This is a genomic window from Ramlibacter sp. G4-7, assembly GCF_057784995.1.
In genome coordinates, this window is record NZ_JBYNTT010000003.1 from 165527 (window position 1) to 222318 (window position 56792).

Genomic DNA, 56792 nt, shown 5'->3' on the forward strand with positions numbered 1-56792 from the left:
CACCCCGGCGCAGGCCGGGATCGACGGGCCCTCGCGATGAAGCGCGTCCTCATGGCATTGGTGAAGGCCTACCGCCTGACCCTCTCCCCCTGGATAGGCTCGGCCTGCCGCTTCACCCCCACCTGCTCCGCCTATTCCCTCAAGGCACTGGAGCAGCACGGCGCCGCCGCCGGCGCCTACCTCACCGTGGCGCGCCTTGCGCGTTGCCATCCCTGGTGCGCGGGCGGGCATGATCCCGTTCCGGCCCAGCCCCCGCGGCTGTTCACGCGCTGGGGCGCGCATCCACAACAGAAGAACTCTCCATGACCGACATCCGCCGCACCATCCTCTGGGTGATCTTCGGCTTCTCCCTGGTGATGCTGTGGGACCAATGGCAGGTCCACAACGGCAAGCCCGCCACCTTCTTCCCCTCCGGCAAACCCGCCGTGACGGCCAAGGCGCCCTCGCCCGCGGCCAGCGCCAATGCAGCAGCCGCCAGCGGCATCAGCATGGTGCCGCAGTCCACCGCGGCGGCCGCCCCCGGCGCGGTGCCGCCCGTGGCCCTGCCCGGCGCGCCCGCAGCCGCGTCGCGTGAACTCATCACGGTCAGCAACGACCTGGTGCGCGTCACCTTCGACAGCGAAGGCGGCTCGATCGTGCGCACCGAGCTGCTGAAGTACGCCGGCGACAAGACCGGCGAGCCCTTCGTGCTGATGAACCACAACGCCGAACGCGTGTACCTGGCGCAGACCGGGCTGATCGGCGGCGACTTCCCGAACCACAAGACGGTGATGACCTTCAGCGGCGACCGCGCCCTGAAGGAAGGTGCCAACGAGCTGGTGGTGAAGTTCGAGTCGCCGGTGCAAGGCGGCGTGAAGCTCGTGAAGATCTACACGCTCAAGCGCGGCGACTACGCGATGACCGTGGCGCACCAGGTGGTGAACACCGGCGCCGCGCCGGTGACGCCGCAGCTGTATCTGCAGCTGGTTCGCGACGGCAACAAGCTGCCGGGCGAGTCGTCCTTCTATTCGACCTTCACCGGCCCGGCGGTCTACACGCCGGAGAAGAAGTTTCACAAGGTGGAGTTCAGCGACATCGAGAAGGGCAAGGCCGAAATCGACAAGACCGCCGAGAGCGGCTACGTGGCGATGGTGCAGCACTACTTCGCCAGCGCCTGGATCCTGCCGGACGGCATCAAGCGCGAGAACTTCGTGCGCAAGGTGTCGGACAACCTGTACGCCGTCGGCATGCTCTCGCCCCTGACCGTCGCGCCCGGCGCCGCAGTCGACGTGCCGGCCAAGTTCTACTCCGGCCCCGAAGAGGAAAAGCGCCTGGAGCAGATCGCCCCCGGCCTGGAGCTGGTGAAGGACTACGGCTGGCTGGCCATCATCGCCAAGCCGCTGTACTGGCTGCTGTCGCTGCTGCACTCCTACATCGGCAACTGGGGCTGGTCGATCATGGCCCTGGTGCTGCTGATCAAGGTCGCCTTCTACTGGCTGCAGGCCAAGGGCTACGAGTCGATGGCGAAGATGAAGGCCATCAACCCCAAGGTGATGGCCCTGCGCGAGCGCCACAAGGACAACCCGCAGCAGATGCAGCAGGAGATGATGCGCGTCTACAAGGAGGAGAAGGTCAACCCGCTGGGCGGCTGCCTGCCCATCATGGTGCAGATCCCGGTGTTCATCGCGCTCTACTGGGTGCTGCTGTCCTCGGTGGAAATGCGCGGCGCGCCCTGGGTGGGCTGGATCCGCGACCTCTCGGTGCAGGACCCGTACTTCATCCTGCCCGCGGTGATGACGCTGACCACGCTGCTGCAGACCGCGCTGAACCCGGTGCCGCCGGACCCGATGCAGGCCAAGATGATGTGGCTCATGCCGCTGGTCTTCTCCGTCATGTTCTTCTTCTTCCCGGCCGGCCTGGTGCTGTACTGGATCACGAACAACGTGCTGTCGATCGCGCAGCAATGGCTGATCAACACCCGCATGGGCGTGCCGCCGGAGTTCAACATGCCCAAGTTCGGGCAGGCCGCGGCCGCGGACAAGAAATAGAAGCTTCGTCATCCCCGCGCAGGCGGGGACCCGGAAAGAGGGCCGCAACTGCGGCCCTTTTTTTCATGGCGTTGCGGCTGCACGCGCAATCCCTGGGGCGCTGGATCCGCCTCCCGCGGTTGGCGGCGCAAGGCCGGGATGGCATGGTCCAATATCCCCATGCTCGCGCGCCTCGACCAGCCCATCGCCGCCATCGCCACCGCTCCCGGGCGCGGCGCGGTGGGGATCGTGCGGGTGTCCGCCAAGGACGTTTCTTCGCTCATCGCGGCGGTCTGCGGCCGGACGCTCAAGCCGCGCGAAGCGACCTACCTGCCCTTTCGCGCCGCCGACGGCAGCGCCATCGACCAGGGGCTGGCGATCCACTTCCCCGCGCCGCATTCCTATACCGGCGAGGACGTGCTGGAGCTGCAGGCGCACGGCGGGCCGGTGGTGCTGCAGCTGCTGCTGGCGCGCTGCCTGGAGGCGGGTGCTTCCATCCACCTGCGGGTCGCCGAACCGGGCGAATTCACGCAACGCGCGTTCTTGAACGGCAAGCTGGATCTCGCGCAGGCCGAGGCGATCGCCGACCTGATCGACGCATCGACGGAAGCGGCGGCGCGCAGTGCGACGCGCTCGCTCGCTGGGGAGTTCTCGCGCGAAGTGCACACGCTGCGCGATGCGCTGATCAACCTGCGCATGCTGGTCGAAGCGACGCTGGACTTTCCCGAGGAGGAGATCGACTTCCTGCAGAAGGCCGACGCGCAGGGGCAGCTCGATCGCCTGCAGGCCAACCTCGCGCGCGTGATGCAGCGCGCGCACCAGGGCGCGCTGCTGCGCGAAGGCCTGCACGTGGTGATCGCGGGGCAGCCGAATGCGGGCAAGAGCTCGCTGCTCAATGCGCTGGCGGGGGCGGAGCTTGCGATCGTGACGCCGATCCCCGGCACGACGCGCGACGTGGTGCGGCAGACGATCCAGATCGAAGGGGTGCCGCTGCACGTGGTGGATACCGCCGGCCTGCGCGAAGGCGCGGACCAGGTCGAGCAGATCGGCATCGAGCGCGCCTGGGGGCAGATCGAGAAGGCGGATGCGGTGGTGTTCCTGCACGACCTCACGCGGGCGGATGCGGCGGACTACCAGGCGGCCGACGCCGCGATCGCGGCGAAGTTGCCGTCAGACGTGCCGGTGGTGGAGGTGTGGAACAAGGCGGATGCGGTGGACGGCAGGGCTGTTGATTCGGGTGCTCTTCGTAGGGTGGCGGTGAGCGCCGCGAACCCCACCGAACCCCACAGCGCGCTCACCCTGTCCGCCAAGACCGGCGAGGGGCTGGACCACCTGCGCAGGAAGCTCCTCGACATCGCCGGCTGGCAAGCGGCGCCGGAGGGCGTCTTCATTGCGCGCGAGCGTCACCTGCACGCGCTGCGGCGTGTCGACGCGCACCTGATGGAAGCCGCGGCGCATCTCGCGCGCAAGGCACAGGCCCTCGACCTGTTGGCGGAAGAGTTGCGCCTGGCGCAGAACGCGCTGTCGGAGATCACGGGCGAGTTCAGTGCCGATGATCTGCTGGGGGTGATCTTCAGCAGGTTCTGCATCGGCAAGTAGCGCCGGTGGGCTTCACACTCCGCACCGCCCCCTCACCGCTTTCCCTTCCCCTCGCCCACGCTCGCATCGATCAACGCATCCGCCATCCACAGCACCGTCTTCTCGATCTCCTTCGCCTCCATCCCCCACATGTCCTTGAGGATGGTGTACGCCTCGATGCCATAGAGCACCGACAGCGACCGGTGCAGCCGTTCGCGCGAAGCGGGCGGCAGTTCTCCCTTGAGCGGCAGCAGCGCATTCGAAAGAATCCCCACGCGATGCCCACGCCGGTACGGCTCTTCCTCCAGCAGCCCGGCGCGCTGCAGCGCCCACTGCTCCAGCGCCAGCTGCAGCGCCGCGCGCAGCTGCGGCTCATACGCCTGGAAGCGCGGGAAGGTTTCCTTGAAGATCGCGTGCACCCGTTCGCGCGCACCCTCGGCGTCGCTGCCCAGCGGCCCGTTGCGCACGGGCCCGAGCGACACGTCGACCACGCTCGTGATCAGCGCACTGCGGCTCGGGAAGTAGCGGTACGCGGTGGCGCGCGACACGTTGGACCGCACGGCGACTTCGGCGATCGACGGAATGTGTCCGTCCTGCTGGATCAGGTCCATCGCCGTGTCCAACAGTAACTTGAACGTGGACGCGCGCACGCCTCCGCTCGGTGGCGGCGGCGGTTCCGTGGGTTTGTAGGCGGCGCGGGGCAAGGGAAACCTCGGGGTGCATGGTGCCGCATGGCCGTTGCAGGTCAATGTGGCTTCTGCTTATCATGGCCTCCACTTTTGAGACGCCAGTCTCAAAACGGTCTTGGTGTCTCACCCACACCAGGTGCGGATCGTCAGTGGTTAACGCGATGGGGAGGATCACCATGCGTATGGCAACCCGGCATTCCCGCGGCTCGGAGCGAGCCGCCCGCGCCCGCGGCTCGTCCCCGGCCTGAGACGAGCGTGCTCCACACGATCGACCGAATCGCCGTCGAAGACGAAGGCGAGGGAGATGCCGTCCTGTGCCTGCACGGGTTGGGCGGCGACTCCAACACCTGGACGCCGCTGATGCCGGCGCTCGCGGGATTGCGCGTGCTCCGCCCGGATCTGCCGGGCAGCGGCCGGTCCGCCAGCGCAGGCGCCGGCGGCACCCTCTCCATCGAGAAGCTCGTCGAAGCCGCCATCAACATCTGCGCGCGCTTGAACGTCAGCCGCGCCCACGTGCTTGGCCACTCCATGGGCACCATCGTCGCGCAGCACCTCGCCGCCGCGCAGCCGCACCTGGTGCGCAGCCTCTCCCTCTTCGGCCCGCTGATCGCCCCGAACGACACGGCCCGCGCGAACATCCGCGCCCGCGGCGAGAAGGCGAAGGCCGAAGGCCTGCGCGGCATGCATGACATCGCGCTGGCCTTGGTCAACGCCGCCACCTCCACCGACACCCGCCAGCGCCAGCCGGTCGCCGTCGCCTTCGTGCGCGAGAGCCTCATGCGCCAGGACCCGGAGGGTTACGCGCGCAATTGCGAGGCACTCGCCGGCTGCACGCCCGCCGCCGTCGAACGCATCACGGCACCCACCCTGCTGGTCACGGGCGACGAGGACGGAGTCGCTCCGCCCCAGGCCGTGCGCAACATGGCCGAGCGCTTCACGCAGGCGAAGAGCCTGCGCACCGTGATCCTGAACCGCTGCGGCCACTGGACCCCCATCGAGCGGCCCGAGGACTGCGCGCGCGAGTTGCGCGCCTTCCTCTCCGCCCAGCGCTGAACACGAGGAACCCCATGGCCGACGTGCTGTTCACCAACGCCCGCATCTTCGACGGCTCCGGCGCGCAGCCCTTCCGGGGCGAGGTGCTGGTGCAGGGCAACCGCATCAACCGCGTCACGCGCAGCGGCAGCGGGGTGCGCAGCGCGCCCGTGGGCGGCGTGACCGTCGTCGATGCGGCCGGCGCCTTCCTCATGCCGGGCATGGTGGAGGCGCACACGCATTTCGCCTGGAACGACCAGCCCAGCCTCGACGCCATCCAGCGCATGCCGCCCGAGGAGCACATCCTCTGGTGCGCGCAGGTCGCCAGGCTCTACCTGGACATGGGCTGGACCTCCTGCGTCGGCGCCGCGACCGCCAAGCCGCGCCTGGACGTGGTGATCCGCAACGCGATCAACGACGGCACCATCGTCGGTCCGCGCTACCTCGCGGCCAGCCAGGAGATCACGGTCCCCGGCGGCCTGGGCGACACGACGCAGCCGCACCTGCCGCAAGCCGAGTTCGCCTTCGGCGCGGTGGTCAGCGGCGCCGAGGAGATGCGCCGCTGCGTGCGCATGTTCGCCAAGTACGGCGTGGACTCGGTGAAGATCAACCTCTCGGGCGAGTCGATCACGGGCTTTCCCAGCGAGGCGTCCCAGTTCACGGAGGCCGAGATCTCCACCTGCGTGGAAGAGGCCAAGGCCTGGGGCAAGCGCGTCGCGGCGCACGCCCGCTCCACCAAGTCGATCAAGCAGTGCGTGCGGCACGGCATCGAAGTGGTCTACCACGCGAGCTTCGCCGACGAGGAGGCGCTGGACCTGCTGGAGGAGCACAAGAAGGAGCACTTCATCGCGCCCGGCCTCGCATGGCTGATCAACACCTGCCACCACGCCAGCGAGTACGGCATCACGCCGGCCGTGGCGCGCGGCATGGGCTACTTCCGCGAGCTGGAGGCGGCGATCGAGACCATGAAGGCGCTGCGCCGCCGCGACGTGCGCATCCTGCCCGGCGGCGACTACGGCTTCGCCTGGACGCCGCACGGCACCAACGCGAAAGACCTGGAGTACTTCGTGAAGTACGTCGGCATGTCGACGATGGAGGCGCTGCTCTCCGCCACGGCCTGGGGCGCACCGATCATGAAGCTCAAACGCCAGGTCGGCGAAGTCCAGGAAGGCTACCTCGCGGACCTGCTGCTGGTGGACGGCGACCCGCTGGAGGACATCGCCGTGCTGCAGGACAAGCGCCGGCTGCTGGCCGTGATGAAGGACGGCGAGTTCCACCGCGCCCCGCCCCTGCGCCGCGACGCGCGCACCGAACACACCCGCTGGGCGGCCTGAGGAGCACGGCATGGACAGCACCCTCTTCACCAACGTCCGCATCCTCGAAGGCCAGGTGAATGCGCCGCCCTATCTGGGCAGCGTGCTGGTCGAAGGCAACCGCATCAAGCGCGTGAGCCGCTCGGCCGCGGCCGTGTCCGGCGGCTCCGCGATGGTGATCGACGCCGCCGGCGCCACGCTCATGCCCGGCATGTGCGAGGCCCACACGCACTTCTCCTGGAACGACGCCGCGACGCTCGCTGCGATCCAGCGCATGCCGCTGGAGGAGCACGTGCTGTGGTGCGCCAAGGTGGCCAAGCGCTACCTGGAAGCGGGCTTCACCTCCTGCGTCGGCGCCGCCTGCGCCAAGCCGCGGCTGGACGTGGTGATCCGCAACGCGATCAACAGCGGGCAGATCCCGGGGCCGCGCTACCTGGCGGCCAGCCAGGAGATCACCGTGCCCGGCGGCCTGGGGGACGAGACCCTGCCGCATCTGCCTTTCCCCGAGTTCAGCTTCGGCGTCAACGTGAACAGCGCCGACGAGATGCGCAAGGCCGTGCGCATGTTCCTCAAGTACGGGGTGGACTCGATCAAGATCAACCTCTCCGGCGACAACTTCACGCCCGACTCTCCGGCCGAGACCACCTGGATGAGCGATGCGGAAGTCGCGGCGGCGATGGACGAAGTGCGGGTGCGCGGCAAGCGCGGCACGGCGCACGCGCGCTCCGCAGCTTCCGTGAAGCAGGCGCTGCGGCACGGCATCGACGTGATCTACCACGCCAGCTTCACCGACGAGGAAACGCTGGACATGCTGGAGGCCGCCAAGGGCCGCGTCTTCGTGGCGCCCGGCATCGCGATCATCTACGCGATGCTGCACGAGGCCGAGCCCTACGGCATCTCGCACGAGAAGGCCGTGGCCATGGGCTACCAGCGCGAATGGGACGCCGCGCTGGAGTCGCTGCGCGCCATGCACAAGCGCGGGATCCGCGTGCTGCCCGGCGGCGACTACGGCTTTGCGTTCACGCCGCACTGCCAGAACGCGCGCGACCTGGAGTTCTTCGTGAAGTACCTGGGCATGACGCCGGCCGAGGCGATCCGCAGCACCACCGTGTACGGCGGCGAGATCATGATGCGCGGCAAGGAGCTGGGGCAGGTGAAGGAGGGCTACCTCGCCGACCTGCTGCTGGTGGACGGCGACCCCCTGGCCAACATCGCCATCCTGCGCGACCCCAAGCGCATCCTGGCCGTGATGAAGGACGGCGTGTTCGCCAAGAGCCCGGAAGCGGAGTCGGAACGCGAGTTCCGGGTGGCGGCATGAGTGCCCTGCATGCCCTGGATGTCGTCCCGGACCTGATGCAATGAGCAGCGCGCGCAAGCTTGCCCCATGGGTCCTGGTCGGGGTGCCCATCCTCGCCCTGTCGCTCTGGGCGATCGCCGACAACGCCAAGCTCTACTTCACCACCCTGCTCAACTCGCTCACGCTCGCGTCCCTGTACTTCCTGGTGGCCAGCGGCTTCACGCTGGTGTTCGGGCTGATGCGCAACGTCAATCTCGCGCACGGCTCGCTCTACCTGTTCGGCGCCTACGTGGGCTGGATGGTGGGGGAACAGACGAATTCGTGGGTGCTTGCCGTCGCTGCCGGCTTCCTGTCGGCCGCGGTGGTCGGGCTCTTTCTGCAGCTGGTGATCTTCCGGCACATGCAGGGGCAGGACCTGCGCCAGACGCTGGTGACCATCGGCATCTCCATCGTGCTGGCGGACCTGATGCTCTGGATCTGGGGCGCGGAGATCTACACTTTCGATCCGCCCGCGTGGATCTACGGCTCCACCTCGCTGCCGCTGGTGGAGAAGTTCCCGACCTACCGCATCGCGGTGCTGCTGGGCGCCATCGCCATCGGCTTCGGCCTGTGGTGGTTCCTCGCCCGCACCAAGGTCGGCATGATGATCCGCGCCGGCGTCGACGACCGCGGCATGCTTGCCGCCTCGGGCGTCAACGTGCAATTGGTATTCGCCATCACCTTCGCCATCGGCGCGGGCATGGCGGGGCTGGCGGGCGTGGTCGGCGGCAGCGCGCTGTCGGTGTCGCCCGGCGAGGACACGCGCTACCTGCTCGCGTCGCTGGTGGTGGTGATCGTCGGCGGCATGGGCAGCGTCGGCGGCGCGGCCATCGGCGCCTTGTTGATCGGGCTGGCGGAAACCTTCGGGCTGGCCTATGCGCCCACCTACAGCGTCGTGTTCACGTTCGTGATCATGGTGCTGGCGCTGGCCTTCCGCCCGCGCGGCATCATGGGGAGGCCGGCATGAGCCGCCGGGCCGCTCCCAAGGCGAATACCGCAGCGCGCCGCGCGGAGGTTTCAAAATGAGCGCCGCCCAATGGCGCAAGGCCATGACCTCCGGTGCAGCCGGTGCTGCCGGCGCGGCGCGGCCGATGCCGCAGGTCGTCCCCCAGCCGGCGCCCGCCGAGCCGCACGCCCACGGCGAGCTGCCCCTGTGGATGCAGCGGCTGGCGCGGCACGTCGGGGCGCGCCACGTGCTGGTGATGGTCGCCGTGCTGCTCTACCCCGCGGTCGCCAACCCGTTCTTCACCTTCCAGATCGGCGCGCAATCGCTGGCCCTGGGGTTGGTGGCGCTGTCGCTCACCTTCCTGGGCGGTTACGGTGGCATGGTGTCCCTGGCGCAGATGACCGTCGCGGGGCTTGCGGGCTACCTCGTCGCCATCTTCGGCAGCAGCAGCCTCGCCGCGATCAGCCTGGGCTGGCCGTGGTGGCTGACGGTGGTCTTCGCGGTCGGGCTGGCCACGCTGTTCGCCACCGTCGTGGGCTGGCTGTCCGTGCGCACCGAAGGCATCTACACCATCATGATCACGCTGGCGATCGGCGTCGCCTTCTTCTACCTGGCGCAGCAGAACTACACGCTGTTCAACGGCTTCCAGGGCTTCAACAAGCTCTTCCCGCCCACGGTCCTGGGCATCGACTTCCGCGAAGCCACGCCCTTCTACTTCCTCGCGCTCGCCTGCTCGCTGGCCGGCTACTTCTTCGTCAAGCTGCTGGTGCGCGCGCCCTTCGGCGTGGCCCTGCAAGGCATCCGCGACAACCCGCGGCGCATGGCCTCGCTGGGCTACAACGTCACGGCGCACCGCGTGGCCGCCCACGCGGTGGCGGGCCTGCTGGCCGCGGTCGGCGGCGTCCTGCTGGTCTGGTACAACAACCGCATCTCGCCCGGGTCGATGAACACCGGCGCGATGATCAACATCCTCGTCATCGCCGTCCTCGGCGGCATGAACCGGCCGATCGGCGCCTTCGTCGGCGCCCTCGTCTTCGTCCTCCTGCAGAACTTCGCCATCGACCTGGTGAGCCGCGAGCGCTTCAACCTCGTCATCGGCGGCGTGTTCCTCGCCATCGTCCTCTTTTCCCCCAACGGCCTGGTCGGCATCTGGACGCAGCTTCGCGCGCGCCTGGGGTCCAGGAAGGCCATCAACCTCCAAAGGAGACTGCAGTGAAGACGTCAAGGAAAATCCTCGTTCGCTCGATGTTGGCGGCTGCGACTGCAGCGGCCTTCACGGGGTCGGTGTGGGCACAGGACACACTGAAGATCGGCCTGCTGGCCACGCTCGAAGGGCCGTTCGCGGCGCCGGGGCAGGACGGCATGCGCGGTGCGGACCTCGCCCTGAAGCAGAAGAACGGCATGGCCGGCGGCAAGAAGATCGAGTTCATCAAGGCCTCGTCCGATGCCACGCCCGACAAGGCGGTGGCCGCCACGCGCAAGCTGGTGGAGCAGGACAAGGCGCCCATCGTCATCGGCCCGCTGTCCGGCGACGAAGGCATCGCCGTCAAGAACTACGCCAAGACCCAGCCGAACACGACGTTCGTGAACGGCTCCTCCGGCGCGCAGGCCGCGACCTGGGGCGACCCGGCGCCCAACTTCTACCGCTTCAACACCGAGGGCGCGCAGTGGATGGTGGGCCTGGGCGAGCACGCGCTGTCCAAGGGCTACAAGAAGACCTTCCTCATCGCCGAGGACTACGGCTTCCCCTACTCGCAGGTGCAGGGCTTCATGGCCAGCTACTGCGCCAAGGGCGGCAAGGTGGTCGACAAGGCCTGGGTGCCGCTGGGCACCAAGGACTATTCCTCGGTGATCGCCAAGATCCCCAAGGACGTCGACGCGCTGGTGGTGGTGCTGGGCGGCTCGGACGCTGTCAACTTCCTCACCCAGTACGAACAGTCCGGCGGCAACAAGCCCATGATCGGCGGCTCGATCACCGTGGACCAGACGGTGTTGAACTACAAGGGCAAGCGCCGCGAATCGCTGCTGGGGACGGCCTCCGCCGGACCGATGGCCGACTCGATCGACACGGCCGAATGGAAGAAGTTCGTGGCCGACTACAAGGCCGCGTTCAAGGACGGCTTCCCGAGCCCCTCGCTGTTCGCCTACCTGTACTACATCAACACCAAGGCGACGCTCGATGCGCTGGATGCCGTCAAGGGCGACCTGTCGAACGGCCAGAAGGCCTACCGCGACGCGCTGCAGAAGACCAACTTCAAGGGCCCGGCCGGGATCGTGAAGATCGACGACAACCGCAATGGCGTGGGTCCGACCTACATCACCGAAGTGGCGAAGGCGCCGGACGGCTCCTTCTACAACAAGGTGGTCAAGGTGGTGCCCGACATCACGCAGACGCTGGGCCTGCCCAAGGAGCAGTTCATGAAGATGGGCCTGGGCTCGCGCGACGTTCCGGACTGCCGCAAGTAAGCGGCCCCGGCAGGACGGCACGATGGCTTCGATCACCACCCTCAGGCCGCGCGCGGGCGCGGCGTTGCCCGCCGCCACGGCAGGCACCGGCGCGCTGCTGTCGGACGACGCGCTGATCCTGAGGGGCGTGACCCGGACCTTCGGCGCCGTCCGCGCCGTGGACGACGTCTCCCTCACGGTGGCCGCGGGCGAGAAGTACGCGATCCTCGGCTCCAACGGTGCCGGCAAGACGACGCTGTTCAACGCGGTCACCGGCGACTTTCCGCCCAGCGCGGGCAGCATCCATTTCTTCGGCGAGGACATCACGGCGCTGCCGCCGCACGAACGCATCCGCAAGGGGCTGCGGCGCACCTACCAGTCCTCGCTGCTGTTCCGCGAGCTCTCGGTGCGGGACAACCTGTTCCTGGCCGTTCGCGGTGTCGCGAGTGGCCGGTTTTCCTTCCTTCCGGCGCGCGCGCGTCACGCGTCGACGCTGGCCACGCAGGACCTGCTGGAGCGGGTGCGCCTGGCCCACATCGCCGACGAACCGGTGTCCAGCCTGGCGCACGGCCAGCAGCGGCAGCTGGAGATCGGCATGGCGCTGGCCGGCGCGCCGCGGCTGATCCTGTTCGACGAGCCCGCGGCGGGCCTCTCGCCGGCGGAGCGGCGCGAACTGGTGATCCTGCTGCGCTCGCTGCCCTCGCACATGAGCTTCGTGCTGATCGAGCACGACCTGGACATCGCGCTGCGCGTGGTGGAGCGGGTCACCGTCATGCACAACGGCCGCGTGCTGCGCGAAGGCACGCCGGCGGAGATCGAATCCGACGCGCAGGTGCAGGCGATCTACATGGGAGGCAAGCACTGATGGCCGACCGTCCCTTGCTGGAAGTCCAGGGCCTGGACGTCTTCTATGGCCGCGCCCATGCGCTGCAAGGCGTGTCGTTCACGCTCGATCGTGGCGTGCTGGGCCTGGTCGGCCGCAACGGCATGGGCAAGACCACGCTGTGCAACGCGATCACGGGCCTGGTGCCCGCGACCGGCAGCGTGAAGCTGGCCGGCGAGGAGATCCTGGGCCGCGCGCCGCACGAGATCACCCGGCGCGGCGTCGCCTACGTGCCGCAAGGCCGGCGGATGTGGCCGTCGCTGACGGTGGACGAGACGCTGCGGCTGGTGGCCAAGCACAGGCGCGAAGTCGACAAGGTCTATGCGATGTTCCCGCGCCTGGCCGAACGCAAGTCCAACGGCGGTGCGCAGCTCTCCGGCGGCGAGCAGCAGATGCTGGCCATCGGCCGGGCGCTGCTGCTGGAGCCGAAGCTGCTGGTGATGGACGAGCCGACCGAGGGGCTGGCGCCGGTCATCGTGGAACAGGTGGAAGAGGCGCTGCGCCACCTGGCGGCGGACACCGGCATCGGCGTGCTGCTGATCGAGCAGAACCTGGGCGTGGCGATCGCGGTGGCCGACCGCATCGGCGTGATGGTCAACGGCCGCATCGCGCAGGAGATGCCCTCGCGCGAGCTCGCGGCCGATCCGGCGCTGCAGGAGAGGTTGCTGGGCGTGCGTTCCAGCGGCGAGGAAGAGGAGCCGGCGCAAGTGGCTCCCTCTGCCGCGCCGGCGCGCGTGTTCACGGTGCGGCGGGCGCATGCGGACAGCGACGCCTCGCCCCTGCCGCCGCCGGCGCGCACGGTGCGGGGGATCAACCGGTGGAATGCGGGCGCGGTGGGGGAAGAGATCGGCGACAGGGCCTTGGTCGAGCCGCGCGTGCCCCTCACCCCGGCCCTCTCCCCAGGGGGGAGAGGGAGCAAGGCGGACTCCCCGTCGTCCACGGCGAGAGAAGAGGACTCCCTCGCCCGCTCGCGGGAGAGGGCCGGGGTGAGGGAAGACGGCGCCGAAGTCTTCACCTTCCCCGTCGCCGCCACCACCCAGCGCGCCGCCTACGTCGCCGGTACCTTCGACACCAAGGGCCGGGAGCTCACCTTCCTCAAGCAGTGCCTGGAGCGCCGGGGCCTGCGCGTCGTCACCGTGGACCTGGCCACCTCCGGCAAGCCCTCCTCGGCCAGCGTGCACCCACGCGAAGTCGCGCGCCACCACCCGCAGGGCGAAGCGGCCGTCTTCAGCAACGACCGCGGCAGCGCCGTGACCGCGATGGCGGCAGCATTCGAGCGCTTCGTGCTCACGCGCCGGGACCTCGGCGGGCTGATCGGCGCGGGCGGTTCCGGCGGCACCGCGCTGGCCACGCAAGGCATGCGCGCGCTGCCGGTGGGCCTGCCCAAGGTGATGGTCTCCACCATGGCCTCGGGCGACACCCGCGGCTACGTCGGTCCGAGCGACATCTGCATGATGTACTCGATCACCGACGTGTCCGGCATCAACCGCATCAGCGAGCGCGTGCTGGCCAACGCCGCCCATGCGCTCGCCGGGATGATGGCCCACGCGGCTTCGCTGCCGGCGGATGCCAGCAAGCCGGCGCTGGGCCTGACCATGTTCGGCGTCACGACACCTTGCGTGCAGGCCGTCACGCGCATGCTGGCCGACGAGTACGACTGCCTGGTGTTCCACGCCACCGGCGTCGGCGGCCAGTCCATGGAGAAGCTGGCCGACTCCGGCCTGCTGCAAGGCGTGATCGACGTGTCCACCACCGAGGTCGCCGACGAGATCGTGGGCGGCGTGCTGTCGGCCGGGCCGCAGCGCATGGACGTGTTCGCGCGCCACGCCTTGCCCTACGTCGGCTCCTGCGGCGCGCTGGACATGGTGAACTTCGGCGCCTGGGACACGGTGCCGGAGCGCTTCAAGGGACGGCGCCTGTACAAGCACAACGCGGGCGTCACGTTGATGCGCACGACGGCGGAGGAGTGCCGCGCCATCGGCGAGTTCATCGCCCGCAAGCTCAATGCGATGCAAGGGCCGGTGTGCTTCCTCATTCCCGAAGGCGGCGTGTCGCAGATCGACAGGCCCGGCCAGCCCTTCCACGACCCGGAAGCGGACCGCGTGCTGTTCGCCGCCATCGAGTCGAACTTCCGCACCGCAGGCGACCGGCAGCTGCGACGGCTGCCGCTTCACGTCAACGACGAGGCCTTCGCGCAGGCCCTGGTCGCTGCCTGGCGCGAAGCCGCCACGCCGCGCCAGGCCATTCGCAGCGCCTTCGCCTGAACCGCAGGAGCTTCCCATGGCACGCATTCCCCGAGCCGAGATCCTGGACCGCCTGCGCGGCAAGGTCGAAGCAGGCCTGCCCATCGTGGGCGGCGGCGCCGGTACCGGCCTGTCCGCCAAGTGCGAGGAGGCCGGCGGCCTGGACCTGATCGTGATCTACAACTCGGGCCGCTACCGCATGGCGGGACGCGGCTCGCTCGCGGGCCTGCTCGCCTACGGCAATGCGAACGAGATCGTGTGCGAGATGGCGCACGAGGTGCTGCCCGTGGTGCGGCGCACGCCGGTGCTCGCCGGCGTCAACGGCACCGATCCCTTCATGATCGCCGACGAGTTCCTGCAGCGGCTGATCGCGCTGGGTTTTTCCGGCGTGCAGAACTTCCCCACGGTGGGCCTTATCGACGGCAACTTCCGCGCCAACCTGGAAGAGACCGGCATGGGCTACGCGCTGGAGGTGGAGCTGATCGCCAAGGCGCACGCGCTGGACCTGCTGACCACGCCCTATGTCTTCAGCAAGGACGAGGCGCGGGCGATGGCCACGGCCGGCGCCGACATCGTCGTCTGCCACATGGGCCTGACCACCGGCGGCAGCATAGGCGCCGACACGGCCCTCACGCTGGAAGACTGCGTCGACCCGATCAACGCCTGGGCCGACGCCGCGCGTGCCGTCAACCCGGACATCCTCGTCCTGTGCCACGGCGGTCCCATCGCCGAGCCGCAGGACGCGCAATGGATCCTCTCGCAATGCCCCGCCTGCGACGGCTTCTACGGGGCGAGTTCCATGGAACGGCTGCCCACCGAGATCGCCCTGACCGAGACGGCGCGGCGCTTCGTCCAGATCACCCGATAAGACAAGGAGACAACCATGACCGGCGCGCAATTCGGCACCTTCATCCTCGGCCTCATCGTGGCCGCGATCGTCGTGGCCATCGGGGTGTGGCTCCTGCACTGGCTGTACCTGCGCAGCAGCAAGGAGCGCGCCTTCGTGCGCACGGGCCTGGGCGGCCAGCGCGTGGTGCTCGATGGCGGCGCCTTCGTGCTGCCCATCGTGCACGAGGTGATCCCCGTGAACATGAACACCCTGCGGCTGGAGGTCGCACGCGGGCGCGACAAGGCCCTCATCACCAAGGACCGCATGCGCGTGGACGTGGTGGCGGAGTTCTATGTGCGGGTCGCCGCCGAAGCCTCCGCCGTCGCCGCGGCGGCCCAGACCCTGGGCCTGCGCACGCTGGCGCCCGAGCAGCTGAAGGAACTGGTCGAAGGCAAGTTCGTCGATGCGCTGCGCACCGCGGCGGCCGAGATGACCATGGAGGAACTGCACGAAAAGCGCGGCGGCTTCGTACGGCGCGTCCGCGAATCGGTGGCGGAAGACCTGACCAAGAACGGCCTGGAGCTGGAGTCGGCCTCGCTGACCCAGCTGGACCAGACCGGCATGGAGTACTTCAACCCGAGCAACGCCTTCGACGCGGAGGGCCTCACGCGCCTGACCGAGCAGATCGAGCGGCGCAAGAAGCAGCGCAACGACGTCGAGCAGGACACGCTGGTGGCGATCCGCAACAAGAACCTGGAGGCGGAGAAGCTGTCGCTGGAGATCGACCGCGACAGCGAGTACGCACGCCTGTCGCAGCAGCGCGAGGTGGAAGTCGCCCGCGCCCGCCAGCGCGCCGATCTCGCCACCGAGCGCGCCGAGCGCGAGCAGGACGCGGAGACGGTGCAGATCGCGGCCAAGCAGGCGATCGAGGCGGCGCGCATCCGCAGCGAGCAGTCGCTGGAGGAAGAGCGCATCGCCAAGGAGAAGGCCTTGCAGGCCGCGGAGATCCTGCGCCGGCAAGCCATGGACCTGGCCGAGCAGCAGCGGGCGATCGCGGTCGCGCGCGAAAGCAAGAACCAGAGCGAGGCCCAGGCGGCAGCCGACGTGGCCCGCGCGAACGCCGTCGCGGCCGAGGAAAAGGTCTTCACGGCGCGCGAAGTGGAAGTGGCCGAACGCCGCAAGGCGATCGACCTGATCGCCGCCGCCCAGTCCGCCGAGCGCGAGGCGCTGCATCTCACGCGCGCGGCCGAAGCCGAGAAGCTGGCGAGCATCGACAAGGGCGAGGCGATCCGCCTGCAGGCCGAGGCCGATGCGCAGGCCGAGAAGATCCGCGCCCTCGCCACGCGCGTGCGCTCCGAGGCGGAGGCCGAAGGCGTGCGGCTGATGAACGAGGCGCAGAACGTGCTGTCACCCGAAGCGCGCGCCTCCGCGCTGCGCCTGCGCGTGGTGGACAAGGCCGAAGGGATCATCCGCGAATCGGTCAAGCCCATGGAGCGCATCGAGGGCATCAAGATCCTGCAGGTCGACGGCCTGCTCGGCGGCGGCGGCGGCGTGGCGCCGATCGCGACCCAGGCGAACTTCTCCGACGGCGTGGTGAACTCGGCGCTGCGCTTCCGCGCCCAGGCGCCGATCGTCGACCAGCTGCTCAAGGAGATCGGCCTGCAGGGCGGCGCCGACATCAATGGGATGGTCAATGGCGCGCTCGGCATGGCGCATGGCGCGGCGGCCGCCATCCCGCCCGCTGCGGCCATCCCGACCATCCCGGTGCAGGACGCGGGCAAGAAGGCCTGAGGCATGGTCAACGTCTACGTGTCCAGCGTCATCGACGCCGAGGCCGAAGCCGTGTGGCAGCGCGTGCGCGACTTCAATGCCATGCCGCAGTGGCATCCCGGCATCGCCGACAGCCGGATCGAGAACAGCGAGCCGCCCGACAAGGTGGGCTGCGTGCGCAGCTTCCACACGCGCGACGGCGGGCTGATCCGCGAACGCCTGCTGGCGCTGTCCGACTACGACTACAGCTTCAGCTACGCCATCCTCGAGAGCCCCATGGGCGTGGAGAACTACACCTCCACGTTCAAGCTCACGCCGGTGACCGACGGCGGGCGCACCTTCGTGGAGTGGAGCGCGGAGTTCGACTGCGAGCCGCGGCGCGAGCAGGAGCTCTCGGCGCTGGTCGGCGGCCAGGTGTTCCAGGGCGGGCTGGACGCGTTGAAGCGCCACTTCGGCAACCGCCGCTGACCGCATGCTGCAGAAGGTCGTTCGCTCGGCCATCATCGACGCGCCGATCGCGCGCGTGTGGGAAGTGCTGCGCGACTTCAACAGCCACGACCAGTGGCACGCGGTGGTGGACAAGAGCCGCATCGAGCACGGGGAGCCTTCCTCGCGCGTGGGCTGCGTGCGCAGCTTCACGCTCAGCGACGGCAACCGCATCCGCGAGCAGCTCCTGGCCCTCTCCGACAGCGAGCACAAGTCGACGTACTGCATCCTCGATGCCACGGTGCCGCTCAAGCGCTATGTCGCCACCGTCACCCTCAAGCCCGTGACGGACGGGGACCGCACCTTCTGGCACTGGGAATCCAGCTTCGAGACGCCGCCCGGACGCGAGCAGGAGCTGCGCACGATGGTGGCGCAGGAGGTGTACGAGGCAGGCTTCGCGAACCTGCGGCGGTATCTCTCGCAGGGCGCGTCCAGCTCCGCTCGCCCTTCCGTCATCCCCGCGCCGGCGGGCAGCCAGGGAATCCTCGCGCCGGCGGGCAGCCAAGGCATCCCCGCGCGCGAAGTGCGCCTCGCCCGCTACGGCGGCCCGGAGGAACTGGAGACGGTCCACGCCGTCGCGCTGGCCCCGGGCCCCGCCGAAGTACGCATCCAGCAGTCCGCGGTCGGCGTGAACTTCCTCGACATCTACCTGCGCCGCGGCTGGATGCCCGGGCTGCTGCCCTTGCCCGGCGTGCTCGGCATGGAAGCGGCGGGAACGGTCATCGACGTCGGCCCCGGCGTGACCCATGTCCTGCCAGGCGACCGCGTCGCCTATCTCTGTCCGCAGCCGGGCTCCTACTGCAACGTGCGCACCCTGCCCGCGCGGCACGTCGTGCGGCTGCCCGCCGGCGTCGACGAGGAAACCGCGGCCGCCTTGCTGCTGAAAGGCGTCACCTGCGACTACCTGCTGCGCGACCTGGGCCACGTCGGCCCGGGCACGCGCTTGCTGGTCCATGCGGCCGCGGGCGGCGTGGGGTCCTTGCTGTGCGCCTGGGCGAAGCGGCTGGGCGCCACCGTCGTCGGCACCGTCTCGACCGAAGACAAGGCGCGCATCGCGCGCGCGCAAGGCTGCGAGCACGTGGTCGTGGCGCACGAGCAGCGCTTCGCCGACGCGGTGCGTGCCTTCTGCGGCGGTGCCGACGTGATCGTGGACGGCCTCGGTGCCGCCGCCGTCGACGAGAACCTGGCGGCCGCCGACCGCCGCTGCCACTGGATCAGCCTCGGCCAGGCCAGCGGCCCGCTGCCGCCGCTGGACCCCGGCCGGCTGGTGGCCAAGTCCATGACGTTCTCGCGTCCCGTGGTGTTCGACTTCGTCGCCACCCAGCGCGAACTGCAGGAACGCGCGGACCGCTTGTGGGCAGCGCTCGCCGACGCTACCCTGCCCGCGCCGCGCATCGAACGCTTCGCGCTCGCCGCCGCCGGCGCGGCGCACCAGAAACTCGAATCGCGCGCCAGCACGGGGTCGCTGGTGCTGCTGCCCTGAACAACGAAGGAGCTCCCATGATCGAAGGCCTGAACCACTTCACCGTGATCGCCGAGGACCCGGCGCGCACCATGGCCTTCTACACGCAGCTCCTCGGCCTCGAGGACGGCCCGCGACCCGACCTGGGCTTTCCCGGCGCGTGGCTGTATGCCGGCGGCCGCGCGGTGGTGCACGTCTACTTCGACCGGCCCGTGCCCGCCCAGCGCGCGGGCGTGATCGACCACATGGCCTTCACGGCGCGCGGCCTGAAGGAAACCAAGGCACGCTTCGACGCGCAGGGCGCCAAGTACGAGCTGCGGCGCCAGCGGGGCGCCGGCACCTGGCAGCTGTTTTGCCAGGACCCGAACGGCGCCCGCGTCGAACTGGATTTCGACGCCTCCGAGTCCGACTGATTCCATTCCGTTGGGCGGCGTTTACTCGCCGCCCGTCCGGCACACAAGCGTGCGTGCGTTAACGCGCTGCCTGCCGCCGTATCAGCTGTAATGGAACGCAAGGGCGGCTTGTAAAGCCCATCCGTAGCGGCTTACCGTTGAGCCATGAACGCCCCTCTTCCTTCCGCCCTGCACTTCGATGTCCAGGGCCTGGTGCATGCGGTCGCGCAGAACCAGTCGCTGGATGCCTTCCATGCCAACCTCACGGCCAAGCAGTGGGAGTTGCTGGGCAGCTACCTGCAGCCTTTCGCGGTGCGCCAGGGGCAGGTGGTGATCGAGCAGAACGCCAGCGACCGCACGGTCTACCTGGTGGAGTCGGGGCAGCTGACGGTGCACTACGAGGACGACAAGGGCCGCCTGCGGCTGGCGATGGTGGAATCGGGTTCGGCCGTGGGGGAAGGCGCCTTCTTCACGCGCCATCCGCGCAATGCGACCGTGCAGGCGGCCAGCGCGGCCAAGCTGTGGTCGCTCAGCCCGATCCGCTTCACCGAGCTCACCAACCGCCAGCCGCAGCTCGCGCTGGAGGTGGCGATGGCGCTCGGCTCGCTGGTGTCGCGCCGGCTCGCCAACCGTCCCAAGCGGGTCGCAGTGACTTAAGCGACAGCACCCGCCGCTCGTCCTGCACCCGTCCACGCCCGTCCGCCGACGCGGCGCTCTTACAAGGCCGTAACAGTTGGCCCCGCACACTGGCTGCAGCCCTCAGGGAAACGAAAGACAACGCGATGTTCAACTGGTTCTCCGGCAAGAAGAAGCCTGCACTGGACAGCGAGCCGCCCACCTCGGGGCTCTCGCGCATGGAATCGACCAAGCCCCACCACCACGCGCGCCGTGGCAACGGGGGCGCGGCCCAGCCCGGCAACCGCAAGCACGAGCGCCTGGAGCGCCGCGAGCTGCTGTACGCGGTGGTGCGCGAAGCGATGGTGCGCGCCGGCGTGCTGTCTTCGAGCTACAAGTTCAAGGTGCTGTCGCTGGACCAGCGCGGCCGCCAGTTCCTGGTGATGGTGGACCTGGCCGAAGGCGCGGCCAGCGACACGCAGCGCCTGTCCGAGATCGAAGCGATGGTCGCGCAGTCGGCCAAGGCGCGCCACGACATCCTGGTGTCCGCCGTGTACTGGCGCGCCAACGAACACGTGGCCATCGGCGACCCGGCGCACTTCACCTCCGCCAAGCCGCTGATCTCGCAGCCCGCGCCGCTGGAAATGCCTTCGCGGCCGGCACCGCTGGAGCCGCAGTCACGCCAGCGCGTGGAGCCGATCCGCTCCGACGAGGTCGCCGCGTTCCGCAAGGCCCTGGACGCGGGTGTGCGCGGCGAGAAGGCGCTCGCTTCCGTCAACAACGGCAAGGAGCCGCGCACCGTGACGCTGCTCACCGGGTTCGAGGACACCGAGATGGTGGAGAGCGACGTCAGGGAGCATCTGAGCGGGACGCAGTACGGGGCGCTGCGATAAGGGGCGGGAGGGCGGTGGGGTTCGCGTTGTTCACAAGCGCACCCCGCCGCCCCCACCGCGCCCGCCTTCAATGCCCCCCGAAATGCACGAAGGTGAACACGTCCAGCCCACCTTCCCGCAGGCGTTGCGATCCCCCCAGCTCCGGCAGGTCGACGATCGCGCAGCCTTCGATCACGGTGCCGCCCAGCTTCTCCAGCAGCTTCTTGCCGGCCATCATCGTGCCGCCGGTGGCGATCAGGTCGTCGATCAGCAGCACCCGCTGCCCGGGCTTGACCGCATCGGTGTGCAGCTCCACGGTCGCACTGCCGTATTCCAGCTCGTAGGTTTCCTCCACCGTGGTGAAGGGCAGCTTGCCTTTCTTGCGGATCGGCACGAAGCCCACGCCCAGCTCGTAGGCGACGACGGAGCCCAGGATGAAGCCGCGCGCATCCAGCCCCGCGACCACGTCCGGGCGGCGGTCCATGTAGCGGTGCACGAAGGCGTCGATCAGCACCCGGAACACCTTGGGGTCCTGCAGCAGCGGGGTGATGTCCCGGAACTGCACGCCGGGCGCGGGCCAGTCCGGCACGGTGCGGATGTGGCGGCGCAGGTAGTCGCTGACGTCCAGCGCGTCCTTGTCTTGCATGGTCAACCCTTGAGCAACGCTTCCTCGGCCAGGGCCAGCGGTTCGGGCCGGCCGGAAAGCACGAGCGTATCGCCATCCTGCAGCGTCGGGTCGGTCGCGGGGTCGATGGTGCGCCCATTGCCGCGACGCAGGCTCACCACGCGCACGCCTTCGCGATCGAGGTGCAGCTCGCTGAGCACCTGGCCCAGGGCGTCGCAGCCCATGGGCAGCGTCACGGTGGAGAGGCGCTCCTGTTCCACTTCCAGCGCCGTGCTGTCGTCGGCGCCGTGGAAGTAGCCGCGCAGCAGGTTGTAGCGGGCATCGCGCTGGTCCTGCACGAGGCGGATCACCCGCCGCATGGGCACGCCCACCAGCGCCAGCGCGTGGCTTGCGAGCATGAGCGAGCTTTCCAGGGTCTCGGGCACCACCTCGGTGGCGCCGGCCTTCTGCAGCCGTTCCAGGTCGAAGTCGTCCTTGGTGCGCACGATCACCGGCACGTGCGGGGCGTGCGAGCGCGCGCTGGCCAGCACCTTCAGCGCGCCGGGCACGTCCAGGTAGGTGATGACCAGGGCGGAGGCGCGCGCCAGGCCGGCGGCGATCAGCGCTTGCAGCCGTGCCGCGTCGCCGAACACCACCGAGTCGCCGGCGGCCGCGGCTTGCCGCACGCGGTCGGGGTCCAGGTCCAGCGCCATGTAGGGGATGCTTTCCTGCTCCAGCATCCGCGCCAGGTTCTGGCCGCAGCGCCCGTAGCCGCAGATGATCACGTGCTTGTTGGCGTTGATCGACTTGCGCGCGATGGTGGTCATCTGCAGGGACTGCAGCAGCCATTCGTTGGCCACCAGCTTCATCACGATGCGGTTGCTCCACTGGATGATGAAGGGCGTGGCGATCATCGACAGCACCATGCTCGCCAGCACGGGGTGCATCAGCCGCGCGGGCACCAGCCCGTTGCCGAAGGCCAGCGCCAGCAGCACGAAGCCGAATTCGCCGGCCTGCGCCAGGTACAGGCCGGTGCGCAAGGACACGCCCATGGACGCGCCGAAGGCCTTGGCCAGCGTCGTCACCAGCAGCAGCTTGAACGCCACGGGCGCCGTGACCAGCAGCAGGACCATCGCCCAGCGTTCGGCCACCGGCCGCCAGTCCAGCAGCATGCCGATGGTGATGAAGAACAGGCCCAGCAGCACGTCGTGGAAGGGCCGGATGTCGGCTTCCACCTGGTGCTTGTACTCGGTCTCCGAGATCAGCATGCCCGCGATGAAGGCGCCCAGCGCCAGCGACAGCCCCGCCAGCTGCGTGAGCCAGGCCAAGCCCAGCGTGACCAGCAGCAGGTTCAGCACGAACAGCTCGTCGCTCTTGCGCCGCGCCACCAGGGTGAGCCACCAGCGCATCGCGCGCTGGCCGCCGGACAGCAGCAGCGCGATCAGCAAGGTCGCCTTCAGCGCGGCGATCCCGACCTCGCGCAGCAGTACCTCCGGCGGGCTGCCCAGTGCGGGGATCAGCACCAGCAGCGGCACCACGGCCAGGTCCTGGAACAGCAGCACGCCCATCACGCGCTTGCCGTGCTCGGACTCCAGCTCCAGCCGGTCGGACATCATCTTCACGACGATGGCCGTGGAGCTCATGGCCAGGGCGCCGGAGAGGGCCAGCGCGCTCTGCCAGGGCATGCGCCAGTACTGCGGCACGAGCAGGGACAGCACCAGCGCCCCGAGGGTCGAAGCCGCGACCGTCAGCACCACCTGGAACAGCCCCAGCCCGAACACGTGCGTGCGCATGGCGCGCAGCTTGGCCAGGTTGAACTCCAGGCCGATCACGAACATCAGGAAGACGACGCCGAACTCGCCCAGGTGCCGCACGCTCTCGGAGTCCTCGGCGACGGCCAGTGCGTTGGGGCCGATCACCACGCCGACGATGAGGTAGCCCAGCATCGGCGGCAGCCGCAGGGAGCGGCACAGGACCACGCCCAGCACGGCCGCCAGCAGGTACAGCAAGGTCAACTCGAGCGAGCTCATTGCCCACTATGCTATCCGGCACGGCCCCGCTTCCGGAGCCGACCGCGCCCCGCGCCTTAAAATCGGACGATGACTCCTGCTTCCCTGCCGGTGGCGGACACCGCGGCGCCCCCGCCCTTCGACGGAGCGCGCGCGATCCGGCTGGCCCGCGAGACCCTGGACATCGAGGCGGCTGCCGTGCGGGGGCTGGGCGCGCGCGTGGACGAGGCCTTCGGCCGGGCCGTGGAGACCATGCTGGCCGTGCGCGGGCGCGTGGTCGTGATGGGCATGGGCAAGAGCGGCCACGTGGGCCGCAAGATCGCCGCCACCCTCGCTTCCACCGGCACGCCGGCCATGTTCGTGCATCCGGCCGAGGCCAGCCACGGCGACCTGGGCATGATCAAACCGATCGACCTCGTGCTGGCGATTTCCAACGGCGGCGAGAGCGACGAAATCACGGTGATCCTGCCGGTGCTCAAGCGCCTGGGCGTGCCGCTGGTGGCCATGACCGGCAACGGCAAGTCCTCGCTCGCGCGCCACGCCGACATCGTGCTGGACAGCGGCGTGGAAAAAGAGGCCTGTCCCTTGAACCTGGCACCCACCGCCAGCACCACGGCGCAGCTCGCACTCGGCGATGCGCTGGCCGTGGCGCTGCTCGATGCGCGCGGCTTCCAGGCCGAGGACTTCGCGCGTTCGCACCCGGGCGGCGCGCTGGGCCGCAAGCTGCTCACGCACCTGTCGGACGTCATGCGCACCGGCGAGGCCGTGCCGCGCGTGGGCCCGGACGCGAACTTCACCACGCTGATGCGCGAGATGAGCGCCAAGGGCCTCGGTGCCTCGGCCATCGTGGGCGAGGACGATCGGCCGCTGGGCATCTTCACGGACGGCGACCTGCGCCGCCTGGTGGAAAAAGGCCTGGACCTGCGGTCGGTGCGCGCGCGCGAGGTGATGCACCCCGCCCCGCGGACGATCCGCTCCGACGCGCTGGCCGCCGAAGCCGCGGCGCTGATGGAGCAGTACCGCATCACCAGCGTGCTGGTCGTGGATGCGGAGGGGCGGCTGGTCGGCGCCGTCAACAGCAACGACTTGATGCGCGCGAAGGTCATCTAGAGCATGGCGATGTACCCCGCGCGCACGTTTGCGCCCGAGCTGCTGCTGGCCGCGCAGGGCATCAAGCTCGCTTTCTTCGACGTCGACGGCGTCATGACGGACGGCGGCATCCTGTACTCCGACGAAGGCGAGACGCTCAAGCGCTTCCACACGCTCGACGGCCTGGGCCTGAAGCTGCTGCAGCGCGCCGGCATCACGCCCGTGGTGATCACCGGGCGCGACTCCAAGCCGCTGCGCAAGCGCCTGGAGGCGCTGGGCGTGCGCGAGGTGCACTACGGCACCGAGGACAAGCGTCCGGCGGCGGAAAAGACGCTGGCCACGCTGGGCCTGGACTGGTCCCAGGCGGCCGCCATGGGCGACGACTGGCCCGACCTGCCCGTCATGCGCCGCTGCGCCCTCGCGGTCGCGCCGCCCGACGCGCACGTGGAAGTGCGCCAGTGCGCCCGCTACGTGACCGAGGCCGCGGCCGGCCACGGTGCGGCGCGCGAGTTCTGCGACCTGCTGCTGGTGGCCTCGGGCCGCTACGCGCAGTTGCTGGAGGCGTACGGGTGAGGACGGCGCGCGGTTTCGGCCGTGCCTGGGACCGGATCTCCATCTACCTGCCCATCATCCTGATGGCGCTGCTGGCCCTGGCGACCTACTGGCTCGCACGCACGACGCCCACCCTGGGCGGCAGCGCGGCGGCGGGCATCCGCGCGAGCAAGCACGAGCCGGACTACTTCCTCAAGAACTTCTCGGTGAAGTCCTTCGGCGGCAACGGCCGCCTGAAAACGGAAATCCTGGGCGTCGAGGGCTACCACTACCCGGACACGGACACGACGGAGATCGTGAACCCGCGCATCCGCTCCTACAGCGAAGCGGGTGCGCTCACCGTGGCGACGGCGAAAAAAGGCATCAGCAACGGCGACGGCTCGCAGGTACAGTTGCTCGGCGACGCCGTGGTCACGCGCGAAGTGCCCGGCAAGGACCAGCCCAAGCTGCAGGTCAGCGGCGAATTCCTGCACATCTTCGCCAACGAGGAGAAGGTGAAGTCGGACCGGCCCGTCACGCTCAGGCGCGGGCAGGACGTCTTCCAGGCGGACAACATGGAGTACGACAACCTGGACCGCGTGATGGAACTGCGTGGCCGCGTGCGCGGTGTCCTGCAGCCGCGCGGAGCCACGCCCTGATGGCGCCGCTCGTTTTCATCACGGGCGCGTCCAGCGGCATCGGGCAGGCGCTCGCCTTGCGCTACTACCGCGCCGGCTGGCGGCTGGCGCTGGTGGCGCGGCGCGCGGCGGAGATGGCCGAGTGGGCCGAGGAGCAGGGCCTCACTTTCGGCCGCTGGCACGTGTATGCCGCCGACGTGGCCGACATCGACAGCATCACCGCCGCCGCGCAGCTGTGCATGGCGCAGCAGGGCGTGCCCGACGTGGTGGTCGCCAACGCCGGCATCAGCGTCGGCATGGACACCGCGCAGCGCGAGGACCTGGACGTGATGGCCCGCACCTTCGCGACCAACAACGTCGGCATGGCGGCGACCTTCCATCCCTTCCTGGACCCGATGCGGGCGCGGCGCAGCGGCGCGCTGGTGGGCATCGCCAGCGTCGCGGGCATCCGCGGGCTGCCGGGGCACGGCGCGTATTGCGCCAGCAAGGCCGCGGTGATCAGCTACTGCGAGAGCCTGCGCGGGGAAGTGCGCGGCAGCGGCGTGCAGGTCGTCACGATCGCGCCGGGCTACGTGAAGACGCCCCTGACGCAGCAGAACCGCTATGGGATGCCGTTCCTGATGGAGGCGGCGGATTTCGCCGATGCGGCGTTCCGCGCGATTTCCAGGGGCGTGAGCTACCGGGTGATTCCCTGGCAGATGGGCGTGGTCGCGAAGCTGTTGCGGGTGTTGCCCAATGCGCTGTTCGACCGCGTGCTGGCGGGGCGTCCGCGCAAACATCGGCAGGGCGGGCGCTGAGGGGTTGCGCGGTGGGTTCGCGCGACCCCGCCGCGCAAGCCCGCCACCAACGAAAAAGGCTCCCGCAGGAGCCTTTCGTTCAGGGGAAGCCGGACTCAGTAGCCGCCGCCACCGCCGCCGTACCCACCACCGCCGCCGCCACCGGAGCGGCCGCCGCCGCCACCGCCGCGCGGGCCGGCGCCGTAGGGACTGCGGAAGCCGCCGTCCTGGCCGCCACCGCCGCCGGAGCGGCCACCGCCGCCGCCGCCGTAGCCGCCGCCACCGCCGGAGCGACCACCGCCGCCACCGCCGCCGCCGTAACCACCACCGCCGCCGCCGCCGTAGCCACCACCGCCGCCGCCGCCGCTGCCACCGAAGCCGCGCGGACGCTGCTCCATGGGACGGGCTTCGTTGACCACGATGCTGCGCCCGCCCAGGGGCTGGCCGTTCATGCCCTGGATGGCCGCCTGCGCTTCGCTGTCGCTGCCCATTTCCACGAAACCGAAGCCCTTGGAGCGGCCGGTTTCACGTTCCATCATGACCTTGGCGCTGGTCACCTGGCCAAATTGGCTGAACGCCTGCTCCAGGTCGCTGTCACGCACCTGGTACGGCAGGTTGCCTACGTACAATTTGTTGCCCATCTACAGGGACTCCTGAAAAAACATGAAAGACCGGAAGCGATGGAGTCCCGAAAACGCATTCAACGAGAGACGCGAAAGGCACCTTGTCACCGCACCTACGTGTCAGGACAGACCACGTTTTTCCATTATGGAGCAGATACCCACGGCGGTGGCAAGGCCCAAAAGGCCCATAGGGCCGCAAAAAGCAGCCGCGCGCCGGACGGCGGCCGGGCATGAAAAAAGGGCCGTGTAGGCCCTTTTCATTCAGTTCGCGTCCCGCGAGGCGGGACCGGCGATCAGTAGCGGTCGCGACCGCCGCCGCTGCCACCACCGTAGCCGCCGCCACCACCACCGCTGCCGCCGCCGCCGAAGCCACGGCCGCCGCGATCGCCGCCGCCGCCACCACCGCCGTAGCCGCCGCCACCACCACCGCCGCCGCCGCTACCGAAGCCGCGCGGACGCTGCTCCATCGGACGCGCTTCGTTGACGACGAGCGCGCGGCCGCCTTGCTGGTGGCCGTTCATGGCTTCGATGGCTGCCTGCGCCTCGGCGGGGCTGCCCATCTCGACGAAGCCGAAGCCCTTCGAGCGGCCGGTGTCACGTTCCATCATGACCTTGGCACTGGTGACCTGGCCGAACTGGCTGAACGCCTGCTCGAGGTCGCTGTCGCGGAAAGAATAGGGGAGGTTCCCCACGTAGAGTTTGTTGCCCATTCAGGGACTCCTGGAAAAAACGCAAAAGCGATGGAGTCCGCAAGACGCAATCAAAACCACGCGAGACAAAGACAAACACCGCATACCTGCAAACCCCTGAGAGATTCGCCCAAGCATTATGCACCGGGTGGCGCGTGTCGTGCCTCCGGACTAGCCCTGAGGTGTCGCCGCCGGGCCAGTTGATGGTCCGGCGCCACGGTTCCTACCAGTTCGCCTCGCGCTCCGGCGTCGCCCCGATGCGGTGGATCGCCAGGTCGGCCCCCGCGAATTCTTCCTCTGCAGACAGCCGCAACCCCATCGCCGCCTTGATCAGGCCATAGACCGCGAAGCCGCACGTGAGCGCCCAGGCCACGCCCATCGCGCTGCCGATGACCTGCGCGAAGAAGCTCACGCCGCCCAGTCCACCCAGCGCCTTGTTGCCGAAGATGCCCGCGGCGATGCCGCCCCACAGGCCGCACAGGCCGTGCAAGGGCCACACCCCCAGCACGTCGTCGACCTTCCAGCGGTTCTGGGTCAGCGTGAACATCACCACGAAGATGACGCCGGCACAGGCACCGACGGCGAGTGCCCCGACCGGATGCACCAGGTCGCTGCCCGCGCACACCGCCACTAGCCCGGCGAGCGGGCCGTTGTGGACGAACCCCGGGTCGTTGCGGCCCAGCAGTACCGCGGCGAGGGTGCCGCCCACCATCGCCATCAGCGAGTTCACCGCCACCAGGCCCGAGACCTTGTCGATGGACTGCGCGCTCATGACGTTGAAGCCGAACCAGCCCACCGTGAGCACCCAGGCGCCCAGGGCCAGGAACGGGATGTTGGAAGGCGGGTGGGCCGAGATCGCGCCGTCCTTGCGGTAGCGGTTGCTGCGCGCGCCCAGCAGGATCACCGCCGGCAGGGCCAGCCAGCCACCGACGGCATGGACCACGATGGAGCCGGCGAAGTCGTGGAACTCCGCGCCCGTGAGCGCGTGGATCCAGGCCTGCACGCCGAAGCGCTGGTTCCAGGCCACGCCTTCGAACAGCGGGTAGACCACGCCCACGATGACGGCGGTGGCCAGCAGCTGCGGCCCGAAGCGTGCGCGCTCGGCGATGCCGCCGGAAATGATGGCCGGGATGGCCGCCGCGAAGGTCAGCAGGAAGAAGAACCTCACCAGCTCGTAGCCGCTCCTGGCCACCAGCTGGTCGGCCCCGACGAGGAAGCTGGTGCCGTAGGCCACGCCGTAGCCGACCAGGAAGTACGCGACGGTCGAGACGGAGAAGTCCACCAGGATCTTCACCAGCGCATTCACCTGGTTCTTCTTGCGCACGGTGCCCAGCTCGAGGAAGGCGAAACCGGAGTGCATGGCCAGCACGAGGATGGCGCCCAGCAGGATGAACAGGACGTCGGCGCCCTGTTTGAGTGCTTCCGTGGAATTCATGGGGATGGAAATGCTTTGTTGTGGTGCGTTCCGGGGCCGATTCAGGCGCCCGCACCAAAAGGAAGCAATAACCACGCCACGAGGGTGCGTCGCAGAGGCCGGTAGAATCCAGCCCGTCATTGGGGAGTAGCCTCCCTCCGATTCGCGAGAGGGGCTGGCGTCAACAGACTTGGGATGCGCACGCATCCCATGGCGCCGGCGATCTTCGGACTTGGCGAGACCTTTGACCGCGCAGCCTCCCATCCAGGCCGGAGGAGCAGCGCGGTCAAACGCGTCTTCGTTTTCCGGCCGGAGTTCCCATGCAGGCCTTTCTCGTCTCCACCGGCATCGTCGCGCTCGCGGAAATGGGCGACAAGACGCAGCTGCTGTCGCTCGTCTTGGCCGCGCGCTTTCGCCGTCCCTGGCCCATCGTGCTGGGCATCTTCGTGGCCACCCTCGTCAACCACGGGCTCGCGGGCGCCGTGGGCAGCTGGGTCACGAGCGTGCTGGGTCCGGACCTGTTGCGCTGGATCCTGGGCGCCTCCTTCATCGCCATGGCGATCTGGATGCTCATCCCCGACAAGCTCGACGAGGACGAGGCGGGCGCCGGTCCGCGCCATGGCGTCTTCCTCACCACCCTCGTCGCCTTCTTCCTGGCGGAGATGGGCGACAAGACCCAGGTGGCCACCATCATGCTGGCCGCGCAGTTCGACGCCTGGGCCCCCGTGGTGGCGGGCACCACGCTGGGCATGATGCTCGCCAATGCGCCGGTGGTCTGGTTCGGCGACGCGATCACGCGCAAGGTGCCGATCAAGCTGGTGCACACGATCGGCGCGCTGGTGTTCCTGGTGCTGGGGGTGGTGGCGCTGTGGCCGAAATGAAAAGCATGTCATGCCGGGCCTGACCCGGCAGCCAGGAGGCGGCCGATCGGCGCCCCCAGGGATCGCGGGTCGAGCCCGCAAGGACATGCCATATACTTCCGCCAGCGCCGATTTGCCTCGATTGCGGGCGCTCAATAAATGCCGCTAAAGACAGGCCGGACCCGGCCCGCTTCAGCGGTCCGGGTTTTTCCTTTTCGATGACGCTGATCGCCACGCCACGGTTCATGAGCTTCGACGCGCCGCTTGCCCTGCAAAGCGGTGCCTCGATCCGTGGCTATTCGCTTGCCTACGAGACCTACGGAACGCTCAACGCGGACCGCAGCAACGCCGTCCTGATCTGCCATGCGCTCAACGCCTCGCACCACGTGGCGGGCGTCTACCCGGGCCAGGACCGGTCCGAAGGCTGGTGGGACACCATGATCGGCCCCGGCAAGCCGGTGGACACCGACCGCTTCTTCGTGATCGGCGTGAACAACCTGGGGTCCTGTTTCGGCTCCACCGGCCCGATGCACGTGAACCCGGACACCGGCCGCGTCTACGGCGCCGACTTCCCCGTGGTGACCGTGGAAGACTGGGTCGACGCGCAGGCCCGCCTGCTCGATCGCCTGGGCATCACCCAGCTCGCGGCCGTCATGGGCGGCAGCCTGGGCGGCATGCAGGCGCTGTCGTGGACGCTGCAGTACCCGCAGCGCGTGCGCCACGCCGTGGTAGTGGCGAGCGCGCCCAACCTCAACGCCGAGAACATAGCCTTCAACGAAGTGGCGCGCCGCGCCATCGTGACGGACCCGGATTTCCACGGCGGCCATTTCTACGAGCACGACGTGGTGCCCAAGCGGGGCCTGCGGATCGCCCGCATGATCGGCCACATCACGTACCTGTCCGACGACGTGATGAACGAGAAGTTCGGCCGCCAGCTGCGCAACGGCATCGAGCTGTCGTACACCACCCAGGACATCGAGTTCCAGATCGAGAGCTACCTGCGCCACCAGGGCGACAAGTTCAGCGAGTACTTCGACGCCAACACCTACCTGCTGATCACGCGCGCGCTGGACTACTTCGATCCGGCGCGGCGCCACAACGGCAACCTGGCCAAGGCGCTGGCCGTGGCGCGCGCGAAGTTCCTGCTCGTGAGCTTCAGCACCGACTGGCGCTTCTCGCCGGCGCGCAGCCGCGAGATCGTCAAGGCGCTCCTGGACAACCGGCGCGACGTGAGCTACGCCGAGATCGACGCGCCCCACGGCCACGACGCCTTCCTCCTGGAAGACCCGCGCTACCTGGGCGTGGTCCGCTCCTACTTCGACCACATCGCCGCCGTCACGCCCGCGCCCACGCCGGCGCCGCTGCGCGAGCTTCCCGCGGGGGCGGTGCTGTGAGCGATCGGGGCACCCTGGAAAGCATCGCGCGGCTGGTGCCCGAAGGCTCGCGCGTGCTCGACCTGGGCTGCGGCGAAGGGGCGCTGCTGGACCACCTGCAGCGCCACCGCGGCTGCAGCGGCTACGGCATCGAGATCGCCGACGAGAACGTGCTGGCCTGCGTCAAGCGCGGCGTCAACGTGATCCAGCTGAACCTGGACCAGGGCCTGAGCATCTTCGACGACGACAGCTTCGACGTCGTGCTGCAGATCGACACGCTGCAGCACCTGCGCAATGCCGAGACCATGCTGCGCGAGACGGCGCGCGTGGGCAAGGTGGGCATCGTCGCCTTTCCCAACTTCGCGCACTGGCCCAATCGCCTGTCCGTGGCGCGCGGGCGCATGCCAGTGACCAAGCGCCTGCCGTACCAGTGGTACGACACGCCCAACATCCGCGTGGGCACCTTCAAGGACTTCGAGGTGCTCGCCACCAAGAACCGCCTGACCGTGCTCGATTCCTTCGGACTGCAGGACGGCGAAGTGCGGCGCGTGCTGCCGAATCTCACGGCCGGCACGGCCGTCTTTAAATTCGAGCGCGCCTGAACTAGACTGGCGGCACCGGGAAAGCAGCCTCCCGGCCCTTGCGGAAAGACGGTGTCCCGTCCAAGCGCTGGCAACTCTTGCATGGAGCCAACCGTGGACACCGACCTGCCTGGCCTTTCCCCTGCCGAACTGAACCTCCTGCTCGGTCGCGCCGACCGCCCGCTGTTGCTGGACGTGCGCAAGCCCCAGCATTTCACGGCCAGCGAGCAGCTCCTGGCCGGCGCCGTGCACTGCGCGCCGCAGGACGTGGCTGCGCTGGCGCGCGAGCAGCCGCCGCGCGAGGTCATCGTCTACTGCGTCTACGGGCACCACGTGAGCCAGGAGGCGGCGCGCACGCTGCGCAGCGCCGGCTGGAACGCGCGCTGGCTGCAAGGCGGCATCGAAGGCGGTGAGTCCGGCGAGGACGCCCTGGAGGACATCGCCCGCTGGCGCGACGCGCCGCCGCTGCGCATGCGCAAGCGCGCGGACCTGGGCGTCACCGGCGAGCGCCCCTCGCGCTGGATCACGCGTGCGCGGCCCAGGGTAGACCGCGTCGCCTGCCCCTGGCTGGTGCTGCGTTTCATCGACCCGCGTGCGCAGTTCTTCTACGTGCCCGCCGGCGAGGTCCTCGCGCAGGCGCGCAAGCTGGAGGCCGTCGCCTTCGACGTGGACGGTGCGCCGATCACGCATGCCTGGGAGAAGTGCAGTTTCGACGCGCTGCTGGATGCCTTCGGCCTGCACGAGCCCGCGCTGGACGCGCTGGCGGCCATCGTGCGCGGCGCCGACACCGACCGGCATGCGCTGGCACCGCAATGCGCCGGCCTGCTCGCGGTTTCGCTGGGGCTGTCGCGGCTGCACGCCGACGACCACGCCATGCTCGCGGCGGCGCTGCCGCTGTACGACGCCCTGTACGCGTGGTGCCGCGGTGCGCGGGCCGAGACGCACGGCTGGCAGGACCACGCATGAGTGCGGTTGCGGCAAGAGCCGAACGCGTCGAAGCGCCCGCCCCCGTGCCCTTCGCCGAGGCACTGAAGTTCTGGCTGCTGCTGGGCTTCATCAGCTTCGGCGGCCCCGCCGGGCAGATCGCGATCATGCACCGCGAGCTGGTGGAGCGGAAACGCTGGATCTCGGAGCGGCGCTTCCTGCACGCGCTGAACTACTGCATGCTGCTGCCCGGGCCGGAGGCGCAGCAGCTGGCCACGTACATCGGCTGGCTGATGCACCGCACCTGGGGCGGCATCGTCGCGGGCGGGCTGTTCGTGCTGCCGTCGCTGGTGATCCTCATCGCGCTCAGCTGGGTCTACGTGGCCTTCGGCAACGTGGGCTGGGTGGCAGGGATGTTCTACGGGATCAAGCCCGCGGTCGCCGCGATCGTGTTGCACGCGGTGTGGCGCATCGGCAGCCGGACGCTGCGCAGCCCGCGACAGGTGCCGCTGCTGTGGGCCGTGGCCCTCGCAAGCTTCGTCGCGATCGCCTTCCTGGGCGTCCCCTTCCCGCTGGTGGTGCTGTTGGCGGCGCTGGTCGGCGTGGCGGGCGGGCGCTTCGTGCCGGCACAGTTCGCCACAGGCGCAGGCCATGGCAAGGCGCACGCCTCCTACGGCCCCGCACTGATCGACGACCACACGCCGACCCCGCCGCACGCGCTGTTCCGGCGCTCGCGCCTGGCGGCCGTGGTCGCCGCCGGCGCCGTGCTGTGGGCCGTTCCGATGGCGCTGCTGGCCGGGGCGCACGGGCTGCACGGCACGCTCGCGCAGATGGGCTGGTTCTTCACCAAGGCGGCGCTGCTCACCTTCGGCGGCGCCTATGCCGTGCTGCCCTATGTCTACCAGGGGGCCGTGGAGCAGTTCCAGTGGCTCACGGGTACGCAGATGATCGACGGGCTGGCGCTCGGCGAGACCACGCCGGGGCCCCTGATCATGGTGGTCGCCTTCGTCGGTTTCGTCGGGGGCTGGACCCGCCAGGTGCTGGGGCCGGACGCGCTGTTCCTGGGCGCGGCGCTCGCGGCCTCGGTGGCGACCTGGGTCACCTTCCTGCCGTCCTTCCTGTTCATTCTGGCGGGTGGCCCGCTGGTGGAGTCCACCCACGGCCAGCTGCGCTTCACCGCGCCGCTGACGGCGATCACGGCCGCGGTGGTGGGCGTGATCGCGAGCCTGGCCCTGTTCTTCCTCGTGCACATCGCGCGCGAGCAGCCCACGCTCGGCTTTCCGGTGGACCTGGTGTCGCTCGCGATCGCCGCCGCTGCCGCGGTCGCGCTGTTCCGCTTCAAGGCGGGCGTGATCCCGGTGATTGCCACCTGCGCGGTCACAGGCATGTTGCTCCGGCTCGCGGGAATCAGCTGATGCCGCGCGGGCAGCGCCGCGCTATGCTGCCCGCATGAACATCCTGATCACCGGCGGCGCCGGCTTCCTCGGGGCGCGCCTGGCGCGCGCCTTGCTCAAGGCAGGTTCCCTGTCGCTGCGCGGTGCTGCGGCCCGCCCCATCCAGCAGGTCGTGCTGGCCGACCGCGGTGCGGCGCCGGCCGACCTGCTCGCCGACCCGCGCGTGCGCGGCGTGCAGGGCGACCTGATCGAGCTGGTGCAGCGGCGCGAGCTGCCCGCCGCCGGCACGGACCTGGTCTTCCACCTCGCGGCGGCCGTCAGCGCCGAGTGCGAGGTCGACTTCGAGCTCGGCCTGCGCAGCAACCTGGACACCACCCGCGCGCTCCTCGATGCCTGCCGCGCGCTGGGCACCACCCCCGTGTTCGTGTTCGCGAGCTCGCTCGCGGTGTTCGGCCGGCAACCCGGCGAGCCGCCGCTGGGCACGATGGCCGACGACACGCTGCCCACGCCGCAAGGCAGCTACGGCATCCAGAAGTTCATCTGCGAGCAGCTGGTGGCCGACTACACGCGCAAGGGCTTCATCGCCGGGCGCAGCGTGCGCCCGATGACGGTCGCCGTGCGGCCCGGCCGCCCGAATGGCGCCGCCTCTGGTTTCTTCAGCGGCATGATCCGCGAGCCCCTTGCGGGCGAGCGCGCCCGCATCCCGGTGCCGCCGGACACGCCCGTCGCCCTGGCCTCGCCCACGCGCACCGTCGAAGGCTTCGTGCGCGCTGCGCAGGCCAGCGACGCCGAGTGGGGCCAGCGCACCGCGATCAACCTGCCTTCGCTGCGCACCACGGTGGGGGCCATGGCAGCGGCGCTGGAGCAGGTGGCGGGTCCGCAAGCCGCGGCGCTGCTGGACTGGCAGCCCGACCCCGGCATCGAAAAGCTGGTCCGCAGCTGGCCGGGCGACGTCGCCTGGGACCGCGCGCGCGGCCTCGGCCTGCGCAACGACGCGAGCTTCGAAGCCATCGTGCGCGAGTACATCGAAGAGAACCCGCAGGCCGTGCGCCTGGCCCCGCGCTGAGGAGACGCCCATGCCCCGCTTTGCCGCCAACCTGTCCATGCTCTATCCGGAGCACGACTTCCTCGAGCGCTTCGCCGCCGCCGCGCGTGACGGCTTCCGGGGCGTGGAGTTCCTCTTCCCTTATGCCTACGAGCCCAGGGAACTGGCCGCGCGGCTGCGCGACAACGGCCTGCAGCAGGTCCTGTTCAACGCGCCCCCGGGCAACTGGGACGGCGGCGAGCGCGGCCTGGCCTGCCTGCCGGGGCGCGAAACGGAATTCCGCGAGGGCATCACGCAGGCGCTTCGCTACGCCGAGGCGCTGCAGTGTCCGCGCCTGCATGTGATGGCGGGCCTGGTGCCCCAGGGGCAGGAGCGCACGGCGCTGCGACCCAATTACGTGGCCAGCTTGCGCTGGGCCGCGCGCGAGGCGGCGAAGCAGGGCGTGCAGGTGCTGATGGAGCCGATCAACACGCGCGACATCCCGGGCTTCTTCCTCAATCGCCAGGACCATGCGCACGAACTGCTCGCGGAGATCGGCGAGCCCAACGTCCAGGTGCAGATGGACCTGTACCACTGCCAGATCGTCGAAGGCGACCTGGCCATGAAGATCCGCCAGTACCTGCCCACCGGCCGCGTCGGCCACTTCCAGATCGCCGGCGTGCCGCAGCGGCACGAGCCGGACGTGGGCGAGCTGAACTACCCGTACCTGTTCTCGGTGATCGACGAGGTGGCTGCCTCCTGCGGCTGGCAGGGCTGGGTCGGCTGCGAGTACCGTCCCGCGCGCGGTGCGCAGGCCGGCGGGACGAGCGAGGGGCTGGGCTGGCTGCGGCGGCTCGGGGCGGGCGCTTCCTGAGTTGACCATCGCCCTCGAGGGGGACCCTGCCGGCGCACCCTGGACCCGGTAGGCTCGCGCATGGCCTGGACCCTGGCGCACCCCGTCCACAGTGAACTGCTGATCCGCAAGAGCCGCTTCCTGGGATGCGTGCAACCCGTGGCGGGCCGGGCCGAAGCGCAGGCGGTGGTCCAGGCGCTGCGCGCCGCGCATCCGGGCGCCGCGCACGTCTGCTGGGCACTGCTCGCCGGTGGCCAGTCGGCGGCCAACGACGACGGTGAGCCGGGCGGCACGGCCGGCCGCCCCATGCTGGAAGTGCTGCGGCACCAGCAACTCGAAGGCGTGCTGGCCACGGTGGTGCGTTATTTCGGCGGCGTGAAGCTGGGCGCGGGCGGGCTGGTGCGGGCGTACACCGATGCGGTGGCGCAGGCGCTGCTGGACGCGCAGAAGGTGCAGTTGCAGCGGCTGCTGCAGCTGGCGTGCCGGGTCCCGTACGCGCTGGAAGGCATGGTGCGGCGCGAACTCGAACACGCCGGCGCCGCGCTCGGGCCGGTGCGGCACGGGGAGGTGGTGGAGATCGCGTTCAGCGTGGCCGAAGGCGCTGCGGCGACACTGCAGGCGCGCTTGAACGAGGCCGGGCAGGGGCAGCTCGCGTGGCTTGGCTGACGGTGGGGTTCGCGCTTCGCTGTCTCACCGCCACCCTGCAAGTCCCGCCGACTTGCTGGTGGGACTGGTAGGGTGGGCCGGCGCCAGCCGGCAAAGGTGAGTCGCAGGCGAACCCCACCGTTGGGCCGCCTCACCCCAGCTGCTTCAGGAACTCCATCGCCGCCGCGGGCGCCCGCTCCTTGGCGCCGTTGATGAAGAAGACGAAGGCTTCATTGCCCGCCTTCAATTCCGTCCACTCCCGCGCGCCCCGCACCCACCGCTGCAACTCGCTGGGCGCGTAGCCCGTCACGCAATCGGCCTCGCTGCGCATCAGGCGCAGATACGCCAGCTCGCTCCTGGCGTGCGGAATCGAGGGAAACTTCGGCGAGTCGGTGTACACCGTGGTGCAGCCGTGCCGCGCCAGCAGCGCCAGGTATTCCTCGGTGGCGAAGCTCTCGTGCCGCACGTCCAGCACGTGCCGCAAGGGCCGTCCTTCCACCTCGCGCGGCAGCAGCTTCAGGAACGCCTCGACCTCGTCGGCGGTGAAGCGCTTGGTCGGCATGAACTGCCAGACGAGGGGCCCGAGCTTGTCCCCGAGCTGCGCCAGCCCGCTGCCCACGAAGCGCGTGATGCCCTCGGCCGCCGTGCCCAGGTCCTTGCGGTGCGTCGTGAAGCGGTGGGCCTTGAGGCTGAAGACGAAGCCCTCCGGCGTCTGGTCGCGCCACTTCGCGAAGGTGTCCGCCTTGAAGGTGCTGTAGAAGGTGCCGTTGACCTCGATGGCCGTGAGCTGCCGGCTGGCGTACTGCAGCTCGCGGCTGTGCGCAAGGCCGGCGGGATAGAAGTTGTCGCGCCAGGGCTCGAAGGTCCAGCCGCCGACGCCCACATGGATGCGCGGGGTCATGGCGCCGCATCCTAGCCCAGCATGCGCACTGCGCGCTACAGTCATGCAAATGAACGCTCCCCTGCACCGCGAACTCCCGCCCACCTTGCTCGACAGCGCACGCGCCCTGGACCAGGTGACGCGGCAGTGGGACAGCGACATCGTCCGCCAGGTCACCGACTACATCGCGATCCCGGCCAAGTCGCCCGGCTTCGACCCCGAGTGGCAGCAGCACGGCTACATCGACACGGTGCTGCGCAATGCGGCCAGCTGGGTCGAGGCGCAGAAGGTCGAAGGCCTGCAGCTCGAGATCGTGCGCTTGCCCGGGCGTACGCCCGTGCTCTTCTTCGACGTGCCGGCGACCAAGGCGGACACGACGCAGACGATCCTGATGTACGGGCACCTGGACAAGCAGCCCGAGTTCACCGGCTGGCGCAGCGACCTCGGTCCGTGGACGCCCAAGTACGAGGACGGCAAGCTCTATGGCCGCGGCGGCGCCGATGACGGGTATGCGGTGTACGCGAGCATCGCCGCGATCCAGGCCCTCAAGGCCCAGGGCCAGCCGCACGCGCGAATCGTCGGCCTCATCGAGACCTGCGAGGAATCCGGCTCCTACGACCTGCTTCCCTACGTCGATGCATTGCGTGCGCGGCTGGGCGACGTGGGCCTGGTGATCTGCCTGGACTCGGGTGCCGGCAACTACGACCAGCTGTGGCTCACGACCTCGCTGCGCGGCCTGGCCGGCGGCACGCTCAAGGTGCAGATCCTCACGGAAGGCGTGCACTCGGGCGACGCGTCGGGGCTGGTGCCTTCCAGTTTCCGCATCATGCGGCAGGTGCTCGACCGGCTCGAGGACAGCAAGACCGGCCGCCTGCTGCCGCAGAACTTCCATTGCGAGATCCCCGCGCAGCGGCTGGAGCAGGCCAGGGCGACGGCCGCCATCCTCGGCGACGAGGTCTACAAGCGCTTTCCCTGGGCCCACGCCGACTGCGGCGGCTCGACGCAGTCCGCGCTGCCCACGACGACCGACCCCGTGCAGGCGCTCGTCAACCGGACCTGGACGCCGACGCTGTCCGTCACGGGTGCCGAAGGTTTCCCCGCGATGCAGGATGCCGGCAACGTGCTGCGGCCCTATACGGCCTTCAAGCTGTCGCTGCGCCTGCCGCCCCTGGTGGACGCCGCCGCCGCCGTGCAGGAGCTCAAGACGCTGCTGGAGGACAACGCGCCTTACCAGGCGAAGGTGACCTTCGAAGGCAGCGGCGCGGCCTCCGGCTGGAACGCGCCGCCCACGACGGACTGGTTCGAACAGGCCTTGAATGCCGCATCGCTCGCGCACTATGGCGCGCCGGTGGGCTACATCGGGCAGGGCGGAACCATCCCGCTGATGAACATGCTCAGTCAGGGTTTTCCGCAGGCGCAGATGATGGTCTGCGGCGTGCTGGGGCCGCGCAGCAACGCGCACGGCCCCAATGAATTCTTGCACGTGCCTTACGCGAAGCGCCTGACGGCCGCCGTCGCGGAAGTGATGGCACGCATGCCGTGACCGACGTGCGCGCACTGTTCGTCGGCCACGCAGCGCGTCCACCGGTTGGGGCATTGACACCCACGGTGCCTGGGCGATGATTCCCGCCCGATGAGCGAAGAAGCCGCCGAGTCCACGCTATCCACCTTCACCGCCAGCGACGGCGACAACCTCGCGGTGCAGGACTGGTATTTGCCCGAAGGCGTGCGCCAGCGTGGCGTGGTGCTCGTGGTGCACGGCCTCGGCGAGCATGCGGGGCGCTACGACGAACTCGCGCGCGTGCTCAATGGCTGGGGCTTCGCGGTGCGCAGCTATGACCAGTACGGCCACGGCGAGTCCGACGGCATCCGCGGCGGCCTGCCCCATGCCAACCGGCTGCTGGACGACCTGGCCGACCTGGTGGAAAGCACGCGCGTGCGCAACCCGGGCCTGCCGCTGATCGTGATCGGCCACAGCCTGGGCGGCCTGGTCGCGGCGAGCTTCGTCGCGCGCACGCTGCACGCCGTCGACGGCCTGGTGCTGTCCTCGCCGGCGCTCGCATTGCGCCTGGGGCCGGTGCAGCGCCTGCTGATGGCCATCGTTCCCCGCATCGCACCCAACCTCACCGTGGGCAACGGCCTGGACCCGCAGTACCTCTCGCACGACCGCCGCGTGGTGCAGGGCTACCTGAACGATCCGCGCGTGCACGACCGGATTTCCGGACGGCTGGCGCTGTTCATGGAGGAGGAGCAGGCGCTGGTGCGCTCGCGCTCGCCCTCCTGGAACGTGCCGACGCTGCTGATGTACGCGGGCGACGACCGCCTGGTGGACCCCGCCGGCAGCGAGATGTTCGGCGCCACGGCGGCCCGCGAGTTCGTGCAGGTGCGCCGCTTCGACGGCCTGTACCACGAGATCTTCAACGAGCAGGACGCCCAGCCGGTGTACCACTGCCTGCGGCAGTGGCTGGACGCGCGGTTCTGAGGTCCCCACACGACCTAGCGCCTGCGTAGGGTGGTGGTGAGCGAAGCGAACCCCACCGACCCATCCCCATCACCCCCGCAGCGTCAGCACCGCCAACGCCGCCAGCGGCGCCGTCTCGGCCCGCAGCACGCGCGGCCCCAGGTGCACTGGCGTCCATCCGCGCGCGATCGCCGCTTCTTCCTCGGGCGGTGACAGCCCGCCTTCCGGGCCGCTCAGGAGCGTGAGCGCCGACGGCATCGGCACTTGCCCGATGGCTTGCGTGCCTGCGGCGAGCGAGAGCATCCAGCCGGCTTGCGGTTGCGCGGCCAGCCAGCCGGCCAGGGCCTGCACCCCGTGCACGGGCGGCACGCGGTTGCGCCCGCACTGCTCGCAGGCCGCGATGGCGATGGCCTGCCAGTGCGCCTGCTTCTTCTGCGCGCGGTCCCCCGCCAGCCGCAGCACGCTGCGCTCGCTCACGAGCGGCTGGATCGAGGCCACGCCCAGTTCGGTCGCCTTCTCCACCAGCCAGTCCATGCGCTCGTTGGCCGGCATGGCAAGGGCCAGGTGCACGGCCACCGCGGTCTCCCGCTCCACCGCGTGATGGGCGCCGACCTGCACGCGCACCTCGCTGCGGCCCATGTGTTCCACGAGCGCCTCGTACTCGCCTCCGCGGCCGTCGAACAGCGTCAGCGGATCGCCGGGCTGCAGCCGCAGCACCTGCACGTGGCGCGCCGCCCCGGCAGGCAGCGACAGCGACACGCCGGTCGCCAGGGGCTCGCCGCAGTGCAGCCGCGGCACGGGCTCAGACGCGCCCGAAGGCGTAACCCGACACGGCCTGGCTGCCCTCGACCTCGTCGATCAGGCGCGCCAGGGGCGCCAACTCGCGGTAACGGGCCGCGGTGGCGCGGATGTAGCCGATGAAGCGCGGCGCATCGGCCAGGTACTTGGGCTTGCCGTCGCGCAGCGTCAGCCGCGCGAAGATGCCGGCCACCTTCAGGTGGCGCTGCAACCCCATCCACTCGACGGCCCGGTAGAACTCGCCGAAGTCGGCGTCCACCGGCAGGCCCGCCTTCTGCGCCTTCTGCCAGTAGCGCACGGTGATGTCCAGCACGAACTCCTCGTCCCAGCTCAGGAAGGCATCGCGCATGAGGCAGGCGATGTCGTAGGTGACGGGGCCGTACACCGCGTCCTGGAAGTCGAGCACGCCGAGCCGGGGTTCGGCGGCATCGCGCGGAATCATCAGGTTGCGCGGCATGAAGTCGCGGTGCACGTACACGCTGGGGGAGGCGAGGTTGCGCGCCATGATCAGCTTGAACTGCGCATCCAGCGTCGCGCGCTGGGCGGCCGTCAGCGCGAGGCCGCGGTGCTGCTGCAGGTACCAGTCCGGGAACAGCGCCAGCTCGCGCGCCAGCAGCGCCTCGTCGTATGCCGGCAGCACGCCGGGCTTGGACGCTGCCTGCCAGTCCACCAGCGCATCCACGGCGCGCAGGTAAAGCGCGTGCGTGGCCGGGGTGGGCTCGGCATCGACCACTTCGATCATGGTCTGCGAGCCCAGGTCGTCCAGCAGCATGAATCCCTGCGGCGCGTCCCAGGCCAGCACGCGCGGCACGTTCAGCCCGGCCTGCGCCATGAGCTGCGCGACCTTGACGAAGGGCGCGCAGTCTTCGCGCTCGGGGGGCGCGTCCATGATGATGTAACTGCCGTCACGTCCATCGACACGCAGGTAACGGCGAAAGCTCGCATCGGCCGAAGCGGGCCGGACCGTGGCGGCCTGCAACCCGTGGGCAGGCGCGACGCCGGCCAGCCAGGCGTGGAAGGCGGCTTCGCGCCCGGGGTCGCTCCAGGCGACGCCTGCTTGCGTGGGGGCAGGCTTTGCTTGCGCGGGGGCAGGCTCGGAGGGGTTGGGCACGGAATCGCTCATGGATAATCGATTCTACAAATCCAACGTGGCGCGCCCGCGGGCAGCCCGGGTCCGAACCCCGATGCATCACCCAAGAAACAAGGCGTCCCTCGCGCGCTTCGCCCTGAGCCCGGTCGCGGTCGTGACGGCTTCGCTCCTGCAGCCGCTGGCCGCGCAGGCGCAGGCACAAGCGCAGTCGCCGGCTGCCACGTCGCCGCGCGTGCGCCCAGCACCCGTGCTGCGCGAGACGTTGACGCCCGCCGAGCGCTCGCAGCTGCCGACCTTCGTCGAGGGCGATCGCATCCAGGGCCGTCCCGACCTCGAAACCGTCGTGGAAGGCAATGCGGAGTTGCGCCGCGGCGACACCGTCATCCGCGCGCGCCGCCTGGAATACAACCAGGGCACGGACAAGGCGCGTGCCGAGGGCGACGTCCACATCAACAAGGCGGGCAACATCTTCGAAGGCCCGCTGCTGGAGCTGGAAGTCGACGCCTTCCACGGCTTCTTCAACGAGCCGCGCTACCGCTTCCTGCGCAACGACGCCTACGGCGAGGCGAGCCGGGTCGACTTCATCGACGACCAGCGCGCGGTGATCCGCAACGCCACCTACACGACCTGCCAGCGCCGGCCGGGCCCGGCGTGGATGCCGGACTGGATCCTGCGCGCGGCCTCCATCAGCCTGGACGAGGAAGAGGAAGTGGGGCATGCGGAAGGCTCGGTGCTCAGCTTCAAGGGCGTGCCGATCCTGCCGGTGCCTTCCATCAGCTTTCCCCTGAGCGACAAGCGCAAGTCGGGGGTGCTGCCGCCCACCATCGGCCTGGACAACCGCAGCGGCCTGGAAGTCACCCTCCCGTACTACTGGAACATCGCGCCGAACCGCGACGCCACGCTGTTCCCGACGCTGATGACGCGCCGCGGCCTGGACCTGGGGGGCGAGTTCCGCTACCTCGAACCGGGCTACAACGGCCTGGTCCGTGCGCACGTCCTGCCCAGCGACCGCCTGCGCAACGGCCTGGACCGTTGGGGCTTCACGGCGCAGCACGCGCAGCCGCAAGTGGCGCTGCCGCTGCTGGGTGTTTCCGGCCTCAACGTGAACCTCAACCGGGTCAGCGACGACAACTACTGGCGCGATTTTTCGCGCAGTTCCGCCTCGCTGACACAGCGCCTGCTGGTCAACGAGGGCACGCTCGGATGGTCCTGGGCCGGCGCGAGCTTCAGCGGGCGCGTGCAGAAGTGGCAGACCCTGCAGGACCCGGACAGCCCCATCGTGCCGCCGTACGACCGCGCGCCGCAGCTCACGGGGCGCTGGACGCGCAACAACGCCTGGGGCGGCCTGGACACCTACGTCGAGGGCGACTACACGCACTTTACGCACAGCATCGATCCGCTGGTGCGCAATGCCTTTCCCACCACCCCGGAGGTGAACCAGCCGGACGGCCAGCGCAGCTACCTCGTCGCGCAGGTCAGCCGGCCGTGGCAGGCACCGGGCTGGTTCGTGATCCCCAAGGCGCAGGTGCATTCGCGCTACTACGCCTTCGACACGCCGCTGACCACGGGCGAGAAGAACGCGCAGGTCACCGTCCCCACCTTCAGCCTGGACAGCGGCCTGGTGCTCGAGCGCGAGACCAACATCTTCGGCCGCCACTACGTGCAGACCCTGGAGCCGCGCGCCTTCTACGTCTACTCGCCGTTTCGCGACCAGAACCGGCTGCCCACCTACGACACGGCGCAGGTGGACTTCAACTTCGCCACCATCTACACCGAGAACCAGTACGGCGGGCACGACCGCATCGCCGACAACAACCTGCTCACGCTGGGGGTGAACACGCGCTTCCTCGATCCGGCGACGGGCGCCGAGGCGGCCAAGTTCGGCATCGCGCAGCGCCTGCGCTTTTCGGACCAGGACGTGGTGCTGCCGGGCCAGCCGCCGGTGAACGAGCGCCTGTCCGATGTCCTCTTCGGCGCCTCGGCCAGCTTCCTGCCGAAGTGGAGCGCCGACGGGCTGCTGCAATACAACTACAAGAGCCGGGAGTCGATCCGTTCCACCTTCGGCGTGCGCTACAGCCCGGGCAACTACCGCGTGGTCTCGGCCGCCTACCGCCGCACCCAGGGCCAGAGCGAGCAGATCGACATCGGCTGGCAGTGGCCGCTGAACGACCTCTGGGGCGACAAGGGCCAGAACCTCGGGCCCGGGCTGGGCGAGGGCGAGGGCCGCTGGTACAGCGTGGGCCGCCTGAACTACAGCCTGCGCGACAGCCGGCTCGTCGACGGCATCGTCGGCCTGGAATACGATGGCGGCTGCTGGATCGGGCGCATCGTCCTGGAGCGGATGCAGGCCGGCACCGATGTCAACAAGCGCGTGCTGTTCCAGCTGGAGTTCGTCGGCTTCAGCAAGCTCGGCTCGAACGCGTTGCAGACCCTGAAGCAGAATATCCCCCGGTACCAGTTCCTGCGCGAGCGCTCGACGACGCCCAGCCGCTACAGCAATTACGACTAGAGATCCAAGCACGATGACTCCACGTTCCCTGGCACTTGCGCTCGCGTGCGCCGGCTTCGCGGCCGCCCTGGCCCTACCGGCGGTGGCGCAAGGCTTCCGCGTCACGCCGCAGCTCGGCGCCCGCCCGGCGCCGCGGGCCGACGCCGGCCCGCTGTCGGCGGACTACATCGTGGCGGTGGTGAATTCGGAGCCGATCACCAACAACGAGGTGCGCCGGCGCCTGCAGCGGTACGAGCAGCAGCTCGCCGCCCAGGGCTCGCCCGTGCCGCCGCGCGCGCAGCTCGCGCGCGACGTGCTGGATCGCCTCATCACCGAGAAGGCGCAGCTGCAGGTCGCGCGCGAAACCGGCGTGCGCGTCGACGAGGCGGTGGTGGACCAGGCCGAGGCCTCGGTCGCGCGCCAGAACAGCGTCGACGTGGCGGAGCTGCGCCGCCGCGTGCAGGCGGATGGCCTGTCGCAGGCACAGTTCCGCGAGGACCTGCGCAACCAGATCCTGCTGCAGCGCCTGCGCGAGCGCGAGCTGCAGGCGCGGGTGAAGATCACCGAACTCGACATCGACCAGTACCTGCGCGAGCAGGGCCCCGGGGGCGACCCGGCGCTCACCGAGATGAACCTCGCGCACATCCTGGTGGCCGTGCCCGAAGGCGCCAGCGCGCAGCAGGTGCAGCAGGCCCAGGCGAAGGCGGAGCAACTGCTGCAGCGCGCCCGCGCCGGCGAGGACTTCGGCAAGCTCGCGCGCGAGAACTCCGACGCTGCCGGCGCCGCGCAGAACGCGGGCGTGGTGGGCGCCCGCACCGCCGACCGCCTGCCCGGCCTGTTCGTGGACGCCGTGCGCGACCTGAAGGAAGGCGGCGTCAGCAACGTGCTGCGATCGGCCGCCGGCTTCCACATCGTCAAGCTGCTGGAGCGGCGCGAGATGGGCAAGACCGGCATCACCGTCACCCAGAGCCATGCGCGCCACATCCTCCTGCGCCCGAGCGCGCAGATGAGCGAAGCCCAGGCACGCCAGCGGCTGGCCGACTACAAGCGCCGCATCCAGGCGGGCCAAGCGGATTTCGCGGCGATCGCGCGCGACAACTCGCAGGACGCCAGCGCCCGCAACGGCGGCGACCTGGGCTGGGCCAGCCCCGGCATGTTCGTGCCGGAGTTCGAGGAAGTGCTGGACGCGCTGACCCCCGGGCAGATCGCCGACCCGATCACCTCGCGCTTCGGCGTGCACCTGATCCAGCTGCTGGAGCGGCGCCAGTCGCAGCTCAGTCCCAAGGAGCAGCGCGAGGTGGTGCGCAACCTGCTGCGCGAAAAGCGCATGGACGAGGCCTACGTGCGCTGGGCCCAGGACGTCCGGGGCCGCGCGTACGTGGAGCTGCGCGAGCCGCCGCAATAGTCCGGCCTGTCGTGAAGCACATCGCGCGCAAGCGCTTCGGCCAGCATTTCCTGGCCGATCAGGCCATCATCGACGCGATCGTGCGCGAGATCGCGCCGCGGCCCGGACAGGCCATGGTGGAGATCGGCCCGGGGCTGGCGGCGCTGACGCAGCCGCTGGTCGAACGCGTGGGCCAGCTCACGGTGGTCGAACTCGATCGCGACCTGGCTGCACGGCTGCGCCAGCACGGACAGCTCAAGGTGGTCGAGTCGGACGTGCTGAAGGTGGACTTCGCCGCGCTGGCGGCCGAACTCGGCGTGGCGAAGCTGCGCGTGGTCGGCAACCTGCCGTACAACATCTCCACCCCCATCCTGTTCCACCTGCTGCCGTTCGTGGCGGTGGTGGAGGACCAGCACTTCATGCTGCAAAAGGAAGTGGTGGACCGCATGGTGGCCGCGCCGGCGACGGCGGACTACGGGCGGCTGTCGGTGATGCTGCAGTGGCGCTACGCCATGGAGAACGTGTTGCACGTCCCGCCCGAAGCCTTCGATCCGCCGCCCAAGGTGGACAGCGCGGTGGTCCGCATGGTGCCGCGGACCCACCCGGTGCCCGTGGATCCCGGCTTGCTGGAGCAGTTGGTGCAGGTGTCCTTCAGCCAGCGCCGCAAGCTCCTGCGCCACACCCTGGGCCGGTGGCTGGAGCAAAAGGGCTTCGCCGGGACCTTCGACGTGCAGCGGCGGGCGGAGGAGGTGCCGGTGGCGGAGTACCTGGCGCTGTGCGTCCAACTGACGCAGAACCACGCCGGCTGGTGAACGGCGTGAGGGGATGAAAAAAAGCCCCGCATCGCGGGGCTTTTTCTTTGGAGACGCTGCGTCGGTTACGCGGCCGCCAGCCAATACCCCGCATTGAACGGGCTGCTCATGCGCAGCGCCAGCGGGGACACGTCCAGGAGCTTGTCCGTGGGCATCTTCTCGCCGTCGTTGGCCACCGGCTGCTGCACCGGCTCGACCTGGCCTTCGGCCAGGTCGCCCTTGCCGGCCTGCGCGGAGCGCGCGACCGAGAAGGAGTAGAAGCAGCGGAACGGCACCTTGCGGTCCGCCCAGTAGTCGGCGGTGTCGCGGAAGATGTCCAGCAGCTGCTCGCGCGCTTCCTTGTCGAACTTGCCGTTGGCCGGGATGTGCTCCAGGACCACCAGGAAGCCGGGCTGCGGGCCCGATTTGTGCAGGGGATCCGTCATGCAGTCGTACAGCGCGTCGAAGTTCTTCCCGAAGTGCGAGGGAAAGGTGAACTGCTGGGCGATCATGTCCAGCACGTCCTGCTTGCTCTGCGCCGTCGCCAGGTTGGCGTAGAGGAAGTGGTGGCCGAGCCGGGTGGCGCTCTCCTGCAGGTCCTGCACGCGGAAGGCGCGGATCGACTGCACGATGTTGCTGCGCACGCCCTTCAGGGGCGTTTCGGATACATCAGGACGAAGTGGTCGTTGGTCCATCTCCGTTTCTTTCTCGGTAGTCAAAAACAGGTCCCGCTTCATTTTTGGGTTCAGTCGACGATCTTGCGAAAACTGGCGTAGTGGTCAGCGGTGTAATAACAGGCGTGCGGCGTCCGGGGCGGACCTCCGCACACGATGCGCCGGGCGCCCCGGTCGCGGGATCCAGGCGTCAGGACGGTGTATTCGCGGTAGTAGCCGCGCTTCTCGGTCGGGAGCTGCCGCTCCCGGTTGCCGAACACCGTGCCGTCCTTGTCATGCGGGAACGGTCCGCCCTGGCGGATCTGTTCGTAGGTCTCCCGGCCCTGGCGCGGCAGCTCGGTGACATGCACCGTCGCCACCGTTCCTTCGGCCGGCCAGCCCTTCCAGTCCCAGGCGTGGGCCAGGGATGCGCCGCTGATGGCGGCGGCTGCCATGAGGCTAGTCAGCACTAACTTGACTGCCCGCAATGGAGCCATGGACGGACCTTCTTCGGAGATCTTCAAGGGACGCCACCCGGGTCCCGAAGGCCCCGAGTCTTTGCTCATCCCCGGGTTAACCCGGAAACTTCAAGCCCGGTAGTGTGACAGTTGCGGCCCTCCAGCGCAAGCCGACGCCCAAATTTTGGGCAGGGGGCAAGGCCTTTGGCCGCCGGCGGCAGGACTAAGAAGTTAGTCCTAGCTCGCCGACTGGGCCTTAGCGCGCCGCGTTGGCGTCCGCGACGGTCAGGGCCGTCATGTTGACGATGCGCCGCACCGTGGCACTGGCCGTCAGGATGTGCACCGGTTTGGCCGCGCCCAGGAGCACCGGGCCGACGGCGATGTTGCCGCCGGCGGCCGTCTTCAACAGGTTGTAGGAAATGTTGGCGGCGTCGATGTTCGGCAGCACCAGCAGGTTGGCGTCGCCGGCCAGCGTGCTGTGCGGCATGATGTTCGCCCGCTGCTGGCCGTCCAGGGCCACGTCGCCGTGCATCTCGCCGTCGACCTCCAGCCACGGGGCCTGGTCGCGCAGCAGCTCCAGGGTGTCGCGCATCTTGATGGCGCTGGGCTGGCTGCTGCTGCCGAAGTTGGAGTGGCTCAGCAGCGCGACCTTGGGCTTCAGCCCGAAACGCAGCATCTCCTCGGCCGCCATCACGGTGATCTCGGCCAGCTGCTCCGCCGTCGGGTCGTAGTTGACGTGCGTGTCCACCAGGAAGACCTGGCGGTTGGGCAGCATCAGCCCGTTCATGGCCGCGTAGACCTTGCAGCCGGCGCGCTTGCCGATCACCTGGTCGATGTAGCGCAGGTGGATGTCGGTGGTGCCCCAGGTGCCGCAGATCATGCCGTCGACCTGGTCCTTGTGCAGCAGCATCGCGCCGATGAGGGTCAGGCGGCGGCGCATCTCGATCTTGGCCATCTGCACCGTGACGCCCTTGCGGTCCGTCATGCGGTGGTAGGTCTGCCAGAAGTCCCGGTAGCGCTCGTCGTACTCGGTGTTGACGACGTCGTAGTCGCGGCCTTCCTGCAGGCGCAGGCCGAACTTCTCGACACGCTCGGCGATGATCCGGGAGCGGCCGATCAGCGTCGGGCGGGCCACGCCTTCGTCGGACACGACCTGCGCGGCGCGCAGCACGCGCTCTTCCTCGCCCTCGCAGAAGGCCACCCGCTTCTTCGCCGCCGTCTTTGCCAGCGCGAAGATCGGCTTCATGGTCGTCCCCGAGGCGTAGACGAAGGTCTGCAGCTTCTCCCGGTAGGCGTCCATGTCGGCGATCGGCCGCAGCGCCACGCCGCTGTCCGCCGCTGCCTTGGCCACCGCCGGCGCGATCTTGATCATCAGGCGCGGGTCGAAGGGCTTGGGGATCAGGTATTCCGGACCGAAGGACAGCTGCTGGCCGGCATAGGCCGCGGCCACCACTTCGCTTTGCTCCGCCTGCGCCAGTTCGGCCAGCGCGTACACGGCCGCGATCTCCATTTCGTCGGTGATCGTGGTGGCGCCCGAGTCGAGCGCGCCGCGGAAGATGTAGGGGAACACCAGGACGTTGTTGACCTGGTTGGGGTAGTCGGTGCGGCCGGTGGCGATGATGCAGTCGGCCCGCGCCGCCTTGGCGTCCTCCGGGCTGATCTCCGGATTCGGGTTGGCCAGGGCCAGGATCAGCGGGTTGGCCGCCATCTTCTTGACCATGTCGGGCGTGAGCACGCCGCCGGCGGACAGGCCCAGGAACACGTCGGCATCCTCCATCACGTCGGTGAGGGTGCGCGCCGGGGTGTTCTGCGCGAACTGGATCTTGTCCTCGTCCATCAGCTCCTTGCGGCCTTCGTAGACCACCCCGGCCAGGTCGGTGACGAAGATGTTCTTGCGCGGGATGCCCAGCTTCACCAGCAGGCCCAGGCAGGCGAGCGCGGCGGCGCCGGCGCCGGAAGTGACCAGCTTGACGGTCTTCAGGTCCTTGCCGACCACTTTCAGGCCGTTCAGGATGGCTGCCGCCACGGTGATGGCCGTGCCGTGCTGGTCGTCGTGGAAGACCGGGATCTTCATGCGCTCGCGCAGCTTGCGCTCGACATAGAAGCAGTCCGGCGCCTTGATGTCCTCGAGGTTGATGCCGCCGAAGGTGGGCTCCAGGGCGGCGATCACGTCGACCAGCTTGTCCAGGTTGTCCTTCTCGGCGATCTCGATGTCGAACACGTCGATGCCGGCGAACTTCTTGAACAGGACGCCCTTGCCCTCCATCACCGGCTTGGCCGCCAGCGGGCCGATGTCGCCCAGGCCCAGCACGGCCGTGCCGTTGGTGATCACGGCGACCAGGTTGCCCCGCGCGGTATAGCGAAAGGCCGCGGTCGGGTCCTTGACGATCTCCTCGCAAGGAGCGGCGACGCCCGGCGAGTAAGCGAGCGCCAGGTCGTGCTGGTTGATCAGCTGCTTGGTCGCGGCGATCTGCACCTTGCCGGGTGTCGGAAACTCGTGGTACTCGAGCGCGGCCTGGCGCAGCTCCGCGCGCTTGTCGGATTTCGCCGGGGGCTTACTGGACATGAGTGCGTCTCCTGGGCGCGGCCAACGGCTGGCGCGCCTTCTTTCGGGGGAAGGGCATTGTAGACCTCGGTTTCCGCGCGGTCCGTGCAAACCCTAGCGCGTGGTTCTGCGTACCGACCACCGGTGCGCCATGCGGGAAACGCATACCCTGCCCGGCAAAGGGCATTGGCATTGCCGACGGCGGACTCGTACAGTGCCCGCAGCCCAGGAGACCGCAAACATGGCAGCCCTGACCGAAGTCCAGCGCGAGGAACGCATTGCCGCCGTGGTGGCGCGCGCCGACTCGCGTGACGCCCCCCGCGACGTTCCGCTGGACACCTTCTCCCGCGAGTACTTCGCCCAGGTCGACCTGGACGACCTGGACGAGCGCAAGCCCGAGGACCTGCTGGGCGCCTTGTTGTCGCACTGGCAGTTCGCCTCGCAGCGGCCGCCGGGCGTGCCCAAGGTGCGCGTGTTCAGCCCCTCGCCCGGCGCCGACGGCTGGGGGTCGCGCCACAGCGTCGTGCAGGTCGTCAACGACGACATGCCCTTCCTGGTCGATTCGGTGTCGCTGGAGATCGCCCGCCAGGGGCTCGCGCTGCACCTGATCGTGCATCCGATCTTCGCGGTGCGGCGCGACGCGCGCGGCGTGCTGCAGTCCGTGGCGCCGCGCCACGCCGCGCCGGAGCTGCCGCGCGAATCCTGGATGTACGTCGAGGTCGACCGCATGGTCGACGCGGAGCAGCGTGCCGCCTTGTGCCAGGGGATAGAGCGCGTGCTGGCCGACGTGCGCGCGGCCGTCGCCGACTGGAAGCCCATGCTCGCGCGGCTGGCCGAAGCGCAGCAGGCCCTGGAGACGCCGCCCCCCGGCATCGCCCCCGAGGAGGCGGCGGAGAGCCGCGCCTTCCTGCAATGGCTGTCCGGGGACCACTTCACGCTGCTGGGTTTCCGCCGGCACGACCTGGTCGAGCGCGGCGGCGAGCTCGCGCTGCAGCTGGTCGAGGGCAGCGGGCTGGGCGTGCTGCGCGAAGGCCACGGCGAACAGTCCGCCAGCTTCGCGGCCCTGCCGCCGCAGGCCCGCGCGCTCGCCCGCGCGCCCTCGCCCCCGCTCGTGGTCACCAAGGCGAACACGCGCTCGACCGTGCACCGGGACGGGTACACCGACTACATCGGGGTGAAGCGCTTCGATGCGAGCGGACGCGTGCTGGGCGAGGACCGCTTCATCGGCCTGTTCACGTCCAGCGCCTATGCGGCGCGCGTCACGGAAGTGCCGCTGCTGCGACGCAAGGTGGAAGTCGTGGCGCAGCGCGCCGGCTTCTCGCCCGGCGGCCACTTGGCCAAGGCGCTGCAGCACACGCTGGAGATCTTCCCGCGCGACGACCTGTTCCAGATCCCGGACGAGGAGCTGTACGACACGGCCATGGGAATCCTCGCGCTGGGCGAGCGCCACCGGCTGCGCCTGTTCCTGTGGCAGGACCGCTTCCAGCGCTTCGTCTCCTGCCTGGTGTTCGTGCCGCGCGACGTGTTCTCCACGCAGCTGCGCCTGAAGTTCCAGCGCATCCTGATGCAGGCCTTCAACGGCACGCACATCGACTTCGACGTGCTGCTGTCGGGCACGCAGCTCGCGCGCATCCACTTCACCGTGCGCGTGGCGCCCAACCCCATGCCGGCGGTCGATCGCAAGGAGCTCGAGCGCAAGCTGGCCGGCGCGTCCCGCCGCTGGGAAGACGACCTGCGCGATGCCCTCGTCGAGGCCGAGGGCGAGGCCAACGGCCTGGCGCTGGAACGCCGCTGGAGCGGCGCCTTCCCGGTCGCATACCGCGAGCGCGTGCCGGTGCGCGCGGCCGTGCACGACATCCGCAAGCTGGACGCACTCACCGAGCAGGAGCCGCTGGCGGTGGCGCTCTATTGGCCGCTGGGCGCGCCCGAAGGCCGCCTGGGCCTGAAGGTCTACCGCATGGGCGCGCCCGTGGTGCTGTCCGACAGCCTGCCCATGCTGGAACACATGGGCGTGCGCGTGCTCGCGGAGGACAACCACCGCATCGAGACGGCCGGCCGTCCCCCGCTGTTCCTGCACGACTTCGCGCTGGAGGCGCAGATCAGCGGCGAACACGACCCGCAGGCGCTGGCGCGCCTGTTCGAGGACGCGTTCACGCGCGTGTTCCGCGGCGAGGTGGAAAGCGACAGCTTCAACCGGCTGGTGCTGCTGGCGGCACTGTCGGCCGAGGAAGTCGTGGTGCTGCGGGCCTATGCGAAGTACCTGCAGCAGATCGGTTTTCCGCAGTCGCAGGCGACCATCGCGGCGACGCTCGCCAGCCAGCCGCGCATCGCGCGCATGCTGGTGTCGCTGTTCCGCCTGCGCTTCGACCCGCAGGGCCACGACACCGAGGCGGCCACCTCCCAGGTCAACGCGCTGGAACAGGCGCTGGACAAGGTCAGCAACCTCACGGAGGACCGCGTGCTGCGCCAGCTGCTCGCACTGCTGCAGGCCACGCTGCGCACCAATTACTGGCGCACGGGCGTGGGCGCCACCGGCGCGGCCGGGCCGCGCCGGCCCTTCCTGTCCATCAAGTTCGACTCCGCCCGCATCCCCGGCCTGCCCAAGCCGCTGCCGCTGTACGAGATCTGGGTCTATTCGCCGCGCTTCGAAGGCATCCACCTGCGCGGCGGCAAGGTGGCCCGCGGCGGCCTGCGCTGGTCCGACCGCCCCGACGACTTCCGCACCGAGATCCTGGGCCTGGTCAAGGCGCAGATGGTGAAGAACACCGTCATCGTCCCGGTGGGCTCCAAGGGCGGCTTCGTGCTCAAGAAGGCGCCGCCCGCCAGCGACCGCGAGGCCTTCCTGAAGGAAGGCGTGGCCTGCTACCAGGACTACCTGCGGGGGCTGCTGGACCTCACCGACAACCTGGTGAACGGCAAGCCGGTGCCGCCGCCGCAGGTGGTGCGCGTCGACGGCGACGATCCCTACCTCGTGGTGGCCGCCGACAAGGGCACGGCCACCTTCTCCGACTACGCCAACGCCATCAGCGCCGAATACGGGCACTGGCTCGGCGATGCCTTCGCCTCCGGCGGCAGCAAGGGCTACGACCACAAGGCCATGGGCATCACCGCGCGCGGCGCCTGGGAAAGCGTCAAGCGCCATTTCCGCGAGATGGGCGTCGACACGCAGGCGACGGACTTCACCGTGGCCGGCATCGGCGACATGTCCGGCGACGTGTTCGGCAACGGCATGCTGCTGTCACGGCACATCCGCCTGCTCGCGGCCTTCGACCACAGGCACATCTTCATCGACCCCGATCCGGATGCGCAGCGCACCTTCGCCGAACGCGAGCGCCTGTTCCGGCTGCCGCGCTCGTCCTGGGCCGACTACGAGCGCAGCCTGATCTCCGAGGGCGGTGGCATCTGGGCGCGGTCCGAGAAATCCGTGCCGCTGTCGCCGCAGGCGCGCGCGGCGCTGGGCATCGAAGCCGAACAGCTCACGCCCGCCGAACTGGTCACCGCCATCCTGAAGGCGCCGGTCGACCTCCTGTACAACGGCGGCATCGGCACCTACGTGAAGGCCGCGGGTGAAAGCCACGCGGAGGTCGGCGACCGCGCCAACGACGCGGTCCGCATCGACGGCGGGCAACTGCGCTGCAAGGTGGTCGCCGAAGGCGGCAACCTGGGTTTCACCCAGCGCGGCCGCATCGAGGCGGCGCTCGCGGGCGTGAAGATCAACACCGATGCGATCGACAACTCCGCGGGCGTGGACACCTCGGACCACGAGGTGAACATCAAGATCCTGCTCGGCATCGCGGAGGCGGACGGCGAGCTCACCTCCAAGCAGCGCGACATCCTGTTGCCGCAGATGACCGAGCAGATCGCCGCCCTCGTGCTGCGCGACAACTACTTCCAGACGCAGGCCTTGTCCATCGGCGGGCGGCTCGCGACCCGGCAGCTGGACGAGCAGGCGCGCTTCATCCGCTTCCTGGAAAAGATCGGCGAGCTCGATCGCGCGATCGAGTACCTGCCCTCCGACGAGCAGATCGCCGAGCGCCGCGCCAAGGGGCTGGGGCTCACCAGCCCCGAGCGCGCCGTGCTGCTGGCCTACAGCAAGATGTGGCTCAACGACGCGCTGGTCGCGTCCGACCTGCCCGAGGACCCGTGGATCGCGACCGCGCTGGAGCGCTACTTCCCGACGCAGCTGAAGGAAAAGTTCGCCGCCTACATCCCGCGCCACCCGCTGCGCCGCGAGATCATCGCCACGCATGTCCTCAACAGCATGGTGAACCGCGTCGGGCCGACGTTCGTGCATCGCCTGGGCGAGATCACGGGAGGTACCCCGCCGCAGGTCGTGCGCGCCTACCTGGCCAGCCGCGAGGTGTTCGGGCTGGTGCCGCTGTGGCAGCAGATCGAGGCCCTGGACAACCTGGTGCCCGACGAGGTGCAGGCGGAGATGGTGATCGCGCTGCGCGGGCTGGTCACCCGTGCGACGACCTGGTTCCTGCGCTCGCGGCGGCTGTTCGAGCCCACCGAGCAGCAGGTGGGGCGCTTCGCGCCGGTGGTGCAGGCGCTGCGCAGCGAGGGCGCGACGGGGCCGTTGTCGGAGCGCGCGCAGCGCTGGGCGCAAGCCGGCGTGCCGAAGGATCTCGCCGCGCAGGTCGATGCCTCCGAGCGCCTGTTCTCGGCGCTGGACATCGCGGAGATCGCCGAGACGAGCAAGCGTCCTGCGGCCCTGACGGCGCAGGTGCATGGCGGCGTGGGCCAGCGGCTCGGGCTGGAGCGCATGCGCCAGCAGATCGAGCAGCTGCCCGCCGACAACTACTGGCAGGGGCTGGCCAAGCTGGCGCTGGCGGACGACCTGGTGGACCTGCAGCGCTCCATCGCGCAGGAAGCGGTGCGGCACGAGACGGGCGATGCGGCCCAGGTCCTGGACCGGTGGGAGCAGGGCAACCGGCAGGCACTGGAGCGGGCGCAGCGGCTGCTGGCCGAACTGAAGGATTCGCCCGGCGGCGACTTGGCGATGCTATCGGTCGCCCTGCGCGAGCTGCGTAACCTCGTGTGAGCCGCAGGGGCTCACACGCCGGCGTCGATCAGAGATAGTCGGCGGACGCCCACGTCGTCGCGTCGGTACGGCAGTTGGCCGGCAGCGCGTTGAGCACGGGCGACCAGTCGGACCCGCAGATCCAGTTGCGCACCGGGTTGCCCAGGTCGTCCGGGGCGACGAGCGCGGAGCCGTTGACCTTGGCCGGGACCAGGAACACGTGCCGGCCGTTGACCACCGGGTCCATGTTCTGGATGGTGATGCGGATGACGCCGTCGCGCGAGGTCTGCACGGTGCCCGCGTACTTGGTCGCGCCACTGCCTTCGCAGCCCCAGCGGCCGGCGCCGGGCGCCGTGTCGAGGACGGGGTAGTTCTCCTGCACGGCGTTCTTGCACTGGCTGCCCGCGATGACCGCTTCCGACATGCGGGCCCGGCGCGTGTAGTCGCGCATCTGCGTGACCGAGATCGAGGCCAGGATCGCGACGATGCAGGTCGTGATGATGAGTTCCACGACGGTGAAACCCGCTTGGGCGCGGCGGCGGCTTCGCATGACAGATCCTCCAACTTCGACAAATCTGGCAATTCGCGTGCCACGCCCCGGGCGCGTCATCGCGTGAACTACGTCACGCGTATCGTACGCCTTGCGACAATTCCTGTCACTTTGGTAACCATTCACGCCTTCATCAGGGCCTCGATCTCCTCGGCCTTGACCGGCACGCCGCGGGTGATGAGCTCGCAACCCGCGGCCGTGACGATGGCGTCGTCCTCGATGCGGATGCCGATGTTGTGGAAGTGCTCCGGCACCCCCTCGCCCGGGCGGACGTAGATCCCCGGCTCGATGGTCAGGACCATGCCGGGGCGCAGGATGCGGCTGGGGCGGTTCTTGATCGTCTCGCCCGACAGCGGGTCCTTCCGCTCGCTCACCTGGCCCCGTTCGCCCGGCTCCACATAGCTGCCGCAGTCGTGGACGTCCATGCCCAGCCAGTGGCCGGTGCGGTGCATGTAGAAGGGGAAATAGGCGCGCTTCTCGATCACGTCGTCCAGGGTGCCCACCTTGTCCGCGTCCAGCAGCTTCACGTCCAGCATGCCTTGCGCCAGCACCTTCACCGCCGCCTCGTGCGGGTCGGTGAAGCGGGCGCCCGGCTTCGTCACGGCCGCCGCCGCTTCCTGCGAGGCCAGCACGAGGTCGTACAGCGTGCGCTGCGGGCCGCTGAACTTTCCGTCGGCCGGGAAGGTGCGGGTGATGTCGCTGGCATAGCCATCGAGCTCGCAGCCGGCGTCGATGAGCACCAGCTCG

49 protein-coding genes, 3 pseudogenes and 1 riboswitch (2 of these 53 running past the window's edge) are annotated in these 56792 nt (G+C 69.5%); of the genes and pseudogenes, 38 read left to right on the top strand and 14 right to left on the bottom strand.

The window, feature by feature from the left end; all coding sequences use genetic code 11:
- The 4 genes from AC3EGR_RS05705 to mnmE form a co-directional block, all read left to right on the top strand.
- Window positions 1-40, top strand: the 3' portion of a protein-coding gene (locus tag AC3EGR_RS05705) for a ribonuclease P protein component (RefSeq protein WP_488545479.1). The gene continues 413 nt to the left of window position 1, outside the view; the window shows 40 of its 453 coding nt (coding positions 414-453); its start codon lies off the left edge, out of view; the stop codon is at window positions 38-40.
- The gene (yidD, locus tag AC3EGR_RS05710) at window positions 37-306 is read left to right on the top strand and encodes a membrane protein insertion efficiency factor YidD (RefSeq protein WP_488545480.1); all 270 of its coding nucleotides are present in this window, start codon (window positions 37-39) and stop codon (window positions 304-306) included. Before AC3EGR_RS05705 ends, yidD begins: the two co-directional genes overlap by 4 nt.
- A complete protein-coding gene (gene yidC, locus AC3EGR_RS05715; protein ID WP_488545481.1) occupies window positions 303-2027 on the top strand; it encodes a membrane protein insertase YidC in 1725 nt (574 codons plus the stop codon). Before yidD ends, yidC begins: the two co-directional genes overlap by 4 nt.
- A gap of 159 nt (window positions 2028-2186) precedes the next feature.
- The gene (mnmE, locus tag AC3EGR_RS05720; protein ID WP_488545482.1) at window positions 2187-3605 is read left to right on the top strand and encodes a tRNA uridine-5-carboxymethylaminomethyl(34) synthesis GTPase MnmE; all 1419 of its coding nucleotides are present in this window, start codon (window positions 2187-2189) and stop codon (window positions 3603-3605) included.
- Window positions 3606-3637: 32 nt separating this feature from the next.
- Here the strand turns inward: mnmE and AC3EGR_RS05725 are convergent, their stop codons facing one another.
- Complete coding sequence (locus AC3EGR_RS05725) at window positions 3638-4207, bottom strand: TetR/AcrR family transcriptional regulator (protein WP_488545483.1); 570 nt, start codon at window positions 4205-4207, stop codon at window positions 3638-3640.
- Window positions 4208-4528: 321 nt separating this feature from the next.
- On the opposite strand from AC3EGR_RS05725, the gene AC3EGR_RS05730 reads away from it, so the two are divergent.
- The 16 genes and pseudogenes from AC3EGR_RS05730 to AC3EGR_RS05805 all read left to right on the top strand — a co-directional run bounded on the left by AC3EGR_RS05730 (window position 4529) and on the right by AC3EGR_RS05805 (window position 20918).
- On the top strand, window positions 4529-5326 hold the full coding sequence (locus AC3EGR_RS05730; RefSeq protein WP_488545484.1) for an alpha/beta fold hydrolase: 798 nt from the start codon (window positions 4529-4531) through the stop codon (window positions 5324-5326).
- A 14-nt stretch (window positions 5327-5340) separates the two neighbouring features.
- Window positions 5341-6639, top strand: a complete 1299-nt coding sequence (locus AC3EGR_RS05735; protein WP_488545485.1) for a metal-dependent hydrolase family protein — start codon at window positions 5341-5343, stop codon at window positions 6637-6639.
- 10 nt (window positions 6640-6649) lie between these two features.
- Window positions 6650-7936 (top strand): metal-dependent hydrolase family protein, encoded by a 1287-nt coding sequence (locus AC3EGR_RS05740; protein WP_488545486.1) that lies wholly within the window; start codon window positions 6650-6652, stop codon window positions 7934-7936.
- A gap of 40 nt (window positions 7937-7976) precedes the next feature.
- Window positions 7977-8921 (top strand): branched-chain amino acid ABC transporter permease, encoded by a 945-nt coding sequence (locus AC3EGR_RS05745; RefSeq protein ID WP_488545487.1) that lies wholly within the window; start codon window positions 7977-7979, stop codon window positions 8919-8921.
- Window positions 8922-8976: 55 nt separating this feature from the next.
- Window positions 8977-10116 carry a branched-chain amino acid ABC transporter permease gene (locus AC3EGR_RS05750; protein ID WP_488545488.1) on the top strand — a complete coding sequence of 380 codons (1140 nt, stop codon included), beginning with the start codon at window positions 8977-8979 and terminating at the stop codon, window positions 10114-10116.
- Window positions 10113-11366 carry an ABC transporter substrate-binding protein gene (locus tag AC3EGR_RS05755; protein WP_488545489.1) on the top strand — a complete coding sequence of 418 codons (1254 nt, stop codon included), beginning with the start codon at window positions 10113-10115 and terminating at the stop codon, window positions 11364-11366. The genes AC3EGR_RS05750 and AC3EGR_RS05755 overlap by 4 nt, the downstream gene beginning before the upstream one ends.
- Window positions 11367-11388: 22 nt before the next feature.
- Window positions 11389-12210: an ABC transporter ATP-binding protein gene (locus AC3EGR_RS05760; RefSeq protein WP_488545490.1), complete on the top strand. Its 822-nt coding sequence runs from the start codon at window positions 11389-11391 to the stop codon at window positions 12208-12210.
- Window positions 12210-12671, top strand: a pseudogene (locus AC3EGR_RS05765) (ABC transporter ATP-binding protein); the annotation flags it as partial. The gene AC3EGR_RS05760 and the pseudogene AC3EGR_RS05765, both read left to right, overlap by 1 nt.
- Window positions 12672-13214: 543 nt before the next feature.
- Window positions 13215-14492 (top strand): Tm-1-like ATP-binding domain-containing protein, encoded by a 1278-nt coding sequence (locus AC3EGR_RS05770; protein WP_488545661.1) that lies wholly within the window; start codon window positions 13215-13217, stop codon window positions 14490-14492.
- A 16-nt stretch (window positions 14493-14508) separates the two neighbouring features.
- A complete protein-coding gene (locus tag AC3EGR_RS05775) occupies window positions 14509-15339 on the top strand; it encodes a phosphoenolpyruvate hydrolase family protein (RefSeq protein ID WP_488545491.1) in 831 nt (276 codons plus the stop codon).
- 15 nt (window positions 15340-15354) lie between these two features.
- Entirely contained in the window at window positions 15355-17091 is a 1737-nt protein-coding gene (locus AC3EGR_RS05780) for a flotillin family protein (protein ID WP_488545492.1), read from the top strand.
- A gap of 3 nt (window positions 17092-17094) precedes the next feature.
- A complete protein-coding gene (locus AC3EGR_RS05785) occupies window positions 17095-17538 on the top strand; it encodes an SRPBCC family protein (RefSeq protein WP_488545493.1) in 444 nt (147 codons plus the stop codon).
- A gap of 4 nt (window positions 17539-17542) precedes the next feature.
- Complete coding sequence (locus tag AC3EGR_RS05790; RefSeq protein WP_488545494.1) at window positions 17543-19039, top strand: SRPBCC family protein; 1497 nt, start codon at window positions 17543-17545, stop codon at window positions 19037-19039.
- Window positions 19040-19056: 17 nt separating this feature from the next.
- Window positions 19057-19431 (top strand): VOC family protein, encoded by a 375-nt coding sequence (locus AC3EGR_RS05795; RefSeq protein WP_488545495.1) that lies wholly within the window; start codon window positions 19057-19059, stop codon window positions 19429-19431.
- Window positions 19432-19575: 144 nt separating this feature from the next.
- Window positions 19576-20067, top strand: coding sequence for a Crp/Fnr family transcriptional regulator (locus AC3EGR_RS05800; RefSeq protein WP_488545496.1), 492 nt, complete (start codon window positions 19576-19578; stop codon window positions 20065-20067).
- A gap of 125 nt (window positions 20068-20192) precedes the next feature.
- Entirely contained in the window at window positions 20193-20918 is a 726-nt protein-coding gene (locus AC3EGR_RS05805) for a hypothetical protein (protein WP_488545497.1), read from the top strand.
- Between the two features lie 67 nt (window positions 20919-20985).
- On the opposite strand, the gene AC3EGR_RS05810 is transcribed toward AC3EGR_RS05805, so the two are convergent.
- Window positions 20986-21543 carry an adenine phosphoribosyltransferase gene (locus AC3EGR_RS05810; RefSeq protein WP_488545498.1) on the bottom strand — a complete coding sequence of 186 codons (558 nt, stop codon included), beginning with the start codon at window positions 21541-21543 and terminating at the stop codon, window positions 20986-20988.
- 2 nt (window positions 21544-21545) lie between these two features.
- Complete coding sequence (locus tag AC3EGR_RS05815; RefSeq protein ID WP_488545499.1) at window positions 21546-23531, bottom strand: monovalent cation:proton antiporter family protein; 1986 nt, start codon at window positions 23529-23531, stop codon at window positions 21546-21548.
- 69 nt (window positions 23532-23600) lie between these two features.
- On the opposite strand from AC3EGR_RS05815, the gene AC3EGR_RS05820 reads away from it, so the two are divergent.
- From AC3EGR_RS05820 to AC3EGR_RS05835, 4 genes are read left to right on the top strand one after another with little or no spacing between them, the layout of a single operon-like run.
- Entirely contained in the window at window positions 23601-24620 is a 1020-nt protein-coding gene (locus tag AC3EGR_RS05820; RefSeq protein WP_488545500.1) for a KpsF/GutQ family sugar-phosphate isomerase, read from the top strand.
- 3 nt (window positions 24621-24623) lie between these two features.
- Window positions 24624-25172, top strand: a complete 549-nt coding sequence (locus AC3EGR_RS05825) for a KdsC family phosphatase (RefSeq protein ID WP_488545501.1) — start codon at window positions 24624-24626, stop codon at window positions 25170-25172.
- Window positions 25169-25789 carry an LPS export ABC transporter periplasmic protein LptC gene (lptC, locus tag AC3EGR_RS05830; protein ID WP_488545502.1) on the top strand — a complete coding sequence of 207 codons (621 nt, stop codon included), beginning with the start codon at window positions 25169-25171 and terminating at the stop codon, window positions 25787-25789. The genes AC3EGR_RS05825 and lptC overlap by 4 nt, the downstream gene beginning before the upstream one ends.
- The gene (locus AC3EGR_RS05835) at window positions 25789-26565 is read left to right on the top strand and encodes an SDR family oxidoreductase (RefSeq protein WP_488545503.1); all 777 of its coding nucleotides are present in this window, start codon (window positions 25789-25791) and stop codon (window positions 26563-26565) included. Before lptC ends, AC3EGR_RS05835 begins: the two co-directional genes overlap by 1 nt.
- 95 nt (window positions 26566-26660) lie before the next feature.
- Here the strand turns inward: AC3EGR_RS05835 and rbp (AC3EGR_RS05840) are convergent, their stop codons facing one another.
- The 3 genes and pseudogenes from rbp (AC3EGR_RS05840) to AC3EGR_RS05850 form a co-directional block, all read right to left on the bottom strand.
- The gene (gene rbp, locus AC3EGR_RS05840; protein WP_488545504.1) at window positions 26661-27185 is read right to left on the bottom strand and encodes an RNA-binding regulator; all 525 of its coding nucleotides are present in this window, start codon (window positions 27183-27185) and stop codon (window positions 26661-26663) included.
- 290 nt (window positions 27186-27475) lie between these two features.
- A pseudogene (gene rbp, locus AC3EGR_RS05845) lies at window positions 27476-27877 on the bottom strand (RNA-binding regulator); the annotation flags it as partial.
- 202 nt (window positions 27878-28079) lie between these two features.
- Entirely contained in the window at window positions 28080-29291 is a 1212-nt protein-coding gene (locus tag AC3EGR_RS05850; RefSeq protein ID WP_488545505.1) for an ammonium transporter, read from the bottom strand.
- Between the two features lie 109 nt (window positions 29292-29400).
- Window positions 29401-29589, top strand: a riboswitch (yybP-ykoY riboswitch).
- Window position 29590: 1 nt separating this feature from the next.
- Here AC3EGR_RS05850 and AC3EGR_RS05855 point away from each other — a divergent pair.
- The 8 genes from AC3EGR_RS05855 to AC3EGR_RS05890 all read left to right on the top strand — a co-directional run bounded on the left by AC3EGR_RS05855 (window position 29591) and on the right by AC3EGR_RS05890 (window position 36945).
- The gene (locus AC3EGR_RS05855; protein ID WP_488545506.1) at window positions 29591-30151 is read left to right on the top strand and encodes a TMEM165/GDT1 family protein; all 561 of its coding nucleotides are present in this window, start codon (window positions 29591-29593) and stop codon (window positions 30149-30151) included.
- Window positions 30152-30348: 197 nt separating this feature from the next.
- Window positions 30349-31524: a homoserine O-succinyltransferase MetX gene (gene metX, locus AC3EGR_RS05860; RefSeq protein WP_488545507.1), complete on the top strand. Its 1176-nt coding sequence runs from the start codon at window positions 30349-30351 to the stop codon at window positions 31522-31524.
- Complete coding sequence (gene metW / locus AC3EGR_RS05865) at window positions 31521-32105, top strand: methionine biosynthesis protein MetW (protein WP_488545508.1); 585 nt, start codon at window positions 31521-31523, stop codon at window positions 32103-32105. The genes metX and metW overlap by 4 nt, the downstream gene beginning before the upstream one ends.
- Before the next feature lie 93 nt (window positions 32106-32198).
- Window positions 32199-33050 carry a chromate resistance protein ChrB domain-containing protein gene (locus tag AC3EGR_RS05870; RefSeq protein ID WP_488545509.1) on the top strand — a complete coding sequence of 284 codons (852 nt, stop codon included), beginning with the start codon at window positions 32199-32201 and terminating at the stop codon, window positions 33048-33050.
- On the top strand, window positions 33047-34423 hold the full coding sequence (gene chrA, locus AC3EGR_RS05875; RefSeq protein WP_488545510.1) for a chromate efflux transporter: 1377 nt from the start codon (window positions 33047-33049) through the stop codon (window positions 34421-34423). Before AC3EGR_RS05870 ends, chrA begins: the two co-directional genes overlap by 4 nt.
- Window positions 34424-34457: 34 nt before the next feature.
- A complete protein-coding gene (denD, locus tag AC3EGR_RS05880) occupies window positions 34458-35468 on the top strand; it encodes a D-erythronate dehydrogenase (RefSeq protein ID WP_488545511.1) in 1011 nt (336 codons plus the stop codon).
- A 10-nt stretch (window positions 35469-35478) separates the two neighbouring features.
- Window positions 35479-36300 (top strand): 2-oxo-tetronate isomerase, encoded by an 822-nt coding sequence (otnI, locus tag AC3EGR_RS05885; RefSeq protein ID WP_488545512.1) that lies wholly within the window; start codon window positions 35479-35481, stop codon window positions 36298-36300.
- 60 nt (window positions 36301-36360) lie between these two features.
- Window positions 36361-36945 (top strand): IMPACT family protein, encoded by a 585-nt coding sequence (locus tag AC3EGR_RS05890; RefSeq protein WP_488545513.1) that lies wholly within the window; start codon window positions 36361-36363, stop codon window positions 36943-36945.
- 130 nt (window positions 36946-37075) lie between these two features.
- Here the strand turns inward: AC3EGR_RS05890 and AC3EGR_RS05895 are convergent, their stop codons facing one another.
- Window positions 37076-37825 (bottom strand): DUF72 domain-containing protein, encoded by a 750-nt coding sequence (locus AC3EGR_RS05895; RefSeq protein WP_488545514.1) that lies wholly within the window; start codon window positions 37823-37825, stop codon window positions 37076-37078.
- A gap of 49 nt (window positions 37826-37874) precedes the next feature.
- Between AC3EGR_RS05895 and AC3EGR_RS05900 the strand changes: the two genes are divergently transcribed.
- Both AC3EGR_RS05900 and AC3EGR_RS05905 read left to right on the top strand, forming a co-directional pair.
- Window positions 37875-39347, top strand: coding sequence for a M20 family metallopeptidase (locus AC3EGR_RS05900; protein WP_488545515.1), 1473 nt, complete (start codon window positions 37875-37877; stop codon window positions 39345-39347).
- 90 nt (window positions 39348-39437) lie between these two features.
- Window positions 39438-40286, top strand: a complete 849-nt coding sequence (locus tag AC3EGR_RS05905) for an alpha/beta hydrolase (RefSeq protein WP_488545516.1) — start codon at window positions 39438-39440, stop codon at window positions 40284-40286.
- Window positions 40287-40355: 69 nt separating this feature from the next.
- Here AC3EGR_RS05905 and AC3EGR_RS05910 read toward each other — a convergent pair whose 3' ends face one another.
- Complete coding sequence (locus AC3EGR_RS05910; protein WP_488545517.1) at window positions 40356-41063, bottom strand: 16S rRNA (uracil(1498)-N(3))-methyltransferase; 708 nt, start codon at window positions 41061-41063, stop codon at window positions 40356-40358.
- Window positions 41064-41067: 4 nt separating this feature from the next.
- On the bottom strand, window positions 41068-42186 hold the full coding sequence (locus tag AC3EGR_RS05915) for an aminoglycoside phosphotransferase family protein (RefSeq protein ID WP_488545518.1): 1119 nt from the start codon (window positions 42184-42186) through the stop codon (window positions 41068-41070).
- A 61-nt stretch (window positions 42187-42247) separates the two neighbouring features.
- On the opposite strand from AC3EGR_RS05915, the gene AC3EGR_RS05920 reads away from it, so the two are divergent.
- From AC3EGR_RS05920 to rsmA, 3 genes are read left to right on the top strand one after another with little or no spacing between them, the layout of a single operon-like run.
- Window positions 42248-44662 carry an LPS-assembly protein LptD gene (locus AC3EGR_RS05920; protein ID WP_488545519.1) on the top strand — a complete coding sequence of 805 codons (2415 nt, stop codon included), beginning with the start codon at window positions 42248-42250 and terminating at the stop codon, window positions 44660-44662.
- Between the two features lie 13 nt (window positions 44663-44675).
- A complete protein-coding gene (locus AC3EGR_RS05925) occupies window positions 44676-46046 on the top strand; it encodes a peptidylprolyl isomerase (protein WP_488545520.1) in 1371 nt (456 codons plus the stop codon).
- 11 nt (window positions 46047-46057) lie between these two features.
- The gene (gene rsmA / locus AC3EGR_RS05930; protein ID WP_488545521.1) at window positions 46058-46837 is read left to right on the top strand and encodes a 16S rRNA (adenine(1518)-N(6)/adenine(1519)-N(6))-dimethyltransferase RsmA; all 780 of its coding nucleotides are present in this window, start codon (window positions 46058-46060) and stop codon (window positions 46835-46837) included.
- A gap of 248 nt (window positions 46838-47085) precedes the next feature.
- Here the strand turns inward: rsmA and AC3EGR_RS05935 are convergent.
- The 3 genes and pseudogenes from AC3EGR_RS05935 to AC3EGR_RS05945 form a co-directional block, all read right to left on the bottom strand.
- Window positions 47086-47511 (bottom strand): annotated as a pseudogene (locus AC3EGR_RS05935) (barstar family protein); the annotation flags it as partial.
- 50 nt (window positions 47512-47561) lie between these two features.
- Entirely contained in the window at window positions 47562-47924 is a 363-nt protein-coding gene (locus AC3EGR_RS05940) for a guanyl-specific ribonuclease (RefSeq protein WP_488545522.1), read from the bottom strand.
- Between the two features lie 259 nt (window positions 47925-48183).
- Entirely contained in the window at window positions 48184-50493 is a 2310-nt protein-coding gene (locus AC3EGR_RS05945; RefSeq protein WP_488545523.1) for an NADP-dependent malic enzyme, read from the bottom strand.
- A 220-nt stretch (window positions 50494-50713) separates the two neighbouring features.
- On the opposite strand from AC3EGR_RS05945, the gene AC3EGR_RS05950 reads away from it, so the two are divergent.
- A complete protein-coding gene (locus AC3EGR_RS05950) occupies window positions 50714-55516 on the top strand; it encodes an NAD-glutamate dehydrogenase (RefSeq protein WP_488545524.1) in 4803 nt (1600 codons plus the stop codon).
- A 28-nt stretch (window positions 55517-55544) separates the two neighbouring features.
- On the opposite strand, the gene AC3EGR_RS05955 is transcribed toward AC3EGR_RS05950, so the two are convergent.
- Window positions 55545-56045, bottom strand: a complete 501-nt coding sequence (locus tag AC3EGR_RS05955) for a pilin (protein WP_488545525.1) — start codon at window positions 56043-56045, stop codon at window positions 55545-55547.
- Between the two features lie 122 nt (window positions 56046-56167).
- On the bottom strand, window positions 56168-56792 hold the end of the coding sequence (locus AC3EGR_RS05960) for an aminopeptidase P N-terminal domain-containing protein (RefSeq protein WP_488545526.1). The gene runs 773 nt beyond the window's last position; 625 of the gene's 1398 nt are visible here — the last part of the coding sequence; its start codon lies off the right edge, out of view; its stop codon occupies window positions 56168-56170.

Bases quoted from the DNA above. Each gene is read 5' to 3' on its own strand.
- yidD (WP_488545480.1), top strand. From the start codon at position 37: ATGAAGCGCGTCCTCATGGCATTGGTGAAGGCCTACCGCCTGACCCTC.
- yidC (WP_488545481.1), top strand. From the start codon at position 303: ATGACCGACATCCGCCGCACCATCCTCTGGGTGATCTTCGGCTTCTCC.
- mnmE (WP_488545482.1), top strand. From the start codon at position 2,187: ATGCTCGCGCGCCTCGACCAGCCCATCGCCGCCATCGCCACCGCTCCC.
- AC3EGR_RS05735 (WP_488545485.1), top strand. From the start codon at position 5,341: ATGGCCGACGTGCTGTTCACCAACGCCCGCATCTTCGACGGCTCCGGC.
- AC3EGR_RS05740 (WP_488545486.1), top strand. From the start codon at position 6,650: ATGGACAGCACCCTCTTCACCAACGTCCGCATCCTCGAAGGCCAGGTG.
- AC3EGR_RS05745 (WP_488545487.1), top strand. From the start codon at position 7,977: ATGAGCAGCGCGCGCAAGCTTGCCCCATGGGTCCTGGTCGGGGTGCCC.
- AC3EGR_RS05750 (WP_488545488.1), top strand. From the start codon at position 8,977: ATGAGCGCCGCCCAATGGCGCAAGGCCATGACCTCCGGTGCAGCCGGT.
- AC3EGR_RS05760 (WP_488545490.1), top strand. From the start codon at position 11,389: ATGGCTTCGATCACCACCCTCAGGCCGCGCGCGGGCGCGGCGTTGCCC.
- AC3EGR_RS05775 (WP_488545491.1), top strand. From the start codon at position 14,509: ATGGCACGCATTCCCCGAGCCGAGATCCTGGACCGCCTGCGCGGCAAG.
- AC3EGR_RS05780 (WP_488545492.1), top strand. From the start codon at position 15,355: ATGACCGGCGCGCAATTCGGCACCTTCATCCTCGGCCTCATCGTGGCC.
- AC3EGR_RS05785 (WP_488545493.1), top strand. From the start codon at position 17,095: ATGGTCAACGTCTACGTGTCCAGCGTCATCGACGCCGAGGCCGAAGCC.
- AC3EGR_RS05790 (WP_488545494.1), top strand. From the start codon at position 17,543: ATGCTGCAGAAGGTCGTTCGCTCGGCCATCATCGACGCGCCGATCGCG.
- AC3EGR_RS05795 (WP_488545495.1), top strand. From the start codon at position 19,057: ATGATCGAAGGCCTGAACCACTTCACCGTGATCGCCGAGGACCCGGCG.
- AC3EGR_RS05800 (WP_488545496.1), top strand. From the start codon at position 19,576: ATGAACGCCCCTCTTCCTTCCGCCCTGCACTTCGATGTCCAGGGCCTG.
- AC3EGR_RS05805 (WP_488545497.1), top strand. From the start codon at position 20,193: ATGTTCAACTGGTTCTCCGGCAAGAAGAAGCCTGCACTGGACAGCGAG.
- AC3EGR_RS05810 (WP_488545498.1), bottom strand. From the start codon at position 21,543: ATGCAAGACAAGGACGCGCTGGACGTCAGCGACTACCTGCGCCGCCAC.
- AC3EGR_RS05815 (WP_488545499.1), bottom strand. From the start codon at position 23,531: ATGAGCTCGCTCGAGTTGACCTTGCTGTACCTGCTGGCGGCCGTGCTG.
- AC3EGR_RS05820 (WP_488545500.1), top strand. From the start codon at position 23,601: ATGACTCCTGCTTCCCTGCCGGTGGCGGACACCGCGGCGCCCCCGCCC.
- AC3EGR_RS05825 (WP_488545501.1), top strand. From the start codon at position 24,624: ATGGCGATGTACCCCGCGCGCACGTTTGCGCCCGAGCTGCTGCTGGCC.
- AC3EGR_RS05835 (WP_488545503.1), top strand. From the start codon at position 25,789: ATGGCGCCGCTCGTTTTCATCACGGGCGCGTCCAGCGGCATCGGGCAG.
- rbp (WP_488545504.1), bottom strand. From the start codon at position 27,185: ATGGGCAACAAATTGTACGTAGGCAACCTGCCGTACCAGGTGCGTGAC.
- AC3EGR_RS05850 (WP_488545505.1), bottom strand. From the start codon at position 29,291: ATGAATTCCACGGAAGCACTCAAACAGGGCGCCGACGTCCTGTTCATC.
- AC3EGR_RS05855 (WP_488545506.1), top strand. From the start codon at position 29,591: ATGCAGGCCTTTCTCGTCTCCACCGGCATCGTCGCGCTCGCGGAAATG.
- metX (WP_488545507.1), top strand. From the start codon at position 30,349: ATGACGCTGATCGCCACGCCACGGTTCATGAGCTTCGACGCGCCGCTT.
- chrA (WP_488545510.1), top strand. From the start codon at position 33,047: ATGAGTGCGGTTGCGGCAAGAGCCGAACGCGTCGAAGCGCCCGCCCCC.
- denD (WP_488545511.1), top strand. From the start codon at position 34,458: ATGAACATCCTGATCACCGGCGGCGCCGGCTTCCTCGGGGCGCGCCTG.
- otnI (WP_488545512.1), top strand. From the start codon at position 35,479: ATGCCCCGCTTTGCCGCCAACCTGTCCATGCTCTATCCGGAGCACGAC.
- AC3EGR_RS05890 (WP_488545513.1), top strand. From the start codon at position 36,361: ATGGCCTGGACCCTGGCGCACCCCGTCCACAGTGAACTGCTGATCCGC.
- AC3EGR_RS05895 (WP_488545514.1), bottom strand. From the start codon at position 37,825: ATGACCCCGCGCATCCATGTGGGCGTCGGCGGCTGGACCTTCGAGCCC.
- AC3EGR_RS05900 (WP_488545515.1), top strand. From the start codon at position 37,875: ATGAACGCTCCCCTGCACCGCGAACTCCCGCCCACCTTGCTCGACAGC.
- AC3EGR_RS05905 (WP_488545516.1), top strand. From the start codon at position 39,438: ATGAGCGAAGAAGCCGCCGAGTCCACGCTATCCACCTTCACCGCCAGC.
- AC3EGR_RS05915 (WP_488545518.1), bottom strand. From the start codon at position 42,186: ATGAGCGATTCCGTGCCCAACCCCTCCGAGCCTGCCCCCGCGCAAGCA.
- AC3EGR_RS05920 (WP_488545519.1), top strand. From the start codon at position 42,248: ATGCATCACCCAAGAAACAAGGCGTCCCTCGCGCGCTTCGCCCTGAGC.
- AC3EGR_RS05925 (WP_488545520.1), top strand. From the start codon at position 44,676: ATGACTCCACGTTCCCTGGCACTTGCGCTCGCGTGCGCCGGCTTCGCG.
- AC3EGR_RS05940 (WP_488545522.1), bottom strand. From the start codon at position 47,924: ATGGCAGCCGCCGCCATCAGCGGCGCATCCCTGGCCCACGCCTGGGAC.
- AC3EGR_RS05945 (WP_488545523.1), bottom strand. From the start codon at position 50,493: ATGTCCAGTAAGCCCCCGGCGAAATCCGACAAGCGCGCGGAGCTGCGC.
- AC3EGR_RS05950 (WP_488545524.1), top strand. From the start codon at position 50,714: ATGGCAGCCCTGACCGAAGTCCAGCGCGAGGAACGCATTGCCGCCGTG.
- AC3EGR_RS05955 (WP_488545525.1), bottom strand. From the start codon at position 56,045: ATGCGAAGCCGCCGCCGCGCCCAAGCGGGTTTCACCGTCGTGGAACTC.